Annotated in this window: 35 protein-coding genes and 1 pseudogene; 12 read left to right on the forward strand and 24 right to left on the reverse strand. The window is 67.7% G+C overall.

The genetic code is table 11. The annotated features are described in order from the left end of the window. Window positions 1-287 precede the first annotated feature (287 nt). A complete protein-coding gene (locus EV648_RS45530) occupies window positions 288-431 on the reverse strand; it encodes a hypothetical protein (RefSeq protein WP_370452782.1) in 144 nt (47 codons plus the stop codon). 146 nt (window positions 432-577) lie between these two features. Here EV648_RS45530 and EV648_RS41785 point away from each other — a divergent pair, with 146 nt between their 5' ends. After that, window positions 578-3,352, forward strand: coding sequence for a LuxR family transcriptional regulator (locus EV648_RS41785; protein ID WP_132301943.1), 2,775 nt, complete (start codon window positions 578-580; stop codon window positions 3,350-3,352). A 94-nt stretch (window positions 3,353-3,446) separates the two neighbouring features. Here the strand turns inward: EV648_RS41785 and EV648_RS41790 are convergent. Together EV648_RS41790 and EV648_RS41795 are read right to left on the reverse strand one after the other, a co-directional pair. Beyond that, window positions 3,447-3,925, reverse strand: a pseudogene (locus tag EV648_RS41790) (Ohr family peroxiredoxin). A gap of 182 nt (window positions 3,926-4,107) precedes the next feature. Further along, window positions 4,108-5,928 (reverse strand): glycoside hydrolase family 15 protein, encoded by a 1,821-nt coding sequence (locus EV648_RS41795; RefSeq protein WP_132301946.1) that lies wholly within the window; start codon window positions 5,926-5,928, stop codon window positions 4,108-4,110. Between the two features lie 1,643 nt (window positions 5,929-7,571). Between EV648_RS41795 and EV648_RS41800 the strand changes: the two genes are divergently transcribed. Beyond that, window positions 7,572-8,864, forward strand: a complete 1,293-nt coding sequence (locus tag EV648_RS41800; RefSeq protein WP_158294232.1) for a S8/S53 family peptidase — start codon at window positions 7,572-7,574, stop codon at window positions 8,862-8,864. 755 nt (window positions 8,865-9,619) lie between these two features. On the opposite strand, the gene EV648_RS41805 is transcribed toward EV648_RS41800, so the two are convergent. Beyond that, a complete protein-coding gene (locus EV648_RS41805) occupies window positions 9,620-10,837 on the reverse strand; it encodes a GNAT family N-acetyltransferase (RefSeq protein WP_132301950.1) in 1,218 nt (405 codons plus the stop codon). A 132-nt stretch (window positions 10,838-10,969) separates the two neighbouring features. On the opposite strand from EV648_RS41805, the gene EV648_RS41810 reads away from it, so the two are divergent. Together EV648_RS41810 and EV648_RS41815 are read left to right on the forward strand one after the other, a co-directional pair. Further along, on the forward strand, window positions 10,970-11,839 hold the full coding sequence (locus EV648_RS41810; protein WP_132301952.1) for an LLM class flavin-dependent oxidoreductase: 870 nt from the start codon (window positions 10,970-10,972) through the stop codon (window positions 11,837-11,839). 312 nt (window positions 11,840-12,151) lie between these two features. Further along, window positions 12,152-13,327 (forward strand): hypothetical protein, encoded by a 1,176-nt coding sequence (locus EV648_RS41815; protein WP_132301954.1) that lies wholly within the window; start codon window positions 12,152-12,154, stop codon window positions 13,325-13,327. Between the two features lie 42 nt (window positions 13,328-13,369). Here the strand turns inward: EV648_RS41815 and EV648_RS41820 are convergent, their stop codons facing one another. Beyond that, entirely contained in the window at window positions 13,370-14,737 is a 1,368-nt protein-coding gene (locus EV648_RS41820; RefSeq protein ID WP_132301956.1) for a serine/threonine-protein kinase, read from the reverse strand. A gap of 21 nt (window positions 14,738-14,758) precedes the next feature. On the opposite strand from EV648_RS41820, the gene EV648_RS41825 reads away from it, so the two are divergent. Continuing rightward, window positions 14,759-15,331: an RNA polymerase sigma factor gene (locus EV648_RS41825; protein ID WP_132301958.1), complete on the forward strand. Its 573-nt coding sequence runs from the start codon at window positions 14,759-14,761 to the stop codon at window positions 15,329-15,331. A gap of 114 nt (window positions 15,332-15,445) precedes the next feature. Here the strand turns inward: EV648_RS41825 and EV648_RS41830 are convergent, their stop codons facing one another. The 6 genes from EV648_RS41830 to EV648_RS41855 form a co-directional block, all read right to left on the reverse strand. Beyond that, the gene (locus EV648_RS41830; protein WP_132301960.1) at window positions 15,446-16,084 is read right to left on the reverse strand and encodes a DUF2461 family protein; all 639 of its coding nucleotides are present in this window, start codon (window positions 16,082-16,084) and stop codon (window positions 15,446-15,448) included. Window positions 16,085-16,124: 40 nt separating this feature from the next. After that, window positions 16,125-16,538: a hypothetical protein gene (locus EV648_RS41835; protein WP_132301962.1), complete on the reverse strand. Its 414-nt coding sequence runs from the start codon at window positions 16,536-16,538 to the stop codon at window positions 16,125-16,127. After that, window positions 16,538-18,835 carry a CehA/McbA family metallohydrolase gene (locus EV648_RS41840; RefSeq protein ID WP_132301964.1) on the reverse strand — a complete coding sequence of 766 codons (2,298 nt, stop codon included), beginning with the start codon at window positions 18,833-18,835 and terminating at the stop codon, window positions 16,538-16,540. The genes EV648_RS41835 and EV648_RS41840 overlap by 1 nt, the downstream gene beginning before the upstream one ends. 440 nt (window positions 18,836-19,275) lie before the next feature. Further along, on the reverse strand, window positions 19,276-20,262 hold the full coding sequence (locus EV648_RS41845; RefSeq protein WP_132301966.1) for a hypothetical protein: 987 nt from the start codon (window positions 20,260-20,262) through the stop codon (window positions 19,276-19,278). Window positions 20,263-20,719: 457 nt separating this feature from the next. Beyond that, on the reverse strand, window positions 20,720-21,163 hold the full coding sequence (locus EV648_RS41850; RefSeq protein ID WP_132301968.1) for a hypothetical protein: 444 nt from the start codon (window positions 21,161-21,163) through the stop codon (window positions 20,720-20,722). A 138-nt stretch (window positions 21,164-21,301) separates the two neighbouring features. After that, entirely contained in the window at window positions 21,302-21,916 is a 615-nt protein-coding gene (locus EV648_RS41855) for a hypothetical protein (RefSeq protein WP_132301970.1), read from the reverse strand. A gap of 1,272 nt (window positions 21,917-23,188) precedes the next feature. Between EV648_RS41855 and EV648_RS41860 the strand changes: the two genes are divergently transcribed. The 3 genes from EV648_RS41860 to EV648_RS41870 all read left to right on the forward strand — a co-directional run bounded on the left by EV648_RS41860 (window position 23,189) and on the right by EV648_RS41870 (window position 26,998). Next, window positions 23,189-24,301, forward strand: coding sequence for a ScyD/ScyE family protein (locus tag EV648_RS41860; RefSeq protein ID WP_132301972.1), 1,113 nt, complete (start codon window positions 23,189-23,191; stop codon window positions 24,299-24,301). Between the two features lie 290 nt (window positions 24,302-24,591). Then, entirely contained in the window at window positions 24,592-25,521 is a 930-nt protein-coding gene (locus EV648_RS41865; protein ID WP_241996124.1) for an IS630 family transposase, read from the forward strand. 802 nt (window positions 25,522-26,323) lie between these two features. Further along, window positions 26,324-26,998, forward strand: a complete 675-nt coding sequence (locus EV648_RS41870; protein ID WP_132301976.1) for an HAD family phosphatase — start codon at window positions 26,324-26,326, stop codon at window positions 26,996-26,998. A 12-nt stretch (window positions 26,999-27,010) separates the two neighbouring features. Here EV648_RS41870 and EV648_RS41875 read toward each other — a convergent pair whose 3' ends face one another. Then, window positions 27,011-28,063, reverse strand: coding sequence for a M4 family metallopeptidase (locus tag EV648_RS41875; RefSeq protein WP_132301978.1), 1,053 nt, complete (start codon window positions 28,061-28,063; stop codon window positions 27,011-27,013). Window positions 28,064-28,356: 293 nt separating this feature from the next. Between EV648_RS41875 and EV648_RS41880 the strand changes: the two genes are divergently transcribed. After that, window positions 28,357-28,947 (forward strand): hypothetical protein, encoded by a 591-nt coding sequence (locus tag EV648_RS41880; RefSeq protein ID WP_158294234.1) that lies wholly within the window; start codon window positions 28,357-28,359, stop codon window positions 28,945-28,947. A 98-nt stretch (window positions 28,948-29,045) separates the two neighbouring features. On the opposite strand, the gene EV648_RS41885 is transcribed toward EV648_RS41880, so the two are convergent. Genes EV648_RS41885 through hpnC form a run of 8 tightly spaced genes read right to left on the reverse strand, consistent with a single transcriptional unit; the run spans window position 29,046 to window position 39,304 of the window. Then, entirely contained in the window at window positions 29,046-30,851 is a 1,806-nt protein-coding gene (locus tag EV648_RS41885; protein WP_132301982.1) for a 1-deoxy-D-xylulose-5-phosphate synthase, read from the reverse strand. Further along, entirely contained in the window at window positions 30,848-31,846 is a 999-nt protein-coding gene (gene hpnH, locus EV648_RS41890; protein ID WP_241996125.1) for an adenosyl-hopene transferase HpnH, read from the reverse strand. Before hpnH ends, EV648_RS41885 begins: the two co-directional genes overlap by 4 nt. An 8-nt stretch (window positions 31,847-31,854) precedes the next feature. Next, window positions 31,855-33,321 carry a 4-hydroxy-3-methylbut-2-enyl diphosphate reductase gene (gene ispH / locus EV648_RS41895; protein ID WP_132301986.1) on the reverse strand — a complete coding sequence of 489 codons (1,467 nt, stop codon included), beginning with the start codon at window positions 33,319-33,321 and terminating at the stop codon, window positions 31,855-31,857. Next, on the reverse strand, window positions 33,318-35,225 hold the full coding sequence (shc, locus tag EV648_RS41900) for a squalene--hopene cyclase (RefSeq protein WP_132301988.1): 1,908 nt from the start codon (window positions 35,223-35,225) through the stop codon (window positions 33,318-33,320). Before shc ends, ispH begins: the two co-directional genes overlap by 4 nt. Then, on the reverse strand, window positions 35,222-36,235 hold the full coding sequence (locus tag EV648_RS41905; protein WP_132301990.1) for a polyprenyl synthetase family protein: 1,014 nt from the start codon (window positions 36,233-36,235) through the stop codon (window positions 35,222-35,224). Before EV648_RS41905 ends, shc begins: the two co-directional genes overlap by 4 nt. Further along, on the reverse strand, window positions 36,232-37,572 hold the full coding sequence (gene hpnE, locus EV648_RS41910; RefSeq protein WP_132301992.1) for a hydroxysqualene dehydroxylase HpnE: 1,341 nt from the start codon (window positions 37,570-37,572) through the stop codon (window positions 36,232-36,234). Before hpnE ends, EV648_RS41905 begins: the two co-directional genes overlap by 4 nt. Beyond that, entirely contained in the window at window positions 37,569-38,429 is an 861-nt protein-coding gene (gene hpnD, locus EV648_RS41915) for a presqualene diphosphate synthase HpnD (RefSeq protein ID WP_132301994.1), read from the reverse strand. Before hpnD ends, hpnE begins: the two co-directional genes overlap by 4 nt. Next, a complete protein-coding gene (gene hpnC, locus EV648_RS41920; protein ID WP_132301996.1) occupies window positions 38,426-39,304 on the reverse strand; it encodes a squalene synthase HpnC in 879 nt (292 codons plus the stop codon). The genes hpnD and hpnC overlap by 4 nt, the downstream gene beginning before the upstream one ends. 185 nt (window positions 39,305-39,489) lie before the next feature. Between hpnC and EV648_RS41925 the strand changes: the two genes are divergently transcribed. Beyond that, a complete protein-coding gene (locus EV648_RS41925; RefSeq protein ID WP_132301998.1) occupies window positions 39,490-40,674 on the forward strand; it encodes a CdaR family transcriptional regulator in 1,185 nt (394 codons plus the stop codon). Here EV648_RS41925 and EV648_RS41930 read toward each other — a convergent pair. From EV648_RS41930 to EV648_RS41945, 4 genes are all read right to left on the reverse strand, one after another. After that, entirely contained in the window at window positions 40,630-42,027 is a 1,398-nt protein-coding gene (locus EV648_RS41930; protein ID WP_132302000.1) for a wax ester/triacylglycerol synthase domain-containing protein, read from the reverse strand. The genes EV648_RS41925 and EV648_RS41930 overlap by 45 nt on opposite strands. 27 nt (window positions 42,028-42,054) lie before the next feature. Next, window positions 42,055-42,825 carry an SDR family oxidoreductase gene (locus tag EV648_RS41935; RefSeq protein ID WP_132302002.1) on the reverse strand — a complete coding sequence of 257 codons (771 nt, stop codon included), beginning with the start codon at window positions 42,823-42,825 and terminating at the stop codon, window positions 42,055-42,057. Between the two features lie 44 nt (window positions 42,826-42,869). Continuing rightward, entirely contained in the window at window positions 42,870-44,858 is a 1,989-nt protein-coding gene (locus EV648_RS41940) for a family 20 glycosylhydrolase (protein WP_132302004.1), read from the reverse strand. A 404-nt stretch (window positions 44,859-45,262) separates the two neighbouring features. Further along, on the reverse strand, window positions 45,263-45,505 hold the full coding sequence (locus EV648_RS41945) for a hypothetical protein (protein ID WP_132302006.1): 243 nt from the start codon (window positions 45,503-45,505) through the stop codon (window positions 45,263-45,265). Between the two features lie 1,296 nt (window positions 45,506-46,801). On the opposite strand from EV648_RS41945, the gene EV648_RS41950 reads away from it, so the two are divergent. Further along, window positions 46,802-47,218: a DUF4440 domain-containing protein gene (locus tag EV648_RS41950; RefSeq protein WP_132302008.1), complete on the forward strand. Its 417-nt coding sequence runs from the start codon at window positions 46,802-46,804 to the stop codon at window positions 47,216-47,218. 206 nt (window positions 47,219-47,424) lie between these two features. Next, the coding region (locus EV648_RS41955; protein ID WP_132302010.1) for a class I tRNA ligase family protein at window positions 47,425-49,535 on the forward strand (2,111 nt) is incomplete at its 3' end.

Here is a 49,535-nt window from a genome sequence, read left to right on the forward strand (position 1 = left end):
CGACCGTCGTCGAATACCCCACCGCCAGTCACGTCGGCGGAATCACCCGGCTGGCGTCACAGTTCACCGCGCTCATCGAACACGCGGCGCGCTCAACCCGAGTGAGGTGACCGCGAGCTCCGCGCCACCTCAGCGGAGCAGCTCACTGGCCAGGCCTCTCCTGAGGCCTGGCCAGTCGGTCTGCACCACTGCAGTGGAGTTGACGGTGATGCTCGGGTCATTGACCCCACCGAACCTGTGGCCGATGTGTTGAACCACAAAATCAGGGGGTAGCCACGCCGATCGGTTCACTGGTCCAAAAGGGTCACTACATCTTGGCGGAGCTGGTTCATGCTGTCGTGGTCGGTTGCTTCGACGTTGAGGCGGAGCAACGATTCGGTGTTGGAGGGGCGCAGATTGAACCACGCTCCGTCGGGCAGGGTGATGGTCAAGCCATCCAGTCGGTCTACCGTCGCGCACGAACGGACGAGGTGAAGGGCTGCACGCGGCCCGGCACAGAGGTGGCACCGACCGAGCGACCGTGCCAATCGCCTCGAGAGGCTTGCCAAACCAGTGGCCGCACTCCCTACCATCGACCATGGGTCCGTCCAGCGGTCGCCCGCGGTCAGTGTTGCGTGGTCGGCGTAGCGAGTGCGAGGTACTGGCCAGGCTGTTGGACGCGGTATCTACAGGGCGGAGCTCCGTGCTGGTGCTGCGCGGGGAGGCGGGCTGCGGCAAGTCGGCGCTGCTCGACTTCATGCTCGAGCGCGCGGCGGGTTTCCGCGTCGCGCGAGTCGTGGGCATCGAGTCGGAGATGGAGCTCGCCTATGCCGGCCTTCACCAGCTCTGTGGGCCAATGCTCGACCGGGTCGAGAAGTTGCCGCCCCCACAACGCGATGCGCTGCGGGTCGCATTCGGGCTGCAAGAGGGCGCCGCACCTGATCGCTTCCTCATCGGTCTTGCCGTCCTGACTCTGTTGGCGGATGCGGCCGAGGAGCAGCCGCTCGCTTGCGTGATCGATGACGCACAGTGGCTCGATCGGGCCTCCGTGCAATCTCTGGCCTTCGTGGCACGACGACTGATGGCCGATCCGGTGGCCTTGATATTCGCCGTGCGGGAGCCCAGCGACGAGCTGACCGGCTTGCCGGAGCTCAACGTTCAGGGCCTCGGCGAGCGCGACTCCCACCTGGTCCTGGCATCGGCGATTCGTGGACCGCTCGACGTACAAGTGCGCGACCGCATCGTCGCCGAAACGCGGGGCAACCCGTTGGCGCTGTTGCAGCTGCCGCGAGTGCTGACGCCGACCGAGCTGGCGGGCGGATTCGGCCTTCCCAACACCGCGGCTGTGGCGACCCGCGTCGAACAGAGTTTCTATCGACAATTCCGATCCCTTCCGGACGATACGCAACAGCTTCTGCTCACTGCTGCCGCTGAGCCCATCGGCGACATTACGCTCTTGCGACGCGCAGCCGAATTGCAGGGAATCGGAGGCGACGCTGCAGCGCCTGCCGTGGCTGCAGGACTGGTCGAACTCGGCGCCCGGGTCCGGTTCCGCCATCCGCTGGTCCGCTCGGCGGTCTACCAGTCGGTCTCCGTGGGCGACCGGCAGGCGGTGCACCGTGCTTTGGCAGAAGCAACCGATCTGGTGCTCGATCCCGATCGTCGCGCCTGGCATCTCGCCCGTGCGGCGTCAGGGCCGGATGAGGCCGTGGCCGACGAGCTGGAGCGTTCGGCCGACCGGGCGCGCGCCCGCGGCGGCGCGGTCGCGGCGGCCGCGTTTCTGGAACGCGCGACCGAGCTGACGCCCGATCGCGCGCGCCGTGGAGCGCGTGCACTCGCCGCCGCTCAGGCCAAGCTCCTGGCTGGCGCGCCGGACTCGGCGCAGGCGCTGCTTGCGGCGGCGGATCTGGCGCCGCTCGGCGGCATCCGGCGGGCCGGGCTGGAACGGCTGCGCGCACAGCTGTCGTTCTTGCTCAGACGCGGCAACGACGCTCCATCGCTACTGCTCAACGCCGCCGAACACCTCAAGGCGCTGGACACACAGTCGGCGCGTGAGACTTACCTCGAAGCGCTCGGAGCGGCGATCTTCGCGGGCCGCCTCAGCAAGAGCGGCGGCGGCGTGGCCGACGCCGCCGGCGCAGCCCGCACGGCGCCCCGGGCCCCGCAGCCGGCACGTGCGATCGATCTACTCCTCGACGGTCTCGTGAAAAGGTTCACCGAAGGCTATGAGGCAGGGGTGCAGCCGCTCCAGCGAGCGCTGCGCGCGTTGTCCGAGGAGGAGGGCCGCAGTCAGGACGACACCCGCTGGCTCTGGCTGGGGTGCCGAATCGCCCCGGATCTGTGGGATGACGAGTCGTGGCATGAGCTGGCCACCCGGCAGCTTCGGCACGCGCGGGATGCGGGCTGGCTGACCGCCTTCCCGATCGCGCTCACCTATCGCGCCGGCGTTTACGTACATGCCGGCGAGTTCGCCTCCGCAGCAGAGCTCATCGACGAGGCCGACGTGATCACCGAGGCAACCGGCAGCCCCCCGTTGATGTACGCCTCGCTGGTGCTCTCCGCCTGGCGGGGCCAGGAAGCCCAGGCCACGGCGCTGATCAGGGCCAGCATCGAGGATGCAACAGCCAGGGGTGAAGGAAGGGCGATCGCCTTGGCGGACTACGCCACAGCGGTGCTCTACAACGGTCTCAGCCGCTACCAGGACTCGCTCGCCGCCGCGCAACGGGTCTGTGAACACGATGACCTGGGTCTCTTCGGCTGGGGTCTGACCGAGCTGGTGGAGGCGGCTGTGCGCAGCGATCGACCGGACATCGGCGCTACAGCCCTGCGGCGACTCGAGGAACGAACACGCGCCGCCGGGACGGAGTGGGCGCTCGGAATCGAGGCCCGCTGCCGCGCGACGCTGAGCGACGGCGAAGTCGCCGACGCCCTCTACCGAGAGGCGGTCGAGCGCCTCGCCCGGACCCGGATCACCGTCCACCTCGCCCGAGCTCAACTCCTGTACGGCGAATGGTTGCGTCGCGGGAACCGTCGCGTGGAAGCCCGCCAGCAGCTTTACCGGGCCTACGACACGTTCAGCCGCGCCGGGGCCGACGGATTTGCCGAGCGTGCCCGACGGGAGCTGCTTGCCACTGGCGAGACACTACGCAGGCGGACAGTCGAGACGCACGAGGAGCTGACCGCACAGGAGGCGCAGATCGCCCGGCTGGCCCGCGACGATCTCACGAATCCCGAGATTGCCGCCCGGCTGTTCATCAGCCCTCGCACCGTCGAATGGCACCTTGGCAAGGTGTTCGCCAAACTTGACATCACCTCCCGAAAACAACTGCGCCGCGCGCTGCCCGACTCGAGCTCTGCCACCTCGTCGGCCTAGTCAGACGAGGTTCCGGCGGACCAATGACAGCATCGCTACTCGACAGGCTTGTCCGGTCGCCGTGATCACCGGACAGCCAGTCAAACAAGGTCCACTACGCAGCGCCTTGATCGTTCTCGACGATCTCCTCGATCGGCGTCCCGTCGACGGTGAGTAGGACCTGAATGTTGCCACGGGTGGCATTGGAATAAGGGCAACGCTCGTCGGCCTCGGCCATCAGGTGTGCGGCCGCGGCAGACGCCAGATGCGGTGCGTGCAGAGCAAGGGCAACCCGAAGCCCGAAGCCGCCGTGTCCAGTCGGGCCGATACCTACCCGGGAGGTGAACCGGGAGTCACTGGCATCGAACCTGCCACGCTGTGCGGCTGAAAGCATGGTCGACTGGAAGCAGGCCGCATAGGCGATCGCGAACAACTGCTCGGGATTGGTGCCTGAACCGCCGTTGCCTCCCATGTCCTCGGGCACCGCAACTCGACTTCCAGGCGGCCGTCAGTGGTGCGGCCGTGCCCGGACCGGCCGCCTTCGGTGACCGCCTCGGCGGTGTAGAGGACTCCTTTCAACGCAGTGACTGACATTTCAGGCCTTTCCGAGTTGGGTCGATGTTCTCGCCTCACATCGGTGTCGAGGCGTCAGGTTTCGCTGCTAGCTTGCTGGCTTCGTTGCGCCGGCCCGGTGATGCCCTGGTCAAGCCCGCCAGGGATGAAGACCCTGGGCTACCCGGGTCGAGCGAGGCTTGTCGTCGTCACCGGAGGGCAACTCAGCTGGCGGCTTCCTGCCATGTTGGCGGGTGGTGCTGGACGGTTGTTGCCGTTGGCTTGGCGAGGTGGAGTGCGGTGGTGACGAGGCCGGCGTGGCTGAGAGCTTGTGGCGTGTTGCCGAGGTGGCGTCCGGTGATCGGGTCGTACTCCTCGCTGAGCAGGCCGACGTCGTTGCGCAAGGACAGCAGGCGGTCGAACAGCTCGGCGGCCTCATCCGTGCGACCAATTCCGTGAAGCGCGTCGGCAAGCCAGAAGGAGCACGCCAAGAAGGCACCTTCCTCACCCTGGATGCCATCGACGTTGGTGCCCTCGGCGCCAACGGCGTAGCGGAGGACGAGACCGTCGCGGGTGAGGTTTCTCTGGATGGCGTCGACGGTGGCGACCATGCGCGGGTCTGCCCAGGGCAGGAATCCGTAGCGCGGCATGAGAAGGACCGAAGCGTCCAGGCGCGCGGAACCGTACGACTGTGTGAATGCTCGTCGCGACTGGCTGACTCCCCGGTTGCAGATTTCCGTGCGGATCGCCTCCCGCAGCTCACGTAGTTCGTTCAGGGATTCACGCGCGTGGTCGTTCTCGAGAACGCAGACGGCTCGGTCCACTCCGACCCAGGCCATCAGTTTGGAGTGGACGAAATGTCGTTGCGGTCCACGGATCTCCCAGATGCCGTTGTCCGGTTCGGCCCAGTTCTGTTCAAGCTGTGTGACCAGACCCCGTTCCAGATCTGCTTCGTCTGGGCGCGGCGGATCTTCTGCGGCGCGGGTCGCATGCAGAGCGTCGAGGACTTCGCCCCAAACATCGTTCTGTCGTTGGGTTGCCGCCCCGTTGCCGATGCGCACAGGTCTGGAGGCGGCGTGTCCAGGCAGCCAGTCCAGTGTCAGTTCGGGGAGGTGGCGCGTGCCGTCGATGGCGTACATGATCTGCGTTCCGGTCGGATCGCCGGCGACCGTGCGCAGTAACCAGTCACGCCAGGCGGAGGCTTCTTCGACGTATCCAGTGGCGAGGAACGCTCGCACGGTGAAGGCCGCGTCGCGCAACCAGCAGAATCGGTAATCCCAGTTGCGCGAACCGCCGATCTGTTCGGGCAGTGACGTGGTTGCTGCGGCCACGATGCCCCCGGTCGGCGCGAAAGTGAGTGCCTTCAGGATGATGAGAGATCGCTTGACTGCGTCTGCCCAAGGACCGGAGTAGGTGCACTTGCTCATCCACTGGAGCCAGTACCTTTCGGTGGCCGCGAGGTTGTCGGCGGCATCGACGGTAGGGGGTTCGAGCTGCGACGAGCGTAAGTGTCCAAAAGTGAAGGAAATCTGCTGACCCGCCGAGACCACGAAGTCGCCGGTCAGGGTGTCGTTCGTGGGGGTCAAGGCGACGTCACTTCTCAGCCAGACGGAGTCTGGTCCTGCGGTTCCGACAAAGTGCCCTCCGACGCTGTGGAGGCTTGGCACGACCTTGCCGTAATCCATTCTGGGGGCCATGCACATGTGCATCGGAACCTCGCCCGCCAAGCCTTCCACAATGCGGACCACTTGCGGCCCTGCGCTGGTCGGTGACATGAAGTCAGTGACGCGTACGGCGCCGTCCGGGGTGATCCATTCGGTATCGAGGATCAGCGAGTCGCCACGGTACCGGCGACGCGTGCATCGTCCGCCGCTCTGCGGCGCCAGGATCCATCGGCCGTTCCGGGTATCGCCCAGGAGCGTCGCAAACACGGCCGGCGAGTCGAATCTCGGGAGGCAGAGCCAATCGACTGATCCGTCGACGCCGACGAGGGCCGCGGTGCGGAGATCGCCGATGAGTGCATAGTCCTCGATCTGCTGCGTCATCATCGGCTCCTCTGCCCGCGGTGGACGACTCTTGCAACAACCGTCGCGGATCAGGCGGCCCGTGGCCCCAGTGAGGACCCGGGTCGTTACCCCGGCAGAGTCCCCGGTCGCCAGTGAGAGCAGAGGGCCGGACTATGGGCGACCGTCGGGATCGCTACGACCACCGGTGCCCAGCATCGGTGATGTCGCAGACGTTCGCCGTTTGACGGCAGGTGCCGGGCGCCGTGGTCGCCTCGTCGTTCGCTCGATGGGGACATCATCCGGCATCGATCCCCACTACGCGCCACACCTGGCTCAGCCTGCCGAGATCACAACATTTGGTCGCTCGAAATGCAGAACCAGGATAGGCGCGAGGTCGAGAAAGGACGTCCGCCCAACGGCCGATGCTTCCTGCCGGAGGGCCGGGCAGGCAGTAGACGTGCGGCCTCGCCTGCTCATCCAAACGAAGCGCCGGCACAGTGACTCGCCACAGCGCGTTCGGAACCAGCTTCGAGATCCACAGCGAGCTCCCGAATCGGCATGCGTCGCGGACTTCCTCGCGGCTATCCCGCACTGCACTTGGGTTACGTCACGGCCGTCGCTGGTGCCTTGCAGAGGTCGATTTGCCTGACACAACTGTCATGCCGCCCAGAGCCCCATCGCGCCCGAGACAACCCGGGCATACCCCCGGGGTATGGCCGGGAACACCGGAGAGAGCAGCAGCCCCCCGCCCCGGAGGGCATGCCAGTCGTCGCGATCGGTGTCCCACGCAACGAAATACCGGCGGCAGCCGTCGTGGACGAGCTGGTGCGGCCCTGGCGCGGATGGCCGACGTACCGGCGTTGTCCCGGTAGGCGAAGTGGCGCCCAACGTCGACGACTTCCCGGTCAATTTCAAACGGAGTCGTCTTCGGTCGAGCAACGCCCATAGAACGCGAGCCGCCCGATCCCGTCACCACCGACCGGACGCGCAGCAAGCGCATCCATCCCGAGCAGCTCGTCCAACATGGTCCACTCGCGGTATCGAACCGACGACCGTCGATGGCGGCCACATGGCACTCGACGTGAACGAGGCTGCAGCCGTAAAGCGCGCTTCGAATGCGCTGACTCGCAGTCCCCCGTGCCTGCAGGGCGAGAGCCTCGCCGGCGAGCGGGTCGCCGGCCCACCGCAGCCGAGTCACCGGCCGCGAAGATCGTCCAGCGCGTCCTCGTGCGCCCGAGCACCAGGAGCAGGTCGGCTCGCCGGGCCAGGTTCCGCCCGGAGTGCGCGCCCCGGCGCCGGCGACCGCACGTTCCAGGCACGCAAGCCCTTGTCTGCCGTAGCCGGCTCGCCCGAGGGTGGCGCCGAGGGTGGCCAGTGCATCCAGTCCGCGCCGCCGGTGCACCGACTGTTCGGCGAGCCGCATCTCCCGGATCGCGGTGTCGACGTCGCCCAGCTGGCACAAGCCGATGCCGCGGGCCTGGTGAGCGATCGACGCGGTGAACTGAGGCGGTCCGCTCGCGAGCAGCCGTCGCGCGTCGGAAATCCCATCATGCGGACGCGACAAAGCCTACGTCAGCAGATCCCCCGGCGCCGTCACCTCGACACACCCCCTGGTTTGTCGACACAGTGAAATGTCAACTGGCCGGGATATACCTGCCAGTGATCATCGAGGGGGAAAAAAGATGCCGGACGACAACAACTCGGGCGGGAACAACAACCAGCCGGACGGTGATTCAAACGATAAATTCGAAGACCAGGTCGAGCTGATTCTGGCCGAATTCGGCGACGAGATCGAGATCGATCCGCCGAACTGGCGCACCGCCGGGGTGAACGCCATCTACCGGTCCAGGAGCGTGCTGGTCAGGGATCACGACGCTCCCCGAGCGGTCGATCTCTTCGGCGGTGGAAACGCTCGGCGCAGCAGCCTCGGCGTCACCCGGCTCAACCTGCCGGACGCCGTACCGGCCGACGCACCTGACGGCGACGGCTTCACTGAGATCCAACGATTCGTGGCGCATGCCGACAGACGGTTCGGCCGCGGCCATGTCACGCCGGAACACCTGTTCTACGTCTGCAGCGTCAGTCCTTGTCCCGCGACGGAACCCGAGGAAGTGCTCGAAGGCGCGCTCCCAGATCCATTTCTGACCGAGGTGGGCAATGCCGACGGCCACGGGGTGAAGGTGGTTGTCCTGGACGTCGGCTGGACCCCGGCGCCGAGTGCACCCTGGCTGAACGGCGTGAGCGGCGACGCCGAAGTGGCCTTCGACCCGGTGACCAAGCTGATCCGCCCGTACGCGGGTCACGGAACCTTCATCGCGGGCGTCGTCCGCGCGATCGCGCCGCAGGCCGAGGTGGTGGTGAAGAGCTACTTCAACAAAGCGGGGGCGGTGTTCGAGGCGGATCTGGCCGACCGACTAGCCGAGGTGATGGACGAGAATCCGGACATCATCAGTCTCTCGGCCGGCTCCACGACGCGCTTCGACGTACCGCCGATCGCTCTCGACACCTTCACCCGTCCGCGGCAGGGCAGCGCGGACGGCCCGGTACTCGTCGCCGCCGCCGGCAACGACGGCACTGACCAGCGGTTCTGGCCGGCCGCCTACCCCGAAGCCGTTTCGGTGGGAGCACTGGCCGCCAACGGAACCAGCCGTGCGTCGTTCAGCAACTACGGCAGTTGGGTCGACGTCTACGCACCGGGAGAGAATCTCGTGAACGCGTTTCTGACCGGGCGCTACAAATGCACCGAACGACCGAACGCAGGCCGGTTCCGCAACTTCGCCGGTATGGCGCAATGGAGCGGCACCTCATTCGCAACTCCCATGGTCGCGGGCCTGATCGCCGCCCGAATGTCGTTGACCGGCGAACGCCCCAAACAGGCAGCCAACGCCCTGCTCGCCTTCAGCCACCGCCGCGTTCTGCCAGCTGTCGGGCCGGTGCTCCTGCCAGATGACGCGCAGGCGTCGACCGACGGCTAAGCGCACGCTGACGCGGTACGGGCCGGTCAGGCCGGTCCGCACCGCGTCAGCCTCCCTCCGACCCTATTGGGTCGAGCCACCGACGCCGCTGATACAACAGCCGTGCCGTGTATCTCACCGCCGGCTGTCGTTGCCGAGACGTCGCTCCACTTGTGGATCACTTCTTGTCTGCGGTCATCCATAGTCCGAGTACCTCTGAGCCCTGATGCGGTGTGGGGCAAGAACTTCCGCTCCTCGGACGGCCCGACATGCTGGCAAACGAGTCGGTGTCCTATGCAGAGAATGCCGAACCGAACTACTGGGCCCCCCCTGCTGCCTCACGATGGAAGCGCAGGAGGCCCCGTCACTTCTCCGGATCCACCGACATCCGCGCAGGCGGTCTCAACGATCCAGAACAGCCGCGCAGAGGTCAGGCGGAGACTTCAGGATCGTAGACAGCGATGAGCATCCGACCTCAGAGGTTGGCGTCCGGGCTTGTGGCCGGTTGCCCGCTCAGACGTCGAGCACGAGATGTGTGCTTAGGGTGCGTGTTCCTCCTCGGACACTGAAACACTTGTTTCGATCAGAGGTGACGCGACAACTCGTGTCACCTCTTCTCATTGCCCAAACATGATGCCGATGACAACAGTTTGATCACGAGAATCATCCCCAAGCATGAGTTCCTTCGATGGCATGGAGATTCCGGGACAGGGCGGCGGCGCAACTGCCGACGTAATCCACGCAGCTATGCCGTCGATCGCGAGCGACCGTGGAGGCTAGAAGATCTCGATACTCGCGGGGGCCGCGGGCCAACGGAGGGCGGCTGTGGTGACAGAGAGGGCACCGGGAGTGTGTTCGGTGACTCGGCCGGTCGCAGCGAACTCGGCGAGTGGCCGACCGCCAAGGTACGTGGCGGAGAGCTCGCCCACCGACAGCGAGAGGTCGGGGGTGGACTCGGTGCGTTCACAGGTGGCGTGCTCAGTGTCGCCGGTCAGGTGGAACCGGCCGTTGTTGTCCTCGATGAGGTCATCGCTCACCTCGACAACCACGTCCACACTGCTGGCATAGCGGCGCTGTGCGAGGGCGCGACTGACGTCCGTGAGCCGAACCCACAGTGACTCGGTCAGCCGCCGATTGAGCGCGATCGGGTTGCTCACCAACTGCTGCAGCGGCTCGTCGAGCGCGGCGTGGCCGTACTCGAGTTTGGCGGCCAGGTCGAGGGTCAGCAGGTGATGCCAGAGCGCGTGGTAGGCCGTCGGATCGAGAGCGACCAGTTCCTCCACGGTCACTTCGTTGGACGGACCGCCGGGTCCCCAAACCAGCTTTCCGCGCCACAACGCGTACCCGTCCAAGCCGCCGGCCTCGTCGCGGTGGACCAGGATCTGCCTGGCGGTCTTGCCGCCGCGATTCTCGGGCTCGTCCTGTAGTTGCTTGCGCCAGACCTGCTCGGATCGACCCGACACTCCAGGACGCTTCGTCTGCAGCTCCCGAAGCATGGGTGCCAGCTGAGCGGGTGCGTCCTCGGCCGGCAGCTCCTCGATGCGGCCGGCGCCGCGGTGCACGGGATGCGGCCCGACCTTGCGCAGGTCGACCTCGTACGAGACGCCCCAGACCGCCGGAGCGTAGCCGAACCGGCCGTAGATGCCGGGCTCGCTCGCCCAGAGCACCGCCAATGCTTCCGGTACCTCGCGCAGTTGCCGGCTCATCAGGCTGGAGAGGATGCCCCGTCGCCGGTGAGTCGCGCGGACGCCGACCGCGGTCACGTGCGCCGCCGGCACCACGGCGCCCGGTACCGACAGGTCGCGGCTCATCGCCTTGGCGGTACCGACCAGCTTGTCGCCGTCTACGGCTAACAGTGCCCGCTCTGGCTCGAACAGCTCCCTGTCCAGGTCGGTCGGCGTGCTCTCGAACATCATCGCCGTAGCGAACAGACTGACGAACCGATCATGGTCATCAGCTGTCGCCGCCCGCAGCACATACTCGGAGTTCACCATGACTGCATCGTCACACGCCGCTCCGACAAACGTTCACCGATCGGTCCCAGCACTCTGGTCCGATTGCCCGCCTGCTGCCAGGCGGCACTATTCCGTTCGTCGAACTGCGTCTCGATAGGTGAGGATGCAAGGGTGCGCTTCTCGATCAACATTCCGAACTTCGGTGACTTCGCCGACGCCCGCACGGTCGCGCGGGTGGCGACGGCGGCCGAGGAGGCCGGCTGGGACGGTCTCTTCCTCTGGGACCACGTCGTCCACAGCAAGGTACGGCGGCATGGCCAGCCCTTCGGGGACCCGTGGATGCTGCTGACCGCGGCCGCGCTGGCGACCTCCCGGATCAAGCTCGGTCCGCTGGTGACGCCGGTCGCACGGCGCCGGCCGGAACAGTTGGCGCGGCAGGTCGCGACGCTGGACGGGTTGAGCGACGGGCGGGTGATCTTCGGCGCGGGCCTGGGCGGACCGATCGACGACGAGTTCGGCAGCTTCGGCGACTCGACTGATCCAAAAGTGCTGGCCGGCCGGCTGGACGAAGGACTCGACCTGCTCGCAGGCTACTGGTCTGGCGATACAGTGAACCACCAGGGCGACCACTACCGGGTCGACGACGTAACGTTGCTCCCAGCAACGGTCCAGCGTCCCCGGCCGCCGGTCTGGATCGCCGGCTACTGGCCACGCAAGCCTCCGATGCGCCGCGCCGCCCGCTGGGACGGCGCCGTACCGCTGTTCCTGAACGCGAACCACGGCGAGGCTCCCCCCGTCGAGGATCTGCGAGACCTGATGACCTTCCTCGGCGACCATCGCGTCGACCCGATGACGCCGTACGACGTCATCGTCGGCGGCATCAGCCCGACTGATCGCACGCAGTCTCGCGCCTTGATCGAGCCGCTGGCCGAGGCAGGCGCCACCTGGTGGGACGAACGGCAGCTAATCAGCGGCACCGACTTCTATCGCCTCGACCCGATCCTCCGCCGTATCGAACAAGGCCCGCCAAGCCTCGGATGACGGACCTGCCAGCAGATCAAACGACCTACGAGCTGAAGCATCTGGAGCGCCACCCGACGTCGCTCATCTTCTGGTGAGGTCGAGAACGCCAGTTGCCCAACGCCGACGCCATACCGCAACAGCCCGGGCCCCAACGGCTTATACGTTGAGCCTCAGGCGGGTGGCCGAGGTGCGCGTTCCGCCGGACAGTCCGAGGGCCGGGTCGTCTCCGAGGAAGTGTCGGCGACATTCGCGGACTTCGTGAACCGATCGTGTCGGCTGACCATCAAAGCCTTCCGGTACGACACACTGAAACTCATTCCGGAGGGCATCATGAATCGGAGTATCAAGCTGGCAGGCCTGGCGACAGGCGTTTCGGTCGCTGCTGTGGTGGCGGGCGCATTGGTTGCCGCGCAGCAGACACCGACGCTCGCGGCGGCGTCCGGCGGCGTCATCCCGATCGACAGTGTCAGCAGCCCGGCGCCGACATCGTCTACGACACCGAGCCGGCCGCCCGGGACTCCCCCGACCGCGCCGAGCGGACCGGTCAAGCTGACGCTCGACCTCACCAAGCTCAAGCAGGGCGCGGCTCCGACCACGGCGTACGTCGCCGACCGAACGGTGCGCTCAGGTCAGATCGAGTTCACCTTGCCGGCCTCGGACGGCCCGGTCTGGGACGTTGCGCGGGCAGGTACCGGCGGGGCGCTCGTTCTGCACAGCCCGAAGGACGACGGCAGGGCCGTGCTCACCACCTGGAGCGGAGGCTCCCGCGGCGAGACCGTCAACGACGTCTCATCGGTTCGCTCCGCGGCTGATCACTCGACCAGCGCCTACGCCGTCCAGCCGACCACTGCAGACGGCACTGAACTTCCTCGCTTCACGCTGACCTGGCGCGACGACGCCAGCGGCGAGAAGATGTCGCTGCAGCGCTCGGGCGAGCACGGACCGATCGTGCACGCGGTCCAGGGCAGCGAGGTCTACTTCAGCGCGTTGTCCAAGACCTCGAAGCAGACCCTCTACCGCTGGACAGCCGGCGATGCCGCCCCGCGGCCGATCAGTGCCGCGCCAACGCCGTCCGCGGTGTCGTCGGACCTCGTTCTCGCGGCGTCGATCGTTTCGCAGGCCGACGACGGCAGCTGCACCGCACTGGTCGAACTCGCATCGGCCAAGAAGCGCTGGCAGACCTGCGACTACGCGGTCGACGAGCTGCGCAGCGGGAGTGACTTCGCGCTCGGCGGGCCGGCCTATCGGGACGGCTACGGCGACGGACTGTTCGCCGCGCTGGACTTGAAGACGGGCAAGGCCGTCCGCGAGTGGTCGGGGGGTTCCGCGGTGGCGATCATCTCCACGGTGATGGAGGACGACGACCACGTGCTGGTGCTCGCCGAGCAGGGCGGCAAGACAGCCATCGCCCGGTGTGCGCCGAAGACCGGCACCTGCGAGCTGGCCGCCCCCTTGAAGAAGGGCACCGGCGACGAGAACAACCGGCCGTACCAGCTCGGCCACTGACGCCAAGGCGGTGCGGCTGCTCCGACGAGGGGCCGCATCGCCTTATTTTCTTGGCTTGTAGTCCACCGAGTCGAGCACCTTCTTGGCCTGCGCGTCGTCCTCGGCCCGTACCTGGATCCGGACCAGCTGTCCCTGGAACTGCTTCACTCGCTCGTACGTCGTCATGCCGGCCGGGCAGCCGGCGTACTTGGCCGTTGCCGTGGAGTCATTGTTGATCTGCTCGGGCGACACAGTGCAGCCCGACGGACCGGGGAGGCTGGTGGCCGCGGGCAAGTCTCCCGGCGGCAGCACTCCCGCGAAGACACCCGGCACCTTCGCGTTGGCCTTGTCCCAGTCGTTGTTGTTGCCGCTCACCAGTAAACCGGGCAGCGAGCCGGTCGACCCCTGCGGCAGCCAGCCGTCGCCGGCCCGGGTACGCGTCCAGCCGCGAGGAAGCTCGACCGACAGGACCTGCTGCTTGTCCTCGACCCGTACCCATTGGTGGTGAACGCCGTACTGCCAGCCCACGTAGCCACCGGCACCACCGAGCAGCGCGGCTGCGATCGTCGCCGCCACCCAAGGTCTGACCGAAGGCCGACCGGCGGTCGCAGGGACGCTCGCCAGGGCGGCCGTCCGCAGCGCTTCGGCGAACGACCGCACGTCCGGCCACCGCCGCTCTGGGGCCTGTTGCAACCCACGCAGGACGACCGCGTCCACCTCGGCGGGAACGTCGTCACGGATCGTACGCAACGAGGCAGGCGGCCCGTCGACGGCCAGGACAGCTGCCAAAGTGGTCGCACCGTACGGCGGTTGGCCGGCCAGCGCGGCGTAGGTGACCGCGGCCAGCGCATACAGATCGGCTCGCGGGTCGAGTACGTCGCCGCGTACCTGCTCGGGCGCGACATAGGCCGGGGTGCCGCCCGGCATCGTCACCCGCGACACCGCGTCGAGAGACTTGCCCAGGCCCAGATCGCCGAGCATGGCCCGCTCTCCGGTCGGCGTACTGCGGAAGAGCACGTTCTCCGGCTTGACGTCCCGGTGCAGGACGCCTCGGTCGTGCAGTTCCTGCAGGCCGGCACTGACGTTCTCGATCACCTCCACTGTGTCGGTCAGCGGAAGCGGGCCTGCCTTGAGCCGGTCGGCCAGCGTGCCGCGGTCGGCGTAGGTGAGCACCAGGAACGGCCGGTCGTCGTCGGTGGTGCCGATGTCGTGCACCCCGACGACGTACGGCGACTCGACCTTGCGCAGGAAGCGCCCTTCCTCGACGAACCGGCGGCGTACGTCGAGATCGTCGATCCAATGCTCCGCCAGCACCTTGACCGCGACCTCGGCGTCCAGCTCTTCGTCCCGGACCAGCCAGACGGCGGCGAAACCACCGCTGCCCAGCCTCCGAATCACGGCGTAGCGGCCAAAGTGAGAGGGCTGAACCATGCCGTCATTATGCTCAACGCCATGGTCAACGACGCGGACGCGCTCGACGAACTGGCCCGGCGCGCTGCCCAGGATCCCGCCTTGCTGGACGAGCTGATCCGGCAGGTGCAGCCGCAGGTGATGCGGATCTGCCAGCGTGTGCTGCCGCATCGCGCCGACGCCGAGGACGCCTGTCAGGACGCGCTGCTGGCGATCGCCACGAAGATCGGCACCTTCTCCGGCCGGAGCCGCTTCACCACCTGGGTCCACGTGGTCGCGTCGAACGCCGCTCGCGAGACCTACCGACGGTTGAGGCGCCGCGCCGTCGAGAACACCGCGGCCTGGCACGACGACAATCGCCCGGCCAAGTACGACCGCCCCGATCCGCGGACCACCAGCGTCGTCGCCGGTACCCGGCTGGACCTGCTGGACGCGCTGGAGCAGTTGGAGACCGATCTGCCCGAGACAGTCACGTCGGTGGTGCTGCGCGATATCTATGAGCTCAGCTACGACGAGATCGCCGACCAGGTCGGCATCCCGATCGGCACCGTCAAATCCCGGATCAGCCGGGCCCGCGTCTCGCTCAAGGCCCAACTACTCCCCCGTCAGGATTGACCTCCCGCAGGCAGTCGTCCAGGGGCGCCGGCGTTGTACATGGCGGCCTGATGACAAGGACAACAGCAGCCTCAGTGGCGACCCAGTACTGCGATGCCGAAGACGGCGGCGGCGTCAGGGCCGGGGCCGTGACACGTTCTCAACCAGCCACCGTGCCAGCGGGCGCAACTGGGAGAAGGCGGAGACCACTCGGTCGGCCGCGGCGGGTGTGTGAATCCAGTCGTCACACCCGAGCGGCCGGGTCGCGATGACTGACCGGTGCCTCAGCAGTTGCGCCCGCGGGTGGTCGGCCGGATACCCTCGGAGCGGGCGCTTCAGCAGGTCGCCCGAGATCACGAACCCCTCTCGCTTGAGCTTCCGGACGATGCCGGTCAGCCGCCGTCCGGAACCGGACTCCGCCACCGCGGCCCGGTACCGCTCGATCTGCACCGCAGGCGCGTACCACCACGCCACGCCAACCTCCAGGCCGTCGAGATCGAACCGGATGCCCAGTTCGACGTTCCCGGCCAGCCGAACGATCGCGTGCTGCCGCTGCCATGCCTCCACCAGAACGTCGCCGTAGCCCCAGACGGAGAAGTCCTCGTACGCGGAATCCACGTCAGCCACCGCATTGAGCAGCTCGATCATCGGACGGCGAACCAGCTCCTCCCGGTCTCGCCTGCATCGCCGCCTGACCTCGGCGGGAGGATCACCGTCAAGCTCGAGCAGCACATCGAAGGCGGCCCTCGGCCACCCCTCGAAATCACCGGTCACGACGGGCAGCCTAGCGAGCTCACGCACCCGGCAACCCGCCTCACGCAATCGGGAGGGGAGCGAGGTGCGACCGGAGGATCAGGTGCAGGGAACTGTGGATGGCCAGCCCTCCGAGTGCGCCGAGGGCAGAGAACGTCAGTGTCACGTCTACGATCGTCGGTACGTCGAAGCGGACCCGGAAGCCACCCTCCTGGCGCGGTTCGCCGGTCAGCTCGTGCACCGGAAGGTCCAGCTCGACGTCCGGCACCGGGTCGCCCTCGATCACCAGCAGACCTGTCACGTAACCGGTGTTGACGATCGGGAACCCGATCGTGTGCCAGTCACCGATGGTCAAACTCTCCACCCGGCTCCCGGTCCGGGCGACATTCACCCGTGCCTCCGGATTGATCGTGACCGAGATCGGTGCCGTGGTATCGACCGGCCCGCAACAGCCCGCCGGTTCGCCGTGAACCATCAGTCCACCTCACATTCGTCGCTCCGGACCAGATAGGTGGCTTGCGCGGCGTCGTACGCTTCCCGCGCCGCCGATCGTTCGGTCTCGCGAATGAACCCGGACTTCGCCTTCCACAGCGCGTCGACCGAGTCGTGCAACCATTGCGCGCTGCGACGCGACGCCCGGATCGGGAGCCCAGCGATCTCGACGAAGATCGGCTGGGTGTGGACACTGCGCAGGATCCGCAGCGCGATCCAGGACGAACGCTTCAGGTCCACGTCGAACTCGACGGCCTGCTCGTTGCCGTCCGCAAGTAATTCCTGCGCGCCGGCCGGAACGCCGTTCACCAGGACCTCGACGAGCACATTGCGGGATTGGCCGATCCGCGACCGCTCGAGATGCCAGCCGACAGGTGCGGAGTACACAGGCTGGCCCGCCGCTGGTGGCGCGGGTGGCTGTTCGGGTAACCAGGCCGCGACCGTCGCGGTCACCTGGACGGATCCCGGAGCGTCGACAGCGTGCTCTCGGCCGGTGTCGCCGTCGACGGCGAAGTCGTAGACGTGGCTGCGGCCGTCGCCGAAGTACGACGGGCTCTCCTTCAGCCCAGCGAGCCACGCCTCCAACGCCTGCTCACCGTGCGGCGCCTCAGGCAGTCGGACGTAGGTGCGCCCGACTCCCGGGCCGTCGTCGTAGATGCAGGGATAGTCGGTCTCGCCGAGCATCAGAGTGCGGTAGCCGACGTTCAGCAGGTGGTACCAGATGTTGAGCTCGGCGGCGGGAGCGAACTCGGCACCGCACTGGAAGTCGGCGGCGCCGAGCGGCACATCGACGATGATCTCGTTGGAACCGATCGACTGGAACCCCGGGATGACGTAGTTCGGCAACTCGTCGGTTCCGACCGAGAGGCCGAGACCGCAGTGCGCGTACCCGACCAGCGCGCTCTGCGCGTGGCCCCAGCGCATGACCGGCAGGTTCCACGACGGCCAGTCCTCGATCAGCTGGGTGCCGGGGTAGTCCTGGTCGGTGAGCCCGAGCAGGATGACGTGACCGGAATGGCTGGACGGGAAGCCTGACACCTCGAGGTCGTACCGGAGCAGGCTCTGGCTGTCGCGGTCGGTGTCCTGCGGATCCCACGTCATGCCTTGGGCCTGCTGCATGGCGGGGTACTCCAGCTCGGCGCGCGGGCTGATGGACAAGCCGCTGAAGAACTGCTTCTGGTGGTAGTAGCACGGTCCCCAGGTGAGCACGCTGCCCATCCAGAGCCCTTCGCCGCGAACGTGCCGGATCATCGTCTCCGGAGTGACGCCCTCCGACGGCACGCTGTAGTGCGAGCAGCCGCCGGCGTGGATGTGCGGGTCACCCGAGTAGTAGCCACGTGCGGCCGGATCGGCCCAGCGATCGAGCTCGATCGTGACCGCCTCGCTGTCGCCCGACAGGTCCACCTCGACGCGAACCTCGCGATACTCCGGTCCGCGGCGGGCGGAGATCTCGTACTGACCGGCCGGGAGCGCGATCACCTCGCCGGTCGCCCGGTAGACGTGTTCGTGGAAGAACATGTCCGGCGCCAGCCGCATCGCCTTCGACGGGTATGCCCGCCGCTGGGAATCCCGGACGGTCAGCGCCGCCACGGTACTGCTGCCGTCAGGCTCCCGGACGTCGAACCGGATGTCGCGGGCGGGCAGGCAGTCGAAGTCGAACATCGCGGCGTACTGACGGCTCTCGAATCCCATCCGCTGGCCGGCCTTCGCGAACGGCGGCCGGGTCAGGCTCTCCGTCGCCTCCTCCACCGCCAGGACGAACGTCAGCTCACCGCTGCGGCTGCCGCCATCGCGGCTGTACAGGCTGATGACCTTGTACTCGACGTCCAGGCCGGACACGTCGGTCGGACCGGCGAGCTTCACCTGCAGCCAGCTGCCCTCGATCCGCGGTACGACGGTCAACGTGTCGTGCAGCGTGATCCGCGATGCGTGGCTGTGGTGGTCGACCAGCCCGAGCACATGATTCGACGGCGCGGACAGATCACCGAGCAGCCGATGCGGGTTCGCAACACGGACCAGGAAGCTTCGCCACCCGTGCTGAACAAGTCGTGGTAGCGCAGCACCCGGCGTAGTCGCAGTCAGGCCCTGCTCGTCGATCTGGACGTCGGCGAGGACGTAGGGGTGCATGAGTTCTTCGACTTTGGCGGACCTGACGGCGTCGGTCTCGGCGTCGTCCGCCAGCTTTGCCAGCTGGCTGGTCAGGTCGTCGGGTAGGGGTTCACCGATGTCACGGAGTTTTTCAACGGCTCTAGTCGCGGACGCCAGTAGTGGCTGGAACACGGGACCTCCTCGTCGTGGACCATCCTCGAGCTTAGTCGCCCCGGCTACGCCTGGCTCGCGGTTTTCGTCGGTAGGCACAGAGGGTGCGGCGGCCCCAGCGCATCATCCGCGACCACCACACAAAAACTCCCGCGCCTCGCGCGATGCGGCGGCCGTGGAGCTTGTGAAGATCATCCCGGCGCCCAGGCCGAACACGACACCGGGTCCACTGACCAAGGTCCGCCGCTGCATCGCGGCGGGTCTGTTCCGCCTCCAAGAACACCTCGCTCCCTGAACCGGCCGGACAACCGACCGAGCTTGGCGGGCACCCGATATCGCCACCCTCGGCAGGTCGGCTGGCCCACACGGGCGTGTTCCGCAGCGGTCGCCTCGATCGCGAACGGTACTGGGCCCGTTCGCCGACCACGTGCACCTCATCGTCGCGGCCGACGCCGAGTACGTCATGGAACGCGTACGGAATCTCCCGGCACAGGAGCGTGGGACGGCGAAAGGCGAACTCCGCAAAGGATTATCGCGCCCAGCAGGCCGGCAATCACCTGGGCAGCCACGATCAGGCCGAACCATTCACCGCCGGCCGCATCAAACGGTGTGCCGGGCGCGAGCAGGAGGGTGAGTTGATAGCCGCCCGAGCAGAACATCGCGCCGGTACCCAGCCACGCGGCCCCCAGCGGACCCCAGGCCCGGATGGCTTGTGGTCGGCGGAAGACGAGGATGACCAGTCCGAGCAGACCCGCGAGCGCAAGACTCGCCGATGAAACGTCCAGTGCCCGTTGGGCAATGCTCCGGCCGTCTCGAACCTCACTGGCCAGCCCGCTCGGTCCGCCGAAGGCCCAGAACAGGCGGACCGTGACGACCAGCGCGACAAGCGCGCCGAGAGCAGCAGTCACCCGGCCTCGGTTTGAGCCTGGTGAATCCATGGCGTCGATGCGGGCGCGGAAGACGTGCGCCCAGCGGGCGCGGACATGCAGGATGAACGCAACCCCCAGCCCGGCGCCCTGCAGGATGAAGCCCGCGTAGACGACGCCGTACACCCACCCCTGCAGGCCTTCGATGGGGTTGTCTGCCACAGGCGTGGTGATGGTCCCGGCAAGGAAGCCAAGGGGGGCCGCGAGCATCACTGGCGCGAGCAGGCCTCCCGCGACCCACAGCGGGAACAACACCAGCCAGGCGGGCAGTCGTCGCCCCGATCGGTGAACGAGTGCCAACGCCAGCACGGCGCCGGCAACCTCCATCGTGGCGGTGATCAGGTTGCCCACGACGAAGGGCGCAGTACGCATCAGGCCAGGCTGAACGACGCCGACATCGCTGCCAAGAAGCCAGGCAGCCTTGATCGAGAGGTACGGCACCATCGCGGCAACTGTTACGTAGCCTGCCGGGTGGATTGTCGATGTCTTCACGCACCCAGCCTCGCCGCGTCGGCCGTCCATCGCCTCCCTCGGGCGAATGAACGTCCTTCCCCTTGCGAGGGAGCCTCGAAGCAGCCTTCCCCAGCGTTCGGAGGGCGGAGGCTCGGCTGCGAAGTTGGACCAGGAGCCTGTGGCCCATGGGCCACAGGCTATCAGCCAAGCTACCGATCGGCCCCGGAGCGACGGGGCGGTCAGATTCTGGAGGCCCGCAAACGTCCATCCATGCCACAACCCGGATACAGGTCTGCCCAGACGGAGCGCGCCCGGCGTCGCAGGTAGGTCACGTGTGCTCGCTACGCACAAGCAGCCGGCCGGGCGAATCTGCTCAACCAGTTCGATATCGACGACAACAAGGCTGACGAGCTGACCGGGGGTGATCGGATACGCGGTGGTCCGTTGGCTGGGAGCGCCAAGGTCTGGGCACCGTGATGTTCCCGGGGCGCCGCAGTACGTGTAGGTACATGGGTGGGTCCGCGAGTCAGCGGAGGGGGAACTCGAGGGTGGGGGTGTTGTCGTCGGGGGCGGTCGCTTTGACGGCGGTTGTAATTTCTGCTTGTGAGCCGATGCGGTGGCCGGTCGGGTCCAGTTGCTCGGTTTGGACGGTGACCTTGTCGCCGAGATGGAGGTCTCGGCCGTCCCAGGCGTGGATGAAGGCAAGGCCGTCTACGGCCTTGGTGATGTACCACGGGCCGGGTTGGCCGTGAACGACCACGCGTCGGCGGACGGTGGCGACGCCGGGATCGACGGCGGTCCACCTGTCCAGGGAGATCTGGTCCAGCATGCCGGAGTGCGCGATCGCGCTGCTGCCGGTGGGATTCAGGTGTACCTCGAGCGGGCGCCGGTGGGTCGCGAAATCCCACGTGCCGTTGGGCTGCTCGGGACCGCGGCAGGTGTACCAACGCTGACCGGACTGGACTACCAAGATCGGCCCCGAGGACCCGGAACCCGCCCACCCGGCGCGACAACCGGGCCGGACGCATGCCACCACCCCGACCAACCGCACCTCAACCACACACGCAGCAAGGTTCACGACACGCCGGACCGGCATGAAACTTCGAGGCTAGGGCCAGTTCGTTGTGCCGGCGTCAGGGGCAAAATCGAGAACCTGCAATGCCTCTGCGCCGAAATGCGATTTCCGCAGCACGTTGACCGACAGCCACTCGAACGCCGCGGGGTTGCCGATCAATGCCGGATCGATCCCGAACTGCACTTCGTCGCGCGCAGTGTTGAACGAGAACGGAATGTAACTGGTGACAGCTTCTCCACCCGAAGGGAGCGGCGTCCGATCGATGACAAACGCGCTGAATGCGATGCCATCCCAGGCCAGCAGGACGAAATATTCAAAGGGTCGTTTTTGTCCTGGCGGGTACAGATAGCCCGCGATCGAACCTGGCTGGGTGTCAAGGGCAAAGGCCCATAAGAACATCCCGGAATCGCCCTTGGGGCGCGGGGGCGCTGCCGGCACGGGAGCTGCAAGACGCAGGCTCATGGCAAATGTTCCGGAATCCTTGGAGACCTCGGCCCGGACGATATCGAAGTACCCCTGCTCTTTCTCACTGCCGAGGCTTTGGTCGTTAGGGTTTCCCGAGTCTCCAACAGGATCCTGAACCGCCACGGTTTGAGCGCTGGCGGTGCCAGTCCCGACGATGGCGATCAGAACCGACGCCAGCACCATGATAATGATTCTTCTATACATGGTTCCCCCTGTTGCTGCTACTGCCCCAGCCGACCGGAAGCCGGCGCAGTCGTCTCACCATGCCCGACGACCGCTGCCCCCTTGCAGCCAGAATCCTCCAACCGGCTCGGTTTCCACAAGGCTGCACATCAGCAAAGTGGAATCATTTGCAGTTACCTCATCCAAGCATTTGAGTTATCCCGGAACCACGGTAGCTTCTACTACCGCCCCGACCCCCTCGAGACGACCCGCCGAGCCTGGCAAGCCACCGAACAGATCGATCGCTTCGCCAAGCGAGATGTGTGCTTGTCCTGCCAGCGGGTCGGCCGTTCTGAGCGCACAGCCGCTAACCCAGACGCCCGAAGTCTGCGCGGCGCCCTCGGCCGGGTGGGAGGGGGATCGAGTTGACCCGGTTGCTGATATCGACGACGGCCGGGGGTACCAGCGAGCGCAGAGCTGGTCTTCTGCCCTCAGCAGAGCCTGAAGGACTCACAGCCGCTCGACTCGGTCCGGCTGTGGGCCTTGGAGCGGTAATTGCAGTCGACGCCGCACAACAGTCGCCGGCCCGGGTGAGCTCCGCTCGAGTCGCCTGTGGTTAAGGTGCGTGTCCCTACTCAAACACTGAAACAGTTGTTTCAGATCATCAGGCGGCGCGTGTTCGCGTCGCCTGTTTGTTGTTGCGGTGGCGGATCGAGGGATGGTTGCGCGGGGCAACTGTGGGTCAGTCAGGCGTCGGGGTGGAATCCTGAGGGAAAGCTTCGCCTGCGGCGGGGCTTAGAAGAGCCGGCGGGGGCGAGACGGTCGAGGAAGCCGGCGGCTACGAGGCCGTCGCGGAGGTCTGAGTCAGTCCGGCGGCAGCCGTCTCCCGCTGTCGGTGCTCTGGAGGCGATTGGGCGAGCCGAGACGACAGCGGATGTGAACAGCGGAGTCGCCGCCGGTGCCGAAACCTCGGCCGGACAGGTCCACAGCAACACGCTGCGGTCGGCGTAGGGGTCGGCGTTGGCCGGGGAGCGGTCACCAGTACGGGTCACGGGCGGCTGCCTCGCGGAGTACCGGCGGTAGCGCCCGGCGGCCGGCGGGTCGTCAGCGCAGGCTGATTGCCCGGCACAACCCGTGCGCGGCGCCTCTCTGTCGGTAGCCGGAGGAAACGTCGGTGCCGGCCGTCTGATGTGTCCTCAGAGCCCGAAGTCGATGGGGCGACGCGAACTATGGACGGCTGGAACGGTCATGAGCAGACTCGGGAGAAGGGGGTGCACTACCAGGGGAGGGCACATGTTCCGGCGCACGATGATCATCGGTACAGCACTGAGCACCGGGTTGAGTCTCGCCGTCCTGCCGGCTACGCCGGCGGTCAGCCAGGACTCACCGTGGCGGGTGGTCGCGTCAGGGCTCGACAGCCCTCGCGGCCTGGCGTTCGGCCCGAACGGCACCCTGTACGTCGCCGAAGCGGGCGTGGGCGGCACCAGCCCATGCCTCCCACACCCCCTCGGACAGATCTGCTACGGCGCCACCGGCGCGGTCACCGAGGTGAAGCGAGGCCATCAGACTCGGGTCCTCACCGGACTCCCGTCATTCGCTTTGCAGGGGACGCCCGAGGTCTTCGGACCGTCTGACGTGGCACTGAATGGAAGCGGCAACCTGTACGTGACGCTAGGCCTCGGCGACGACCCGACCCTCCGCACGGCACTGCCTCCGGAGGGGCAGACGGCCGCGACCCTGGTCCGTGCCAAGCCGTCGAAGGGGACGTTCCGGCTGGTGGCCGACATCGGCGGGTTCGAGCTGTCGGACAATCCCGACGGCGGACTCCCCGACAGCAACCCGCAGGGTCTGCTCTCCACGGCCGGAGGCCAGGTGGTCGCGGACGCCGGCGGCAACTCCCTCCTCGGCGTGCGCCAACCCGGACGTATCTCAACCCTCGCGGTGTTCCCACCGCGACTGGTGCCCAACCCGTTCGGTGGCCCAGACATCCCGATGCAGGCCGTGCCGACGACAGTGACCCGCGGTCCGGACGGCGCGCTGTACGTCGGTCAGCTCACCGGGTTCCCCTTCCCGGTCGGCGGCGCGAACGTCTACCGGGTCGAGCCGGGCGGACAACCTGAGGTGGTCGCCAGCGGGTTCACGAACATCATCGACATCGCATTCGGTCCCGACCACTCGCTCTACGTGCTCGAGATCGCCCACAACGGCCTGCTGTCGGGTGATACGACGGGTGCGCTGATCCGCGTGGACGCGAACGGCTCGCGCACGGTCATCGCCAGCGAAGGTCTCATGATGCCGACAGGGTTGGCGCTCCGAGACGGCAAGGCATACGTGTCGAACTGCGGCGTCTGCGCCGACATCGGCGAGGTCATCGCGATCCCACTGTCCGGCCAGGCGAGCCGGTAACACCAGGCCGAGCGTCCTGGCCACCGTTACATCCGCGGTACTAGTGCCTCATCCAGAAAGGTTGGGGTCGTAACCGGTGTCGGGTTGACCGGTCCGGTGGTGAGTCTGAAGGCTTGCTGTCGGAGGTGGTGATGGCTCGACAGCCTGAGGTGTTCGTTCGTTCGCTGGAGCCCGAGGAGGCACAGCGTCTGGTGCGGATCACGCGGACCACGAGGGATCGGGTTCGGCTTCGCCGGGCGGGGATCGTGTTGGCGTCGGTTCAAGGGCGGAGTGCTGCGGAGGCGGCGGGCATGTTCGCGATGAAGCCGCAGTATGCGCGGGAGGTGATCCACGCGTTCAACGAACAGGGGTTCGCGGCGTTGGACCCAAAATGGAGCGGGGGCCGACCGATCAGGTTCGGCCCCCCGGTGCGTGAGACGGTCTGCCGGGTCGCCAAGACCCCGCCGCAGCAGCTCGGCCGGCCGTTCACGACCTGGAGCCTGTCCAAGCTGGTCGAGTACCTAGCCGAGCACAAACACATTCGGATCAGTGCCGAATCGGTGCGCCAGATCCTCCGCAAGGCCGGTATCAGGTGGCAGGCGACCAAGACCTGGAAGGCCAGCAAGGACCCGGACTTCGCCGCCAAGATGGCTCGTGTTCTCAGCCTGTACGACCATCCGCCGGCCGATGGGCGCGTGCTCTGCGTCGACGAGTTCGGGCCGCTGAACCTCCAACCCCGCCCGGGCAGAGGATGGTTCCCCACCGCTCGCCCGGCCAGGCTGCGGGCCACCTATCACCGCACCGGCGGGGTGCGGCACATGTTCGCCGCGCTGGACCTGGCGACCGGGCAGATGTTCTACCGGTTCCGCGACCGCAAACGCTGGACCGAGTTCCTCGGCTTCCTCAAACAGCTCCGGTCCAGGTACCCGGCCGGGAAGCTGTACGTCGTGTGCGACAACTACGGGCCACACAAGAAGGCCGAGGTCATCGACTGGTGCAGCGCCAACGATGTCGAGCTGGTGTTCACGCCGAGCAACGCGTCGTGGTTGAACTGGATCGAGTGCGAGTTCACCGCCCTGCGCTACTTCACCCTCGACGGCAGCGACTACCAAAGCCACACCGCCCAAGAGGCCGCGATCGCCGGCTACGTCCGCTGGCGCAACAAACGCGCCCAACCCAAACGACACTTCGCCGTCGACTCCAAGATCCGCCGACCCGATTACCTACCCAACGTTGCTTGACGAGGCACTAGTTGCGGCGTCATTGAGGTCTCGCGTACGTGATCCGCCGAGACCGGAAGGCGGAGACCGAGGTGTGCGCCGGATGCCCCTCCCTCATGATCGCTCTCGGAGCAGGGTCGGCACGCCAGGTCACATTCCGACGGGCTGCGTCGTCGTACCAGTGAGATCAATACCCACCCCGACACCTCGAAGGAGGTGAATCCGATGCATCAGGTCCTGATTCGGCCAAGGCCGAGGGGAACGCTCAGGCGCAGGCGCCCGAGATCCCTCGACCTTCGTACACCGTCAGGTCGGCTACTTCCGTTCTGATTTCACCTCGACAATCACAAGAAGCTCCCCGAACTGACACCTTCGTTTGCTGGTCGTTCGAGTTCCTTCTTCGGTGTACGCCGGTGCTCACACCTTGCCGCATTGTGGTGATCCAGTCGCGCCGCCCGCGCCTCGGCCGCACTGGCGCGGACATGCTCGGACGGGCGCCCGCCGAGCACGACCTGTTTCAGGGCCACTCGCCGCAGCAGCAGCTCGTCCTCGGCGAGCCAGACGCGGCCATGCCGCCTCGGCCCAGCAACGCTTCCAACCGGTACCGGCCAGCCACCAGGCGCTCGACGTTCGCTACCTGACGATTCCGATCGCCCTCGTCGCAGGTGCACGGCACACTGTGGGGGCCCCGGGTCGCCCCCTGATCCCCACGAACCGCACCCTTAGGGCACCGCAGGCGGTGGTCCGGGCGGTTGGCATTTCCTCTAGTGGCCAGCAGGCTTGAACAAGCGAGCGATCGGCATCGACCGACCGAGGGAGTGCAATGGCGGACCGCGAGATACAGGCAGTGGTCTTCGACCTTGACGGTGTTTTGGTGGACTCCGAGCAGCAGTGGGACGAGGTCCGTCGCGGAGTCGCCGCCGAAGCCGGCCGCCCCTGGCCCGCTGGCGCGACCCGTGCATTGCAGGGCATGAGCACGCCAGAGTGGTCGGACTACCTTACGGCGGTGATCGATGTACCTGGCCGGCCGCAGGACGTGGCGGCCGAAGTCATCGACCGCATGGCCAGCCGATACCGGCTACGGCTGCCGCTGCTGCCTGGCGCCATCGAGGTCGTGCGACGACTCGCGAGCCACTGGCCGCTGGGACTGGCGTCATCGTCACCGCGACAGCTGATCGACGCGGTCCTCGAGTCTGCGAACCTGGCAAGCAAGTTCCGTGTCAGCGTGTCCACCGAGGAGGTCCAGGCCGGCAAGCCGTCACCCGCGGTCTACGAGGAGGTGGTGCGGCAGTTGACTGTCGACGCACAGCAGGCGGTTGCAATCGAGGACTCGAGCAACGGACTGCGGTCAGCTGCCCGGGCGGGTTTGCGCGTCATCGCAGTTCCCAACAAGGCCTTTCCGCCCGACAAGGACGCCCTCGGCCTCGCATCCGTTGTCGTGCACTCACTTGACGACATAACCGCTTCACTGGTGACGTCGCTGGCTGAGCGAGGCTAGCGTCCTGCGCGGTTAGAGGATGCCGCGGTCCGCGAATGCCTTCCGGACGACGGCGGCCTGCGTGGCTCCGTACATCGACTGTGCGGTCGCGACCGTGTGCTGGGCTGCAGCGGCGAAGCTGGTGTCCGGAGCGAACCCGAACTGCGCGTTGACGATGATCCGGTCGGCGACCTTCGGACCGAGCGCCGTACGGACCTGGAACAGCGCTTGCGACCAGATCTCACCGTCCGCATGCACTTCGCCGACTACGTCCTCCGGATAGTGCTTGCCGGCGTCCAGACGGCGCAGGCAGTGCGGCGTCGTCGACGTGTACGACGTCGAGTCCCAGTCCATCACACATGCCAGCGGCGCTTTCACCGGAACGCCGTACTTCTTCGCTACCCAGTCGCCGACGGTCACCGAGAAGTAGTCGCCCCATGCCTCGCCAATCGAGCCGGCCTCGAGCGAGGATCCGAAGCCCGCCACCTGCGCGTCGTGGACGGCGTGCCCGGTCTCGTGCACGATCACCTCGCCGTCCTCCGCGTCGTCCACGCCGCCCTTGCCGAGGGTGATCGTGTCGTGCTTGTCCCAGGAGAACGAGTTGTCCACGCCGTACTGGTCGACCTTGTAGTCCTGGCTCTCGGCGTTCACCGGCGGCAGTTCGGTGCCGAAGCCGAGCGATTGCAGGTACTTCTGTGCCTCGGTGCCCCAGAAGTACGACATCACCTGCTCGAACTGGTCGTCGTGCCGGTTGTAGAAGTAGGTGCCGTTCGTGCTGTATGCCGGGGTGCCGGTGCTGCTGCGGACGTTCGCCCACGTGCCGCGCAGGTAGCCGGAGCCGTCCAGGTCGGTCAGGGTGACCTCGTAGTACTCGCCGCGGGGGACCGCCGTCGCGGAGTCCTTCTGGTCGGTGATCGTCTGGTCACCACTGGACTGCACTGGGTTCGGGATGAAGACCAGCGCCTTCGCCGTGGTGGTGCCGGTCGGCTGCTTCGCGCTGGCAACGGGCGCTGTCAGCCCTGTCGCCAGGGTCAGTGCCGCAGTCGCGGTCAGGGCGACGGTGGTGGTCCAGGTCTTCGGCGCCATCGGAGCCTCCGTGTCGACGCAGGGGTACTGCCACCACAACCTAGGTCGTGCGTGCTCGCGGAGGAAGACCCATTACGAAGGTTCAGGGAATCCCTGCGCAGACGGTCACGTAAGCGGACAACGAACACCGCCGCCGCCCTTTGGGTGAGAGTCGCACATCAGCGCTGACCGCATCCCCCGCTTCTGGCGCGCTGCCGAGGCTCAGAGGGGCCGAGTCACCACTGGACGTGACTTCCTGCCAGCGAAGAGTGATCATGGAGGTACCTAGGGATGTGAGGGTTGTGGCAGCGGATATGCGACCCGGTATCAGGGTCGTCCTCGGGCTCGGCGGGCTCGCGCTCGTCGTTGTCGGGGTACTCCTCGCTTTCCGCGGCGCCAGCGATCTCACCGCCCTCGGATCGTTGCTCGTGGGCGCGGTCGTGGCTGTCACAGCCGTCAGCGGGCGGTTGCCCAAGGAGGTCGGGCTGCAACGCGTCACTTTCGGCGCCGACGATCGCAGCGCTCAGGCCTACCGGGAGGCCCTGTACGACGCAGTCCGGCAAGCACTCCCCGAGGTCCATCCGCCCAGCCGGGACAAGGACTGGCATCCCCGACGGCCGACGTACTGGGTGGACGAGCTCCAGCTCCGGGTGGTCATTCGATGGGCCCGCGATCGGTCGGTCCACCTCGATGTGTCGACGATCGAGTCAGACCTTTCCGGGACACGCGAGGCTGTCGCCGTACTGCTCATCACGAACGTGGACGAGATCGACGACCTCAGCGCCGCCGCCCGGTCGAGGGCGGGTGAACGGGCAGCCGTTGTCCGTTGGCGGTCGACAGAGGACAACGCCACCCTCCGGCACACCGCCCGCGGCCTCGGCGCACCGGACGGCCGATCGTCCTGATCGGCCGCTGCCTCGTCACCCGCGAACAGCCTTCTCCTGAGGCCGGCAGCTCACCGAACAGCGAGACATGCCGACAGGCGCCATCAGCGCAGGTCGGCTCACACGGCGCCTGCGACGGCGTGCGTGATGCCTTCGGCGTCGAGCCCGTACGTATGGAGAAGGTCCGCACGCTCCCCCGCCGGGGCGAACTCACCGGGCAAACCAAGCGTGATGATCTCTGGGCGTGACGCCGTACGCCGGAGCGCCCGTGCGAGCGCATCGCCGAATCCACCAGGCAGTGTGTTGTCCTCGATCGTCACCACGAGTCGGTGCTCGCCGACGAAACGGACGAGCTCGGGTTCGATGGGGATGATCCAACGGGGATCGACGACGGTCGTGCGGATTCGCAGCTCCCGAAGCCGATGCGACGCGTCCACTGCTGCCGCCGCCAGCGGGCCGACAGGCAGCAGCAGCACCTCGGGCTGCCCGGCAGCGAGCCCCTCCGGTCGGCTGTCGGTCAGCAGTTCGGCTGCACCGATGTTGCCGGTGGCACGCAGCGCAGCTCCGCTACGTCCGCGCGGAAACCGGAGCATGGTGGGTCCAGCCTGGTGATCGACACAGGTGCGCAGTAGGAGCCGCAGCTGCTGAGCGTCCCTAGGCGCCGCGACCTGCATGCCGGGCACCAATCCGCACAGAGCCAGATCCCACATTCCGTGGTGGGACGGACCATCCGGACCGGTGATGCCGGAGCGGTCGAGGACGAAGGTGATCGGCGCGCGGTGCAGCGCCGCATCCATCAGTACCTGGTCGAAGGCGCGGTTCAGGAATGTCGAGTAGATCGCGACCACGGGATGCAGCCCCGCCACCGCCAGCCCGACAGCCGACGTCACCGCATGCTGCTCGGCGATCCCGACGTCGAACACGCGCTCGGGATACCGGCAGGCCAAGGGAAACAGCCCGGTCGGCCGTACCATCGCCGCTGTCACGGCGACCACATCCTTCCGCTCGTCCGCGATCGCCACCAATTCCTGCCCGAACACATCCGTCCACACGGGTCCGCGAACCTGGCTCGTGGCGACATCGGCGCGGGCCGGGTTGACGGTGTGGTGGTGGTCGGCTTCGTCGAGTTCGGCGGGAGCGTGGCCGGCGCCTTTGCGGGTGAGGCAATGCACCACGACCGGGTGCTGGAGTAGGGCGGCAGTCCGCAACGCCGCCTCCAGAGCCAAGATGTCGTGACCGTCGACCGGGCCGAGGTACGCGAGCCCAAGCTGCTCGAAGACGTTGCCCCGCGCCGTCCCGGTCCGCAATGCCCGCAACTGGACGGCCAGGGATCCGACGGTCGATTCGTACGATCGCCCGTTGTCGTTGAGCACGATGACGACCGGCCGGTCCGGCGCGGCCGCGATGTTGTTGAGCGCCTCCCAGCACATCCCACCGGTCATCGCACCATCTCCCACGATCGCGACGACCCGTCGCTCGAGAGAGCCGGTCAGCTGAAACCCCTTCGCCAGGCCGTCGGCGTACGAGAGCGCCGTCGATGCGTGCGAGTTCTCGATGATGTCGTGCTCGCTCTCGGACCGGCTCGGATACCCCGACAGTCCGCCCGCCTGCCGCAGGGTGTCGAAGCGACCGAGCCGACCGGTCAGCATCTTGTGCACGTACGTCTGGTGCCCGGTGTCCCAGACGATGACATCCTGCGGCGACGTGAAGACCCGGTGGAGCGCGATCGTCAGCTCGACGACGCCCAGGTTCGGCCCGAGGTGCCCGCCCGTCCGCGTGACATGACGCACGAGCTGTTCACGGATCTCGTCGGCAAGTCCACACAGATCAGCGGCCGGCAACCGCCGGAGATCTGCCGGTGAAGCCAGGGTGTCCAGCAACCCGGTGTTCGGGCGGGGACGCTCGTCGACGCCCGACCTGCTCATGATCCGACCGCGGCGCGGATGGTCTCCCGCAGCGACCCCATGGTCGCCACCACGGCCGTCGGCTCGTAGCCGCAGTGCGCCATGCAGTTCGCACACCGCGGGTCCTGGCCCCGGCCGTACGCATTCCAGTCCGTGTCCTCCAGCAGTTCCTGGTACGTCGCGACGTACCCGTCCTCCATCAGGTAGCACGGTCGTTGCCAGCCCTTGAGCGAGTACGACGGGATCGCCCATGCCGTGCAGGAGAAGTCGACCTTGCCCTCCAGGAAGTCCAGGAACAGCGGCGAGTGGTTCAGCCGCCACTTCTTCCGGCGGCCACCGGCGAACGCCTTCGCGAACAGCTGCCGGGTCTCATCGGGACCGAGCCAGTGCTCCTGGTCCGGCGCCTTCTCGTAGGCGAACCCGGGTGAGATCTGCATGTTGTCGACGCCGAGCTCGTCGTTGAGATAGTCGAGTACGTCGATGACGTCCTGCGGCGTGTCGGTGTCGAAGAAGGTGGTGTTGGTCATCACCCGGAACCCGGCCGCCTGGGCCCGCTTGATCGCGGCGACCGCCTCGTCGAACACGCCGTCCTTGCAGACCGATGCGTCGTGGCGTTCGCGCAGCCCGTCGATGTGGACCATCCAGGCGAAGTTGCGGTGCGGCGTGAACTTGTGCAGGTGCTTGGGTAGCAGCAACGCGTTGGTGCACAGGAAGACGATCTTCCGCCGGGCCAGCAGTTGCCGGACGATCTCGTCGATCTGTTTGTGCATCAGGGGCTCGCCGCCGGCGATCGACACCATCGGGGCGCCGCTCTCCTCGATCGCGGCCACCGCCTGCTCGACGGGCATCCGCTGCTTGAGGACCGAGGCGGGATGCTGGATCTTGCCACAGCCGGCACAGGCGAGATTGCACGCGAACAACGGTTCGAGCTCGACCAGCAGTGCGAACTTCTCCCGTCGCAGCAGCTTCTGCTTGAGCAGATAACCACCGAGGCGGATCGACTGACGCAGTGGCATGGCCACGGTCAGCTCACCTCCCTGGGCAGGGTGAATCGAATGTCCTCGTCGGCGACGCTGGTCTCGGTGACCGCGACCCGGCCGAGGCCGGACAGGCACCGGACCAGGTCGTCGACGAGCTGGGGTGGCGCGGATGCTCCGGCGGTGATGCCGATACGGCGTACGCCGCGCAGCCAGCGCAGGTCGACCGCGCTCGCATCGTCGACGAGGTAAGCCTGGGCTCCCTCGGCCGCGGCGACCTCCGCGAGCCGGTGTGAGTTGGAAGAGTTCGCTGATCCCAGCACGAGCACGAGGTCGGCGTCCCGGGCGACCGCACGGACCGCCTGTTGCCGGTTCGTGGTGGCGTAGCAGATGTCGTCGCTGCGCGGACCGGTCAGCGCGGGGAACCGGTCGCGGAGGACGGCCGCTGTCTCCTCGGCCTCGTCGACGGCGAGGGTGGTCTGCATGACGAAGGAGACCCGCCGTGGATCGGCGACGCTCACCCGTCCGGCCTCGTCGGGATCGGCCACCACGACCACCTGGCCGGGCGCCTCACCCTGGGTGCCGACGACCTCCTCGTGATCACGGTGCCCGATCAGGAACACCGTGTTGCCGCGAGCAACAAAGCGGCGTACTTCGCTGTGCACCTTGGCGACCAGCGGACAGGTGGCGTCGATCACCCGGAGGTTGCGGGCCGCGGCGTCGGTCCGGACCTGCGGTGCGACACCGTGGGCGGCCAGCACCGTGACGCTGCCCTCGGGGACCTCGGCCACCTCCTCGACGAAGACCGCGCCGCGTCGCTCCAGCTCGCGGACGACGTGGCTGTTGTGCACGATCTGCCGGCGGACGTAGACCGGCGGGCCGTACGTCACCAGCGCACGTTCCACGATCTCGATCGCGCGCTCGACGCCCGCGCAGAAGGACCTCGGGCCGGCGAGGGCGACCTCGCGATCGCCGGTCGCTGCAGCCCAGGCGTCGATGACCGGAGCGGCGCGACGCAAGGCCCACAAGGCCTTCGGCCCGCGAACCAGCGTTCCTGGACGAAGCAGGCGATGGTCCGGCGTGTCGACGACGGCGCGGATCGCGGCCGCCTGTCCGGGAGGTGCGGCCGCGGTGACCAGCGCGGATTCGGTGTCGACCGCCACGGCTCCGGTTGCTGCGAGCGTACGGCGAGCATCCGGCGCGTCGACGATTCGCCGGGTCGTCACGATCGGCCCGTGATGCACCCGCAGCCCGGCCCGTCGCAACGCACCAACGAGCAACGGGGATGCGTAGCTGAGAAGAGGCTCGGCGTCACCCCGGATCTCGTCCGCGACGACCAGATCGCCGGGCCGGAGTTCGTTGCCGAGAGCACCGGCCACCCCGGCTACCAGGATTGGCTGCCCATCGGTCAGGCCGCCGTTCGACGAGCGACCGGTGCGTACGACGTCGGCCGCGAGCCGGTCGTGGAGTGCGAGCCACTCGGACCACAACGGCGTACTGACGATTCCGGTCATCGCATGCTCCGCGCGACGTAGCGGCCGAGCGCCCAGATCGGGAAGACGAGCCGGTAGATCTCGTAGTTGATGTAGAAGGCGCCCGGAAAGCCGGTGCCGGTGTAGAGCTCCTCGTCCCAGCCGCCGTCCGCACGCTGGGTGCGGACGAGATACTCGACACCTCGGTCGACCGCGGCCGAATCCTCGCCGGCGGCAAGCAGAGCGAGCAGCGCCCACGCGGTCTGTGAAGCGGTCGAGTCACCCCTGCCGATCCACGCGGGATCGTCGTATGAGCGCAGGTCCTCGCCCCAGCCACCGTCGTCGTTCTGGTGATTCTCCAGCCACCGCACGGCCGCCTGTACCGCCGGCGCGTCGGCAGGCATCCCCGTTGCGATCAGAGCCGGGACGACCGCGCCGGTGCCGTAGACGTGATTGGCACCCCAGCGACCGAACCACGACCCGTCGGCCTCCTGGGCGTCGAGCAGCCACCGGATGCCGCGCCGACACGGTTCCTCGTCCGTACGACCCTCGGCGGCGAGCATCTCGACCACATGGGCGGTGACGTCGGCCGACGGCGGATCGATGACGGCACCGAAGTCGCAGAAGGGCAACGCGTTCGCCAGCGTGTGGGTGTTGTCGGCGTCGAACGCACCCCACCCCCCATCGCGCGATTGCATCCCGGTCGTCCACCCCACCGCGCGATCGATCACCGCCCGGACCCGGGCGGGATCCGGATGATCCACCCGACGCAAGGCGAGCACGATCTCGGCCGTGTCGTCGGTGTCGGGATAGTTGTCGTTGGCAAACTCGAAGGCCCACCCGCCCGGCGACAGCTCAGGCCGGCGGACCCGCCAATCACCACCGGCCAGGATCTGTTCAGCCAACAACCAGTCGGTCGCCTTGACGACGGCCGGATCGTCCGCCGGAACACCCGCATCCAGCAGCGCCGCGAGAGCGAGCCCGGTGTCCCACACGGGCGACTGGCACGCCTCCAGCCACCGCACAGATCCGTCGGTCGAAGAGGCATTGACCGTGAAACCGTCGAGCCCATCGATTCCGGCGCGCATCGCAGGATGATCGAGCCGATACCCCATCTGGTGCAGCGCGATGAGCGAATACACCCACGGCGGCTGGATGCCGCCCCAGCCGCCATCGGCCTCCTGACGCGCCAGGATCCACTCGACGGCGCGGCGCATCGCCTTCTGCCGCATCCGTTTGAGCGGCCGGCGCCCGTAGCTGTGCAGCACGGAGTCGAGGCGCTGGAAGAACCCAGGGATGCTGTACGCCGGTTGTCGTCGCGCCGGCGGTGCCCCGGTCTTCAGCTCGGCGATGCCGAACTCCACCGGATGCACGGGCTCGAGTGCGCTGACGATGGTGAGCGGCACGATGGTCTGCCGGGCCCAGCAGCCCCAGTTGTAGATGTTGAGCGGCGCCCACGCCGGAAGATAGATGATCTCCGGCGGCAGCGCAGGACAGTCGTCCCAGCTCCACAGCCCGAACAGCGCGAGCCAGACATGGGTGAACACCCGAGCCCGCTCGACCCCGCCCTCGCGCTTCGCGAACTCGGCAGCGTGGCGCATGTGCCGCGCCTCGGGCTGATCCCCGGCGAGGCGCAGGGCGACCCACGCCTCGACAGTGGTCGACAGGTCGCCCGGCCCGCCGTGGAAGGTCGCCCACGAGCCGTCGACCCGTTGCTGGGAACGGATCCAGCGGGCCGTGTCCTCGTTCGTCCGCGGCGTGGCGATGCCGAGGAACATCCTGAGCATCAGGTCCTCGGCGTCCATCGTCACGTTGGTGGCGAGCAGACCCTTCCACCACCCGTCCACATGCTGCCGCCCGCGCAGATGTTCCACGGCCGCATCAAGCGCGGTCCGTGTGCCGGCCGTCGTACCGATCGCTGGATCGACGCGCTCCCGAGCCGTCATGACTGCCGCTCGATCACGAAGCGGGCGATCTCACCGAGCCGATTCCGGGCGACGTCGTCGAGCTCTGCTTGGTCGAGCGCCTGCTCGGCCAAGCCGATGCGGTCCCGCGCTTCCTCAGTCGCCCACTCCCGGCCACCGGCCCGCTCGATCAGCTGAGCGGCGTGCCGGAGCTCGTCGTCCGTCGGGGTGCCGTCGCGGCGCAGCCATGCGGCCAGCTCCCGCCCGGCGTCGCCACCGTGAGCGAGCGACCACGTGACGGGCAAGGTCTTCTTGTGCGCGACCAGATCGGAGAACACCGGCTTGCCTGTCACCTCGGGCGATCCCCAGATCCCGAGCAGGTCGTCGACGAGCTGGAAGGCCATCCCCAGCTCGGTACCGAACCTGGCCAGGCACGACACGACGGACTGCGGCGCGCCGACCAGGATCGCGCCGATCGCCGCGCTGACCCCGAGGAGGGCGCCGGTCTTGCCGGCTGCCATGTCCAGGCACTCATCCAGCCCTACGTCGTTGCGTTGCTCGAAGGCGAGGTCGAGGACCTGCCCGCGAATCAGCTCTCGGGTGGCGATGGCCAGTGCCTGGCCGGCCGCTTGCCCGTACGGCGAATCCCCCTCCGTCAGGGCCTCGTGGGCGAGGGACAGGAGCGCGTCACCGGCCAGTACGGCGGTCGCGTCGCCCCAGACGGCCCACACGGTCCGGCGGTGGCGGCGCTCGGTGTCGCGATCCATCAGATCGTCGTGCAGCAAGGAGAAGTTGTGGACGAGCTCGACCGCGACCGCGCCCGGCAACGCCGGTTGAGGCCTGCCGATGACCGCTTCGGCAGCGAGCAGGGCGAGGGCGGGCCGCAGGGTCTTGCCCGGGTTCGCCGTGGTCGGCGTACCGTGCTCGTCGGTCCAGCCGAGGTGGTACGAGACGACCAGCCGGGTGAACGGATCGAGGCGCGCGACGGCCAGGCGCAGGGCCGGTGCGACCAGGCCGCGACTGCGGTCGAGGGTTTCCGCGGTGATCGTCATACCACTGCCTTCCGACGTTCAGCGGGGCGTCGTTGGACCAGCGCGGCCACCGCGGCCTCTCCGCTGCGGACGGCGCCCTCCATGGTCGCGGGCCAGCCGGTATCGGTCCACGCACCGGCCAAGTAGAGACCGGGCAGCGCCGTACGCGCTGATGCCCGCAGGCCGGCCGTCCCCGGCCGCTGCCGGAACGTGGCCTGCCGCTCCCGGGTGACGAAGAACTCCAGCAACCGCGCCTCGCCGGTGATCCGTAGCAGCCGCTCCAGGTGCGGCAGCAAGCGGTCACGCAGCTCCGGGACCGGTGTGTCGATGATGTCGTCCGCCGCCGACAGCGACACCGCGATGTACTGCCCCCGGCTGAGTCCGGCCTGGCGGGTGCGGTCGAACACCCACTGCAGCGGGCTGTCGACGGCCGCGAAGAACGGCTCGTCGAGCACGACCCGGTCGTAGATGACGTGCAGGTTGACGATCGGCGTACTGCCCAGCTCCTCCGCCCACCCCGACTCCAGCTCGATCGCACCTGCCGGCGCGAGCGCTTCCGCGGCCGACGGCGGAACTGCCAGTACGACGTCGTCGAAGGCGGCACCGTCCACGGTCCAGCCGTCACCGACCGGTACGACGTCACGGACCTTCGACCGGGTTCGCACGGTCACCCCCGCCGCGGCGAGCGCACGCAACCCCGCGTCGCCGTGCAATTCCTGCAGCGGCACGAGCGACCAGCCGATGTCGGCCGCCTCGGCGGACTCCAGCAGGCCTAGCTGGAAGACCGTCGCGGCCAGCGCCAGGGACGCTCGCTCGGCCCGAGCATTCAGCGTGGCGATGCCGATGAGGTCCCAGACGGTCTCGATGGCCCGCTGATCCTGGCCGTGCGCGGCGAGCCAGTCGCCGAAGGACCGGCGGTCGACCTCCGGATCGGTGCGGTCCACCCGACCGAGGGCCAACGCCGCACGCACCACGCGCGCCCGAGCCGCCGGGCTCAACCACCGGTAGCGCGCCAAGGTCGATCCCAGGTGAAGTGGTGCAGGCAGTCCCGTCCGGCGAAGTCGACCGCCTCGCCGATCAAGTTCACTGCGAACCGGTACGTCGAGCCGGTCCTGCACGGTCACCCGGTCAGCGACACCCAGCCGCTCCAGAAGGCCCTGATACGCCGTGCAGCATCGCAGGAACACGTGTTGGCCGTTGTCGATCCACAGCCCATCGCGCTGGAACGAGTGAGTGAGACCACCGAGCCGGGGGCGTGCTTCGAACAGCGTGACCGCAAAGCCTTCGTCGGCGCATCGCAGTGCCGCGGTCAGGCCCGCCAGGCCGCCTCCGACCACTCCGACGCGCCGGGCGGTCATCGCTGTCCTCCGGCCAGAGCGGTCACGGCGACGCGCGCCTTCTGGGCGACGCTGAGCGACAACCGCTGGTCGTAGACGAGAACCGGATCGGCAGCGATGCGACCCAGCAGATGGTGATAGATGCCGGCCATCGCCCGGCAGCACGCCGCGCTGCGCCGGTCGAGGTGTGGGACGAGCCGCAGGCCGAGCGAATACCAGTCGCCCGCGCGATCGGCGGCGTACCGGATGTAGGCCGCGAGTCGACCAGCGGGGTCCTCCAGCGTGCCGAGCTCGTCGACGCGCAGTTCCGTGCCGTACCGATCGAGCTCATCCTGCGGGAGGTAGACGCGGCCGTTGCCGAGGTCTTCGCGGATGTCGCGCAGGATGTTGGTCTGCTGCAGGGCGATCCCGAGCTGGTCGGCGTACAGGGAAGTCCTCGGATCGGTGGTGCTACTGCCGAAGATCGACAGGCACAGGCGGCCGACCGATCCGGCGACGTGACGGCAGTACACGACGAGCTCGTCGAAGTCGGCGATCCGGACCTCGCCCAGATCCAGCTGGACACCGTCGATGAGCTCCTCGAACGCGGTGAGCGGCACCGGGAACCGGCGTGCGGTGTCGTTCACCGCGGTGAGCACCGGGTCGCTGCTCTCGTCCAGCCTGCCGAGGTCCTTGCGCACCGCGGCGAGCGCGGTCTCCTTGTCCGCGGTCGTGTCGTCGCCGTCGCCGATGTCGTCGATCCGTCGCGCGAGCGCGTAGACCGCGCACAGCGCGGATCGTTTGGGTGGCGGCAGCAGGCGGATGCCGTAATAGAAGTTGCCGGCCTCCGTCCGGGTGATCTGCTCGCAAGTCGCGTACGCCTGCTCGATGGTGCTCATCGCACCGACCGCCGGCCGGCCAGCAGGCCGAGGACCCGGATTGCCGTGGTGAGCCGCGACGGCCGCGCGGACCGGCCGAGCACCTCGCCATCGGTCCGCCTCAGCGCCGACACGGTGGCCTGTCCCCCGGCGACGAAGCCGGCCACGCTGACCCTTCCCCATCCCTGCAGTTGCCGCACGATCGCCGTCCCTTCACCGAGCAGGCCGGCGGCCCGCTCGATCTCGAACCGCATCAACTCACGGAGGTTCGGACCCGCGTTCTCCTGATCCAGGTCGTGCTCACCGACGCCGTACCGCCGGAGGTCTTCCTGCGGTAGGTACACACGACCGGCCAGTCTGTCCTCACCGACGTCCTGCCAGTGCTCGAGCAGCTGCAACGCGGTGCACACCTGGCCGGATCGCGCGATGGTCTCCGGAGTCGCCTGCCCGAAGATCTCCAGCACCATCCGGCCGACCGGTTCCGCGGACAGGGCGCAGTACCGGCGGAGGTCGTCGAAGGTCTCGTACCGCGACACCACCTGGTCCTGGAGGTTCGCCTCGATCAGGTGCTCGAACGGCTCGGCCGACATCGCCCGGTCGTGCACCGTCCGGGCCAACGTCTGGAGTACGGCGTCGGACGGCTGATCGCCCGACCAGATCGTGCCGAGGTCCGTCGTCAGCGCGTGCAGCCGGGCAGTCCGGTCACCAGTGAACGCATCCCCGATCTCGTCGACCATCCGGGCGTAGGCGTAGATCGCGTGCAGGTGGCGGCGATGCTGGCGCGGCAGGAACCGCAGCGCGACCGGGAAGTTCTCGGCGTTCTCGCGGATACGCCATACTCCCTCGTCGACGGACGAGGGTATCGGTCTCGGCGGCCCGTGACGCGAACTGGCCATGTCAGCAATCCTCGGTCCGTCCCAGCCGCCAGGTCTGCCACTACTGGGGTGATTCCTGGACCCGAAAATTGTCACGACCGTACAATCCAGAGCGCGGCGGGAAGTTGAGAGCACGACGGTCGGCAGGACGTCTCAGGGCGCGACAAGGGCGTGACAGGGCGATCTGAAGCACGACGAGGCAGGCGATGGGCACGGAGGCGACGCAGAGCCGGGCGCGACTCGAGATCGCCCTCGACAGCCGACTGCCGGAGCTGCTGGCCGAGGTCCGGGACCTACTCGCCGACGGGATGCCCGAGTACGCCGCCTTCCTCGACCACAATCCGCACGGTATGCGGGAAGCCGCCGAGCTGTTCATCCACCGGCTCCTCGACATGGCCGAGCACGGCCGCTCGGTGTCCCGCGACGACCATCTCGAGGGCGCGCAGACGATCCAGCTCGTTTTCGAGCAGATCGGCCGCCGCCAGTGGCAGGCCGGCGAGGATCTGACCCGCCTGCTGACCGCTTACCAGCTCGGCGCACGCACCGCCTGGCGGCACGTGTCGGACACCGCGCTGGCACTCGAGGTCCGGCCGGACGTCCTGGCCGCACTCGCCGAGGCCGTCTTCGACTTCATCAACCAGCTCTCCTCGGCGTCCGCGCGCGGCTATGTCCTGGAACAGCGCGAGGACGCCTCGGCCCGGGAGCGGAGCCGCGAGGAGCTGGCCGAGCTACTGCTGTCGGATCGCTCGGGCATGAACGCGATCCGCGAGGCCGCCGCCCGCGCCAACTGGCCGCTCCCCGCGACCGGGGCCGTCGTACTGGTCGATGCGACCACCGACGTCGCCCGGCGGGTGCTGTCCCACGTCGACGCGGGATCCCTGCCGGTGCGGCACGAGCAGCTGTCCGGCGCCATCGTCCCCGATCCCGGCCCGTCAAGTCGCCGGGACCAGCTCCGCCGCGCACTCCGGGGGACCAACGCGGTGGTCGGCCACACCGTGCCGCTGGAGCACCTGCCGCGGAGCGTCGCGATCGCGCAGATCGCCCTACGGCTCAAGCAGCAGGGCATTCTCGCCGACGACCCAGTCTTCGTCGATGAGCATCTCGACACGATCATCGTGCATCGCGACGAATGGCTGGTGGGTTTCCTGCGCGATCAGTTGCTCGCGCCGCTCGACGACCTCCCGGCCGGAGCCCGGGCACGGCTGATCGAGACACTCACCGCATGGTTGCGACACATGGGCGACCGGACGGCGATCGCCGAGGAACTGCACATCCACCCACAGACCGTGCGCTACCGGGTCGCCCAGCTGCGCGAACGGTTCGGCGATCAGCTGGACTCGCCACGGTCACGCGCGCGACTGTTCCTCGCGCTCGTCTGGCCGGTGCGGTGAGACGTTCAGGACGTGCTCCATCCTTGCCGCGAGGACGCCGGCGTCGAAGACCACCGGATCGGAGGCGAGACCGATCCCGAGCGAGCCGGCCCAGCTCAGGGCGCCCACCGCGAGCGGCGACCCGGGCGCCAGCGGCAGGATCGGGTAGACGGACGCGATCGTGACTTCATCCATCGACAGTGACTGCGTCGGGCCGGGCATGTTCGACGCGATGGCGTGGAAGAAGCGACGCCCGTAGACGGTCCGCGCGAACCAACGTGCCACCGGCTCCGGCAACGCGCGTAGGCCGGTCGCCATCACGAATCGCGAGGCCACGGCCCGGCTCGGCGTCCGAAGGCGCGCGGTCCGCCGGCTGATCTCGGTGACCAGCTCATCGAACGGGCGGCCGTCCAGCGGTACGTCGACCATCACGGCCGCGGTCGCGTTCGTCTCCGCGGCCGCGTGGGAGTCGCGCACCATCAGCGGCACCGCGACCCGCATCCGGCCGCGGAGCCGGGTGGCGACGTCAGCATGGGTGACAGCGACCGCGTCGGCGACCAGACCGAGGACGACATCGGTCACCCGGACACCGCGGCTGGACGCAGCACGCCGCACGGCGGCGAGGTCGAGATCGGCGGTGGCGAAGTCCCGCCGCGCCGACAGGTTCTCCAGACGTCCACCCGCTCCGCCGTCGGTGGCCAACTGGGCCAGCCCCGCGATCGTTGCTCCAAGCAACTGCGCGCGACTTGGCGCTGAACCGCGGACGCCGGGCAGCTCGATTCGCGGACGGAACAGGTTCAGCGCCTGGATCACGGTGCCGATACCGTCCGCGACGGCGTGGTGCAGGAGCAGGATCATCGCGGACACCCCCGGCTCCACCTCGCGGACCATCACGATTCGCCACAGCGGACGATCCCGGGGCATCGGCGTCTCGGCCAGCTCGGCGACGATCCGACGTACGCCGGCCAGGCCGTCCGCCGAGCGGCGTTCGCTGATGTGCCGCGGCCAGTCGATCTCGGCGACGTCGATCCACCGCTGCCGGCGCCAGCGCGACGGCGGAGCGAGCCGCTGGCGGAACCGGGGCAGTCCGGCGAGCTCGCCTTTCACCAGGTCGGTGACGCGGTCGACCGACAGCGCCTCGCCATCACTCGGCTCGAACACGACCAGCCCACCGACATGCTGAGCCGCCGCGGCGGTCTCGACCTGCAGAAAGAAGACGTCGCTCGACGGCACGACCATGCCTGGGCGAGCGGCCCGATCCTGCCGGACCTTCGCCAGCCGGTTGGCGAGCAGGTAGACGCCGAACAGCAGACCGCGCACCAGCCGGCGCCAGCCCCTGATCCGTTGCGTTGATCCTTCGTCGTCGAGGGCCACGCAATTTTCATAGCACAAACGGTCCGGTCACCCGGACCGGATCGACTCTCCGAAGCGGGTGGCGAGCCGTCGGTAAGCGCCCGGGAACAGCGCCCGTACAACGGCGGCGAGCCGGATCCAGCGCGGGATCCACGTCTCGGCACGATCCTGCTCGATCGCTCGGACGACAGCACGCGCGACCGTCTCGGGCTCCACTGGCCGGGGTACACGCCGGTCGTAGGCGCGACCCCGCGCGGAGAAGAAGCCGGTGTCGACCGCCGCGGGAACAACGACGCCGACCTGGACGCCAGTACCTGCCAACTCCAGCCGCAGACTCTCCGCGAACGCGTCCAGGCCCGCCTTCGCCGCCGCGTAAACCGCCTCCCCCGCAACGCCGGTTCGCCCCGCGACCGAGGTCACGAGGAGCAGATATCCGGTCCGGCGTTCGATCATGCCCGGCAGTAGCAACCGGCAGAGCCGCATAGTCTCGACGAGATCCACGGCAACCAACTCCGCGATCTCGTGATCGCTCATCTCCACGAACGGTCCGGACCACCCCTGACCGGCGTTTGCGACCAGCACATCCACCCGACCGTGCGCGGCCAGCGCCTGCCCGGCCAGAGTCTGCACAGCGTCGTACTCACGCAGGTCGGCCTGCACCGCAACGCCGTTCACCTGATCCGCGACCTCCTGCGTACGCAGGACGTCGCGCCCATGCACCACGAGCACAGCCCCCGCCGTCGCAAGCTCCAGACAAACAGCTCGCCCGATCCCGGCCGACCCACCAGTCACCAACACCACCGCGCCGCCCAGCTCCACGACCTGTCCTCCACCACCGACCGATTCGCAGCAGCGGCTGCGGGTCACACCTCCACGGTGAGCGTTGTCGTGACCGGGGCGGTGCCGTCGGCGCTGACCGTCAGGGTCACGGTGTACGTACCCGGTGCCCCGTAGGTGTGGTCACCGCCGATGGTATAGAGACCGTTCACCGAGATCGGTGTGGCCGCCTCACCGGTGAGCACCCCTGCCGACGTGGTGCCGTCGCCCCAGGTGATCGTGGTGGTGATCGTGCTGGCCGGGCGCCCCGGCGCGGACAGGTACGCCAGCGCCCCGGATACCTGTCCACCCGGGCCGACCGCGGTACGCGCGGCCCGCAGGTCGAGGTGCCACGGCACCTTGGGGGTCGGGTAGAAGTTCGTGTCCGGCAGGGTCAGCCGCACGCCCTGCGCGGCCACCCGGTTCTGGAAGTCCGCGTACGCCGGAGGCAGCGCGCCCCGCTTCGGCGACCAGCCGATCTCCGCGATCGCGAGCAGCCGCGGGAAGACCATGTAGTCGACGTTGTCCAGGTTCACCACGGTCTCGCCCCACATCGGCGCCTCGACGCCGATGATGTTGGCGTCGGTCACGCCGGTGACGTGGCCCTCCGGCTCCCAGTTGTAGAACTGGTCGATGTCGCAGCCGCGCGAGCAGGCCCAGTTCAGGCCGAGCGTCGGCGGTACGTTGCCGGCGCTGCCGGCCAGGTACTTCATGTCGAGGTACGTGCGGTTCGCCGGGGACATGACGATCTTCATGCCCTTGGCAACCGCGTTCCGCGCGGTGACCGTGCCGCTGCCGCTACCGGACGAGGTTGACCAGTACTGCGCGACCGAGCCGGCCGGCGGGGTGGTCCCCTCGCCCGCGATCTCGGCCCAGCCCATGACCGTCTTGCCATGGTCGGTGACGATGCCCGACTCGCGGTTGACCAGCGCGGCGTACTGCTCGTGGCTCAGCAGCGTGCTGGGCACCTCGTCCCCGCCGAGGTGGTACCACGGCCCCGGCGACATCGCGGTGAGCTGGTCGATGATCGTGCCGAGGATCGTCCAGGTGTTGTCGCTGTCCGGGCACATCGCGCTGTACCCGACCGCGCCCGTGTAGTTCCACACCGGCGGATCGTTGCGGCTGCAGTTGATGTCCTGCGGATTCCCGTCGAGCAGCGGGTTCGCCGTGTCGTTGTACTCGGACATGATGATCGCGTTGTTGTGCCCGGGGCTGTCGACCTCGGGTACGACCGTGATGAAGTGCGCCGCTGCGTAGGCGACCACGTCGCGGTACTCGGCCTGGGTCCAGAAGCCGCCCGGGTCCATCGTGCGGCCGCCGGTGCCGACAGAGCCCTGCCCGCCGATCTCGGTCAGGTTCGGGAAGCCGTCGATGACGATACGGAATCCCTGGTCGTCGCTCACGTGCAGGTGCAGGACATTGACCTTGTACGCCGCGACCTGGTCGATCAGTCTCTTCACCGCGGACGCGGGCTGGAAATGCCGGGCGATGTCGAGCATCACGCCGCGGTAGCCGTACCGGGGATAGTCGACGACGTGCACCGCGGGAATGGACCACGGGCCGACCTGCCCGGTCGGACTGTCGATCCAGCCGGGCAGCAACTGCCGGATGGTCTGCACACCGTTGTACAACCCATGCGCGGTCTTCGCGGTCACGATCGCGTTCCCGGTTGTGACGTCGAGTTGGTAGCCCTCGTCGCCGGGGGTACCGGGGTCGCCGATCCGCAGCGCGATGTCGCCCTGCTGCGCGGCACCGGTCACCACGTCCAGCCGGTAGCCGGTGGCCGGCCGCAGGTACTCGGCGAGCGCGTTCCCGACCGCGGCATCGTCACTGACAATCCGGGCGGGACGGGTGAGCGTGAACTTCCCATTCCCGGCGGTGATCGACACCGGTTTCGGTACGACCTGCGCGACCGTGGCCTTCGCCGGTGCCGCCAGCGGCGCGCCGGTCGCCGGAGCGCTGATCGTGGCTACTGCGAGCGCGGCCGCCAGCACCGCGATACCAACCAGTGAACGTTTCCGGGCTACCAGTGCCATCCGGGCCTCCCAATGCCAGCGCCCTACATGTCGACTTGATTCCGCGAAAATTAGTCCCGCCAAGTGGTCTACACCCGCGCGAACTTGCGTGCAAGATGTTGACTACGTGCATTAACGCAGCAATCGGTGCGGAGGCCGACGCGATCGGTGGCCCCGTATGGCGTGCCGAGTCCGGACCGGGTCAACCCCGTAACGGGCTACAGGCACCGCGACTCGACACCCAGGCGGATCGCCACAGGGATTGGCCTTGTCGCCGGCGTACGTCGCGCCGTACTGCGCGTAGTCGACGTTGAAGCTCGCGCCGTCACCGCCACTCACGTGGAAGTATCCGTCACGTCCGAACAGGAGCGTGCCGATCGAGTGGCTGGGGTACTGCTGATCGCCGGGGACAGCGGAGGCGGCGGCTATTGATCGTCGGGCTCGGTCGGTTTGCCTTCTTTTGCGGGGTGTTCCACCAGGGCAACGACTCGACTCGCCATGAACCGTGCTGTGCGGACTACGGCGCCACTACGGGTCAGCTCGGTGACCTCGACCAAGCCACGTCGTACCGCAGTCTCCACTCGACGTCCGGCCTTGGTCGCCACGACCTCGTAAGTGCGGGTGGCATCTCCGACATCGACGACGATCTCGACTCGATCACCCTTCATCGGTGGCCTCCTGCCGTCCGCCCGCCGCCCGCGCGCCGCGTATCAGCACGCCCCCCGAGGATATTCGATTGATTGATCCGGCAACTCTACGTGAAACCTGGTCAGCAAAGCGTAGTCATGGGAGGCGACAAGGAAAGCGGCTCGCCCGTCGCTGCGACCCGAACGACCCCCGGCCCGTGGAACCACGCCCCGAGACGGTCCCAGCGGGGCAAGATCCACGGGACCACCCGGCGCGGCCACGCTCGCTGGAACATCGTCTTAATCAACAAATCTACCTGGAATCCAAATATTTGCGTTCTGCTGCACATCTCGCCAGCTGGACGCGACGAGTTCATATCCATTGTCATCCGGTTGGCCATCTTCTGAGTAACGCGCCCTGAGATACTTCCTCCAGACTTCCCACGGAGACCTCGTGAAATATCGGACCACTGGAGTCTTCGCACTTTGATCGAGAAAGACAACCGGGATTTCTCGGTGCTCTTTGAGTAGTTGATCGACTTTAGCTCCCTTTCCATTGGAAGTGAATCGTCTTCACTACTTTACCTTTGTTGACGAACCGGACCTGAACATGTCCACCATACCGACACTCGCAGGAGTATCTCGCGCCTTATTTCCTGTGGTGTTTCCAATACTTCTTCGCCGCACGGACAGCTTGCCGTTGGTATTGTAATCGCACCACTCCGACTTATGCTTCTTCTTGGGCTTTAAGATAGTACTTACTCTTGGCCTTGCGGGCGCCGCGGCCCTCGAAATGGCTCGTAGCTTTGCGTAGAAGCCGCGTCCCACACTGAGAGCCCGCTCTTGGTACCGAGGCGTGCGACGTGGCTGTGAGTTCCACCCGCTGATGCTGGTGGCAGTCGTTGCCTGCGTAGCGAGGTCGACGGTTGTGACGACGTCGCCGTGCTGGTTGGTCAAGGTCAGTGAGCCGGTCGCGCCACTGGTTGTGAGGCTGAGGTCGGTACGACGAGTTCGGTGTATCGGGTGGCGATGCCGCCCGTGGTGACCCAGGTCGGGTTGTCGCCGGCGTCGGTGTAGTGCCGTGTACCTCTTCGGACACTGAACGGTTGGTTCAGTCATGCAGGCGGCACAGACTGTGCCGCCTGTTCTGTTCGGTCCGCGAGAAGGCCGTCGTGTTCTCGAAGGACCGCGGAGCGGCGCGACCACGCGGACCACAGACCCGACCAGCAGCGCGAGCAGCAGGACAGCGAGCCGATGCCGAGCGCTGCACCTCCACGGGCCGTGCGTACTGACACGCACAGTAGGCTGACGCAACATCAGTTAGATGAATGGAGTCCGATGGTCGCCGACCCGCTGCGTGACAAGGCCGAGCTTGACGGACTGATGCGTGCGTTTCTCGATGCATTCGACAATACCGGCGGCCGTCGACCGAACGTGAATGTCGTCCGTGAGGTGTTCATTCCACAAGGAATGATTATCAGTCATGTCGGAGGCGAGCCCGAGATCTACGATCTCGACGGATTCGTCGTACCTCGGGAGAAGATCCTCACCGACGGGACGCTGACGGAGTTCTCCGAATGGGAGGTCGCCGAGCGGACCGAGATCTTCGGATCGATCGCGCACCGGTTCAGCGAGTACCGCAAGTCCGGTTCCCGCGACGGCGAGTGGTTCGAGGGCTCCGGCCGCAAGCTCACCCAGTTCGTCCGCACGCCAGCCGGCTGGAGGATGAGCTCGCTGGCGTGGGAGGACGTGTAGGACTCCCCGACCCACTCAGTAGGCGCGGTTGGTCGTGGAGAAGGCGTTAAAGAAACCGCAGGTTTCGGTCCTGCGCGTTACCATCTATGTGTGAGCATCCGCCTCCTCCTTACCGGGCCGGGCTGACAGATTCCAGTCAGTGTGGCGAGCCCTCGTGAACTACGGGGGCTTTTCTCGTATCCGGACCCGACCAAGGAGCGACGACGATGAGCGAAGCAGTCGACGGGCCCACGGAGACACCGACGGTTGGTATCCCGTCGCACCGCTACACTGCGGCGCTCGCCAAGCGGATCGAGACCGCCTGGCAGGAGCGGTGGGAGCGGGACGGCACCTTCCATGCCTCCAACCCGACCGGCCCGCTGTCCGACGGCTTCGACGAGGTCGCCGGCCGGCCGCGCCGCTACGTGTTGGACATGTTCCCGTACCCGAGCGGCGCTGGGCTGCACGTCGGCCACCCGCTGGGCTACATCGGTACCGACGTCTACGCCCGCTACCTACGGATGTCCGGGGCCAACGTGCTGCACACGATGGGCTTCGACGCGTTCGGCCTGCCCGCCGAGCAGTACGCGGTGGAGACCGGGCAACACCCCCGAGACACCACCGAGGCCAACATCCGGACCTACCGGCGGCAGCTGCGCCGGCTTGGCCTGGGCCACGACCTGCGCCGCAGCGTCGCCACCACGGACGTCGACTTCTACCACTGGACCCAATGGATCTTCCTGCGGATCTTCGACGCCTGGTACGACGCGGCCGCGAGCAGGGCCCGCCCGGTCGCGGAACTGTGGGCCGATTTGGACGCCCGGGTCCGCGAGCCGGCCCAGGGCACCAACCCGTATGGCCGACCGTGGCCCGAGCTGTCCACCGTGGAGCGCCGCCACGTGGTGGACGCACACCGGCTGGCGTACCGGTCGGATGCGGTCGTCAACTGGTGCCCCGGCCTCGGCACCGTGCTGGCCAACGAGGAGGTCACCCCCGACGGCCGCAGCGAGCGCGGAAACTTCCCGGTCTACCGGCGGCCGCTGACTCAGTGGATGCTGCGGATCACCGCGTTCGCGGACCGGCTGATCGACGACCTGGACTCGGTCGACTGGCCGGAGTCGGTGGCCCAGATGCAACGCAACTGGATCGGCCGGTCCAGTGGCGCGCGGGTCCGCTTTGGCTCGCCCGCTGGCGACGTCGAGGTCTTCACCACCCGGCCGGACACACTGTTCGGCGCCACCTACTTGGTTCTGGCCCCGGAGCACCCGCTGGTGGACGAAGTCATGGCCGACCGGTGGCCGGACGACGTACGTCCGGAGTGGACCGGTGCCGCCCCGACGCCGGGCAAGGCCGTCACCGAGTACCGTAAAGCAGCCTCGCGGCGCTCAGAGCTGGAGCGGCAGACCGAGGGCCGGGACAAGACCGGCGTCTTCACCGGGTCAACAGCGCTCAACCCGGTCAACGGCGAGCAGGTGCCGATCTTCGTCGCCGACTACGTGCTGACGGGGTACGGCAGCGGCGCCATCATGGCGGTGCCCGCGCACGACCAGCGGGACCTGGAGTTCGCGCAGAAGTTCCACCTGCCCGTCGTCAAGGTGATCGAGCCGCCGGCCGAGTGGAACGAGCGGCACCGGACCGGCCCGCATTACCCACCGGCCGAGTGGCCGGAGGCGTACACCGGCGACGGCGTCCTGATCGCCTCTGCGAACGCCGGCGTCTCGCTGAACGGACTGGGTAAGGAGGAGGCGAGCGCACGGATAACAGCCTGGCTGCAGGTGCAGGGCCGGGGCGAGCCGGCGATCACGTACAAGCTGCGGGACTGGCTGTTCAGCCGGCAGCGGTACTGGGGCGAGCCGTTCCCGATCGTGTACGACGAGCACGGGCTGCCGGTGCCGCTGCCCGAGTCGATGCTGCCGGTCGAGCTGCCTGAGATGACGGACTTCTCGCCGCGTACGTACAACGGCCCGGACGCGGCCGACTCGGAGCCGGAGCCGCCGCTATCCCGGCTGCCGGACTGGGTCGAGGTCGAGCTGGACCTGGGCGACGGGCTCAAGACGTACCACCGCGAGACCAACACGATGCCGCAGTGGGCCGGTTCCTGCTGGTACGAGATCCGCTACCTGGACCCGACCAACCACGACCGCTTCGTCGACCCGGAGGTCGAGCGGTACTGGATGGGGCCGAAAGCCGAGAACCCGACCGGCGGCGTCGATCTGTACGTCGGCGGCGTCGAGCACGCCGTACTGCACCTCCTGTACGCGCGCTTCTGGCAGAAGGTGCTGTACGACTTGGGGCACGTGTCGGCGTCCGAGCCGTTCGCCCGGCTGTTCAACCAGGG

The organism is Kribbella sp. VKM Ac-2568, assembly GCF_004345365.1.
Taxonomy (GTDB): Bacteria; Actinomycetota; Actinomycetes; order Propionibacteriales; family Kribbellaceae; genus Kribbella; species Kribbella orskensis.

Coding starts and splice junctions, on each gene's coding strand:
- EV648_RS41950 (WP_132302008.1), top strand. CDS start 46,802: ATGGTCGCCGACCCGCTGCGTGACAAGGCCGAGCTTGACGGACTGATG.
- EV648_RS41820 (WP_132301956.1), bottom strand. CDS start 14,737: ATGGTTCAGCCCTCTCACTTTGGCCGCTACGCCGTGATTCGGAGGCTG.
- hpnE (WP_132301992.1), bottom strand. CDS start 37,572: ATGACCGCCCGGCGCGTCGGAGTGGTCGGAGGCGGCCTGGCGGGCCTG.
- EV648_RS41885 (WP_132301982.1), bottom strand. CDS start 30,851: ATGAGCAGGTCGGGCGTCGACGAGCGTCCCCGCCCGAACACCGGGTTG.
- EV648_RS41945 (WP_132302006.1), bottom strand. CDS start 45,505: ATGAAGGGTGATCGAGTCGAGATCGTCGTCGATGTCGGAGATGCCACC.
- EV648_RS41835 (WP_132301962.1), bottom strand. CDS start 16,538: ATGGTTCACGGCGAACCGGCGGGCTGTTGCGGGCCGGTCGATACCACG.
- shc (WP_132301988.1), bottom strand. CDS start 35,225: ATGACGGCTCGGGAGCGCGTCGATCCAGCGATCGGTACGACGGCCGGC.
- EV648_RS41815 (WP_132301954.1), top strand. CDS start 12,152: ATGAATCGGAGTATCAAGCTGGCAGGCCTGGCGACAGGCGTTTCGGTC.
- EV648_RS41870 (WP_132301976.1), top strand. CDS start 26,324: ATGGCGGACCGCGAGATACAGGCAGTGGTCTTCGACCTTGACGGTGTT.
- EV648_RS41785 (WP_132301943.1), top strand. CDS start 578: ATGGGTCCGTCCAGCGGTCGCCCGCGGTCAGTGTTGCGTGGTCGGCGT.
- EV648_RS41925 (WP_132301998.1), top strand. CDS start 39,490: ATGGGCACGGAGGCGACGCAGAGCCGGGCGCGACTCGAGATCGCCCTC.
- hpnD (WP_132301994.1), bottom strand. CDS start 38,429: ATGAGCACCATCGAGCAGGCGTACGCGACTTGCGAGCAGATCACCCGG.
- EV648_RS41905 (WP_132301990.1), bottom strand. CDS start 36,235: ATGACGATCACCGCGGAAACCCTCGACCGCAGTCGCGGCCTGGTCGCA.
- EV648_RS41825 (WP_132301958.1), top strand. CDS start 14,759: ATGGTCAACGACGCGGACGCGCTCGACGAACTGGCCCGGCGCGCTGCC.
- EV648_RS41940 (WP_132302004.1), bottom strand. CDS start 44,858: ATGGCACTGGTAGCCCGGAAACGTTCACTGGTTGGTATCGCGGTGCTG.
- EV648_RS41865 (WP_241996124.1), top strand. CDS start 24,592: ATGTTCGCGATGAAGCCGCAGTATGCGCGGGAGGTGATCCACGCGTTC.
- hpnC (WP_132301996.1), bottom strand. CDS start 39,304: ATGGCCAGTTCGCGTCACGGGCCGCCGAGACCGATACCCTCGTCCGTC.
- EV648_RS41805 (WP_132301950.1), bottom strand. CDS start 10,837: ATGGTGAACTCCGAGTATGTGCTGCGGGCGGCGACAGCTGATGACCAT.
- EV648_RS41875 (WP_132301978.1), bottom strand. CDS start 28,063: ATGGCGCCGAAGACCTGGACCACCACCGTCGCCCTGACCGCGACTGCG.
- EV648_RS41860 (WP_132301972.1), top strand. CDS start 23,189: ATGTTCCGGCGCACGATGATCATCGGTACAGCACTGAGCACCGGGTTG.
- EV648_RS41795 (WP_132301946.1), bottom strand. CDS start 5,928: ATGACGCAGCAGATCGAGGACTATGCACTCATCGGCGATCTCCGCACC.
- hpnH (WP_241996125.1), bottom strand. CDS start 31,846: ATGCCACTGCGTCAGTCGATCCGCCTCGGTGGTTATCTGCTCAAGCAG.
- ispH (WP_132301986.1), bottom strand. CDS start 33,321: ATGACCGGAATCGTCAGTACGCCGTTGTGGTCCGAGTGGCTCGCACTC.
- EV648_RS41845 (WP_132301966.1), bottom strand. CDS start 20,262: ATGGACGGCCGACGCGGCGAGGCTGGGTGCGTGAAGACATCGACAATC.
- EV648_RS41800 (WP_158294232.1), top strand. CDS start 7,572: ATGCCGGACGACAACAACTCGGGCGGGAACAACAACCAGCCGGACGGT.
- EV648_RS41880 (WP_158294234.1), top strand. CDS start 28,357: ATGCGACCCGGTATCAGGGTCGTCCTCGGGCTCGGCGGGCTCGCGCTC.
- EV648_RS41855 (WP_132301970.1), bottom strand. CDS start 21,916: ATGGTGCTGGCGTCGGTTCTGATCGCCATCGTCGGGACTGGCACCGCC.